At 59.1% G+C, this 57671-nt stretch carries 41 protein-coding genes and 1 tRNA gene (1 of these 42 running past the window's edge); 21 read left to right on the top strand and 21 right to left on the bottom strand.

What is annotated here, in order from left to right; all coding sequences use genetic code 11:
* On the bottom strand, positions 1–37 hold the 5' portion of the coding sequence (locus QM647_RS18045) for a TonB-dependent receptor (RefSeq protein WP_414996946.1). The gene continues 3005 nt to the left of window position 1, outside the view; the window shows 37 of its 3042 coding nt (coding positions 1–37); its start codon is at positions 35–37; its stop codon lies off the left edge, out of view.
* 504 nt (positions 38–541) lie between these two features.
* On the opposite strand from QM647_RS18045, the gene QM647_RS18040 reads away from it, so the two are divergent.
* Positions 542–1549 (top strand): LacI family DNA-binding transcriptional regulator, encoded by a 1008-nt coding sequence (locus tag QM647_RS18040; RefSeq protein ID WP_414996945.1) that lies wholly within the window; start codon positions 542–544, stop codon positions 1547–1549.
* 77 nt (positions 1550–1626) lie between these two features.
* Here the strand turns inward: QM647_RS18040 and QM647_RS18035 are convergent, their stop codons facing one another.
* The 6 genes from QM647_RS18035 to QM647_RS18010 form a co-directional block, all read right to left on the bottom strand.
* Positions 1627–2652, bottom strand: a complete 1026-nt coding sequence (locus tag QM647_RS18035) for a cupin-like domain-containing protein (RefSeq protein ID WP_414996944.1) — start codon at positions 2650–2652, stop codon at positions 1627–1629.
* Position 2653: 1 nt separating this feature from the next.
* On the bottom strand, positions 2654–4555 hold the full coding sequence (locus QM647_RS18030; RefSeq protein WP_414996943.1) for an NPCBM/NEW2 domain-containing protein: 1902 nt from the start codon (positions 4553–4555) through the stop codon (positions 2654–2656).
* A gap of 15 nt (positions 4556–4570) precedes the next feature.
* Complete coding sequence (locus QM647_RS18025) at positions 4571–5392, bottom strand: spherulation-specific family 4 protein (RefSeq protein ID WP_414996942.1); 822 nt, start codon at positions 5390–5392, stop codon at positions 4571–4573.
* A complete protein-coding gene (locus tag QM647_RS18020) occupies positions 5389–6879 on the bottom strand; it encodes a tryptophan halogenase family protein (protein ID WP_414996941.1) in 1491 nt (496 codons plus the stop codon). The genes QM647_RS18025 and QM647_RS18020 overlap by 4 nt, the downstream gene beginning before the upstream one ends.
* Before the next feature lie 119 nt (positions 6880–6998).
* A complete protein-coding gene (locus QM647_RS18015; RefSeq protein WP_414996940.1) occupies positions 6999–10388 on the bottom strand; it encodes a TonB-dependent receptor plug domain-containing protein in 3390 nt (1129 codons plus the stop codon).
* Between the two features lie 287 nt (positions 10389–10675).
* A complete protein-coding gene (locus tag QM647_RS18010; RefSeq protein ID WP_414996939.1) occupies positions 10676–13558 on the bottom strand; it encodes a TonB-dependent receptor in 2883 nt (960 codons plus the stop codon).
* Between the two features lie 258 nt (positions 13559–13816).
* Between QM647_RS18010 and agaR the strand changes: the two genes are divergently transcribed.
* The 7 genes from agaR to QM647_RS17975 all read left to right on the top strand — a co-directional run bounded on the left by agaR (position 13817) and on the right by QM647_RS17975 (position 23273).
* Positions 13817–14605, top strand: coding sequence for a transcriptional repressor AgaR (gene agaR, locus QM647_RS18005; protein ID WP_414996938.1), 789 nt, complete (start codon positions 13817–13819; stop codon positions 14603–14605).
* Positions 14606–14711: 106 nt separating this feature from the next.
* A complete protein-coding gene (locus tag QM647_RS18000) occupies positions 14712–16778 on the top strand; it encodes an alpha-galactosidase (protein ID WP_414996937.1) in 2067 nt (688 codons plus the stop codon).
* The gene (locus QM647_RS17995; RefSeq protein ID WP_414996936.1) at positions 16775–17689 is read left to right on the top strand and encodes an EamA family transporter; all 915 of its coding nucleotides are present in this window, start codon (positions 16775–16777) and stop codon (positions 17687–17689) included. The genes QM647_RS18000 and QM647_RS17995 overlap by 4 nt, the downstream gene beginning before the upstream one ends.
* Before the next feature lie 95 nt (positions 17690–17784).
* Entirely contained in the window at positions 17785–19080 is a 1296-nt protein-coding gene (locus tag QM647_RS17990) for a D-tagatose-bisphosphate aldolase, class II, non-catalytic subunit (protein WP_414996935.1), read from the top strand.
* Entirely contained in the window at positions 19073–20233 is a 1161-nt protein-coding gene (locus tag QM647_RS17985; RefSeq protein ID WP_414996934.1) for an SIS domain-containing protein, read from the top strand. Before QM647_RS17990 ends, QM647_RS17985 begins: the two co-directional genes overlap by 8 nt.
* A 3-nt stretch (positions 20234–20236) precedes the next feature.
* Positions 20237–21214 carry an N-acetylglucosamine kinase gene (locus QM647_RS17980; RefSeq protein ID WP_414996933.1) on the top strand — a complete coding sequence of 326 codons (978 nt, stop codon included), beginning with the start codon at positions 20237–20239 and terminating at the stop codon, positions 21212–21214.
* 79 nt (positions 21215–21293) lie between these two features.
* Positions 21294–23273, top strand: coding sequence for an enterotoxin (locus QM647_RS17975; RefSeq protein ID WP_414996932.1), 1980 nt, complete (start codon positions 21294–21296; stop codon positions 23271–23273).
* 53 nt (positions 23274–23326) lie between these two features.
* Here QM647_RS17975 and QM647_RS17970 read toward each other — a convergent pair whose 3' ends face one another.
* The 9 genes from QM647_RS17970 to QM647_RS17930 all read right to left on the bottom strand — a co-directional run bounded on the left by QM647_RS17970 (position 23327) and on the right by QM647_RS17930 (position 34417).
* Complete coding sequence (locus tag QM647_RS17970; protein WP_414996931.1) at positions 23327–24208, bottom strand: MurR/RpiR family transcriptional regulator; 882 nt, start codon at positions 24206–24208, stop codon at positions 23327–23329.
* A 35-nt stretch (positions 24209–24243) separates the two neighbouring features.
* A complete protein-coding gene (locus QM647_RS17965; protein ID WP_414996930.1) occupies positions 24244–25485 on the bottom strand; it encodes a sugar MFS transporter in 1242 nt (413 codons plus the stop codon).
* A gap of 24 nt (positions 25486–25509) precedes the next feature.
* A complete protein-coding gene (locus QM647_RS17960) occupies positions 25510–26982 on the bottom strand; it encodes an N-acyl-D-amino-acid deacylase family protein (protein ID WP_414996929.1) in 1473 nt (490 codons plus the stop codon).
* An 11-nt stretch (positions 26983–26993) separates the two neighbouring features.
* Positions 26994–28250 (bottom strand): alanine racemase, encoded by a 1257-nt coding sequence (locus QM647_RS17955; RefSeq protein WP_414996928.1) that lies wholly within the window; start codon positions 28248–28250, stop codon positions 26994–26996.
* On the bottom strand, positions 28250–29020 hold the full coding sequence (locus tag QM647_RS17950) for an SDR family oxidoreductase (RefSeq protein WP_414996927.1): 771 nt from the start codon (positions 29018–29020) through the stop codon (positions 28250–28252). The genes QM647_RS17955 and QM647_RS17950 overlap by 1 nt, the downstream gene beginning before the upstream one ends.
* Positions 29013–30146 carry a hypothetical protein gene (locus tag QM647_RS17945; protein ID WP_414996926.1) on the bottom strand — a complete coding sequence of 378 codons (1134 nt, stop codon included), beginning with the start codon at positions 30144–30146 and terminating at the stop codon, positions 29013–29015. The genes QM647_RS17950 and QM647_RS17945 overlap by 8 nt, the downstream gene beginning before the upstream one ends.
* Before the next feature lie 10 nt (positions 30147–30156).
* On the bottom strand, positions 30157–30546 hold the full coding sequence (locus tag QM647_RS17940) for a RidA family protein (RefSeq protein ID WP_414996925.1): 390 nt from the start codon (positions 30544–30546) through the stop codon (positions 30157–30159).
* Between the two features lie 490 nt (positions 30547–31036).
* Complete coding sequence (locus tag QM647_RS17935; RefSeq protein WP_414996924.1) at positions 31037–32074, bottom strand: hypothetical protein; 1038 nt, start codon at positions 32072–32074, stop codon at positions 31037–31039.
* Between the two features lie 168 nt (positions 32075–32242).
* Positions 32243–34417 carry a TonB-dependent receptor gene (locus QM647_RS17930; protein ID WP_414996923.1) on the bottom strand — a complete coding sequence of 725 codons (2175 nt, stop codon included), beginning with the start codon at positions 34415–34417 and terminating at the stop codon, positions 32243–32245.
* Between the two features lie 198 nt (positions 34418–34615).
* On the opposite strand from QM647_RS17930, the gene QM647_RS17925 reads away from it, so the two are divergent.
* The 7 genes from QM647_RS17925 to QM647_RS17895 all read left to right on the top strand — a co-directional run bounded on the left by QM647_RS17925 (position 34616) and on the right by QM647_RS17895 (position 43129).
* Positions 34616–35668 carry a LacI family DNA-binding transcriptional regulator gene (locus QM647_RS17925; protein WP_414996922.1) on the top strand — a complete coding sequence of 351 codons (1053 nt, stop codon included), beginning with the start codon at positions 34616–34618 and terminating at the stop codon, positions 35666–35668.
* Between the two features lie 665 nt (positions 35669–36333).
* Complete coding sequence (locus QM647_RS17920; RefSeq protein WP_414996921.1) at positions 36334–36792, top strand: hypothetical protein; 459 nt, start codon at positions 36334–36336, stop codon at positions 36790–36792.
* A gap of 162 nt (positions 36793–36954) precedes the next feature.
* On the top strand, positions 36955–37908 hold the full coding sequence (locus QM647_RS17915; protein ID WP_414996920.1) for a LysR family transcriptional regulator: 954 nt from the start codon (positions 36955–36957) through the stop codon (positions 37906–37908).
* 240 nt (positions 37909–38148) lie between these two features.
* Entirely contained in the window at positions 38149–39381 is a 1233-nt protein-coding gene (locus QM647_RS17910; RefSeq protein ID WP_414996919.1) for a TonB-dependent receptor, read from the top strand.
* Complete coding sequence (locus QM647_RS17905) at positions 39348–40295, top strand: TonB-dependent receptor domain-containing protein (RefSeq protein WP_414996969.1); 948 nt, start codon at positions 39348–39350, stop codon at positions 40293–40295. The genes QM647_RS17910 and QM647_RS17905 overlap by 34 nt, the downstream gene beginning before the upstream one ends.
* Before the next feature lie 118 nt (positions 40296–40413).
* Entirely contained in the window at positions 40414–42165 is a 1752-nt protein-coding gene (locus QM647_RS17900) for a hypothetical protein (RefSeq protein ID WP_414996918.1), read from the top strand.
* A 139-nt stretch (positions 42166–42304) separates the two neighbouring features.
* Positions 42305–43129 carry an SDR family NAD(P)-dependent oxidoreductase gene (locus QM647_RS17895; RefSeq protein ID WP_414996917.1) on the top strand — a complete coding sequence of 275 codons (825 nt, stop codon included), beginning with the start codon at positions 42305–42307 and terminating at the stop codon, positions 43127–43129.
* 211 nt (positions 43130–43340) lie between these two features.
* Here the strand turns inward: QM647_RS17895 and QM647_RS17890 are convergent, their stop codons facing one another.
* Entirely contained in the window at positions 43341–44084 is a 744-nt protein-coding gene (locus QM647_RS17890; protein ID WP_414996916.1) for an IclR family transcriptional regulator, read from the bottom strand.
* Positions 44085–44132: 48 nt separating this feature from the next.
* Positions 44133–45143, bottom strand: a complete 1011-nt coding sequence (locus QM647_RS17885) for a zinc-binding alcohol dehydrogenase family protein (RefSeq protein WP_414996915.1) — start codon at positions 45141–45143, stop codon at positions 44133–44135.
* A 127-nt stretch (positions 45144–45270) separates the two neighbouring features.
* On the opposite strand from QM647_RS17885, the gene QM647_RS17880 reads away from it, so the two are divergent.
* The 5 genes from QM647_RS17880 (at position 45271) to QM647_RS17860 (ending at position 51479) form a co-directional block, all read left to right on the top strand.
* The gene (locus QM647_RS17880; RefSeq protein WP_414996914.1) at positions 45271–47355 is read left to right on the top strand and encodes an alpha-L-fucosidase; all 2085 of its coding nucleotides are present in this window, start codon (positions 45271–45273) and stop codon (positions 47353–47355) included.
* A 311-nt stretch (positions 47356–47666) separates the two neighbouring features.
* Entirely contained in the window at positions 47667–48935 is a 1269-nt protein-coding gene (locus QM647_RS17875) for a diguanylate cyclase (RefSeq protein ID WP_414996913.1), read from the top strand.
* A gap of 440 nt (positions 48936–49375) precedes the next feature.
* Positions 49376–49576, top strand: coding sequence for a DUF3649 domain-containing protein (locus QM647_RS17870; RefSeq protein WP_414996912.1), 201 nt, complete (start codon positions 49376–49378; stop codon positions 49574–49576).
* Positions 49577–49596: 20 nt separating this feature from the next.
* A complete protein-coding gene (locus tag QM647_RS17865) occupies positions 49597–51150 on the top strand; it encodes a PepSY-associated TM helix domain-containing protein (protein WP_414996911.1) in 1554 nt (517 codons plus the stop codon).
* Between the two features lie 17 nt (positions 51151–51167).
* A complete protein-coding gene (locus tag QM647_RS17860) occupies positions 51168–51479 on the top strand; it encodes a DUF3325 domain-containing protein (protein WP_414996910.1) in 312 nt (103 codons plus the stop codon).
* Positions 51480–51583: 104 nt separating this feature from the next.
* On the opposite strand, the gene QM647_RS17855 is transcribed toward QM647_RS17860, so the two are convergent.
* On the bottom strand, positions 51584–53725 hold the full coding sequence (locus QM647_RS17855) for a TonB-dependent siderophore receptor (RefSeq protein ID WP_414996909.1): 2142 nt from the start codon (positions 53723–53725) through the stop codon (positions 51584–51586).
* A 433-nt stretch (positions 53726–54158) separates the two neighbouring features.
* Between QM647_RS17855 and QM647_RS17850 the strand changes: the two genes are divergently transcribed.
* On the top strand, positions 54159–56216 hold the full coding sequence (locus tag QM647_RS17850; RefSeq protein ID WP_414996908.1) for a TonB-dependent receptor plug domain-containing protein: 2058 nt from the start codon (positions 54159–54161) through the stop codon (positions 56214–56216).
* Positions 56217–56380: 164 nt separating this feature from the next.
* On the opposite strand, the gene QM647_RS17845 is transcribed toward QM647_RS17850, so the two are convergent.
* Both QM647_RS17845 and QM647_RS17840 read right to left on the bottom strand, forming a co-directional pair.
* Entirely contained in the window at positions 56381–57184 is an 804-nt protein-coding gene (locus QM647_RS17845) for a ferredoxin--NADP reductase (RefSeq protein ID WP_414996907.1), read from the bottom strand.
* 174 nt (positions 57185–57358) lie between these two features.
* A tRNA-Met gene (locus QM647_RS17840) sits at positions 57359–57435 on the bottom strand.
* Between the last annotated feature and the right edge of the window lie 236 nt (positions 57436–57671).

Below are 57671 nucleotides of genomic sequence, written 5' to 3'. Positions count from 1 at the left end.
CCCAACCCATTGACGGCACGCTTAATGCGGCCGCCATGGCGAGTACCGCCAACGAACTGCCTAATTTAACCAGGCTAGACGCCTTATTTTTGCTGGTTTGTTTCATCTGGTTCCACTTCCTGCGGGGCTGTGTTTTTAACCTCGCACCTTCATATGAAGTGCGAAGCGCTGCGGCTTATTGGCTCTTGTCGGACCCTTCCCGAGACATGAATCGCATATGTCAGGATGGCCGCATTGTGTCGGAAAGTATCAGTATTCATTACGAACGCAACGCTCATTTGCGTATTTTGCACTGCAACTTTGCACTATGTGGTAATTTTGAGACATTTTGAAATGCGGTGGCAATTGAAATTTTGCCAGGGCCAACCACCTGAAATAGTTGATGAATTTTTATAAGCCATTCTTTTTTAACAGATTATTTTACCTCCACCGCCGCCGACATATTCGTGAAGCCCCGAACAGCTTGCACTTGACGTTAGTGCAAAATTTGCATAACTTGCATGTAATTTGCGGATAGTCCCCGCGCAAGGTATTAGACCGTATGCAAAAAGAAGCCACGCGCCCCGTGACGCTACAGCAGATCGCCCTTCAGGCAGGCGTTTCCGTCTCCACGGTGTCCCGGGCTCTGGCCCGCCACCCCGCGATCAGTGAGGAGACGCGTGAACTCGTCCTGAAACTGGCGAAGGAAAGCAATTACGACCTCAAGCGGCGGCAAGGTATCGACCAGTCCCAGATTACGGTAGTCATGGCGGTTCCGGCGATCAGCACGCAGATGGCGGAACCGTTCCAGCTGCGCCTGCTCGGGGGCATAGGCAGCGCCATGCGTGAACGCCATATCGATTTTTCAATCTCGCATCGCGTGCCCAAGAATGGAGACTCCTTGGCCGAACTGATGTCGGCTCACCCGACGGGCGGCTTCATCTTCCTTGGGCAGAGCCAATATCATGACGCCCTGAACAAGTTCAGCAAGCAGGGCAGAGCCCTTGCCGTGTGGGGGGCGCACCTTGAGGATCAGACCTATTGCTCGATTGGCACGGATAATTTTTTCGGCGGGCAGAGGGCGACAAACCACCTGCTGCGGCTGGGGCGGCGGCGCATCGCCTTCATAGGTGCCTGTGATGTGGTTGAAATCGAACAGCGTCTGGCCGGTTACCGGGCCGCCCTGTCGAATCACGGCGTTGAACTCGATACGTCCCTGGTACAGCATTCAAAGCTGGTCTTCGATTCGGGCTTCGAGGCCGTAAACGACCTGATGGACCGCGGCGTGAAATTCGATGGCATCGTCTCAGCATCGGACATGGTGGCGATTGGCGCGATGCGGGCCCTGTCGACACATGGAATGAGTGTGCCCAACGATGTTTCCATCGTCGGCTATGATGACATTGATGTGGCCAGTTTTTCGAGCCCTGCCCTCACCACCATTCGCCAGGACGTGCTGAAAGCCGGCCACCTGCTTGTAACCAAGGTCATGCGACAGCTTTCAGGACACAATGCGCCATCTGAAAGGTTGCAGACAGAGCTCATTGTGCGCGGCTCCTGCGGAGGCTGAAGCACGAAGTCAGCGATCGGAAACGGGTTCAGAAAGGGAATTGATTTAAGGGCGTCGGTTACGGAAGCGCACACGGGCTATCGGGATTTTGTCCTCTGGATATGCTGCATCAGTCCGCGAACAACGGTTTCCAAAGCACCGGAATGCTGCGACTGTGGCAGATGACACAGGGCGCCGAGATCTTCAGGCGCCAGGTGCGCCCCCGGGTCACCATTCACCTCAAAAACAAAATGATCGAACATCCCCTTCCAGACCGCGCGCTGGCGATCCGGCATATCACGCACCATCAGCATGGCCAGCAGCATCGCCCCGTAAGGCGCCTGCAAATGAGCGGGCGCTTCGTTCCACCAGTAATTCACCAGGACGTTCAAGGCTGACTGGCTTCGGACATGATGCCACCAGCCATAGGGAATATAGATCGCATCACCCGGTTCCAGCTCGGCGATCAGGCCCGACTTCAGGGCTTCCTGCAGTTTGGGAAAGCGGTCGAAATCAGGCGCCTCGATATCCGCCAGACTGACCGGCGAACCGGCCAGGGTATTCTCGAACGGCCCGACATATAGGTTGGGCAACTGATCCGGCGGGAACAGAGTAAAGCGCCGACGGCCGGCAACCACCACAGCGATATTATCCGACAGGTCGTAATGCGTCTGGACCCGCACGGCGTTACCGATCCACAGACGCGGCCGCACGGTGGCGGGCAGCAGCGGATTGACGGTCTCGGCAGCCAGTCCCGGCAAGGCGGCATCGAGCGGCGTGGACTGGATATAGAGCGATGGCGGCTGCACCTCTGCCGCCAGGGTCAACAGCTGATCGAGCATCGCGCCCAGGGTGATCTGGCCTTTACGGAAATTACGCGTGCGCAGGGTTTCGCCATAGAAGAAGGCGCCCCTGACCTCCGGTGGGGCGGAGAGGCAGTCCATCGCCACGCCGGTATCGAAACCGCGCAGGCAATCGGCCAGGTCACGGTCGGATCGCCGCGCCGCCCGCACCAGCGGCCAGTCCGCGCCTAGCCCCTTGAGCACCACCGGCACATTCCGCGGCACAATATCGCCGCGGAATGTCTCCGGCGTGACGCCCGTGAGGCTTTCGCAGGGCTGCATCCTATTTCAGCAGCCGGGCGGCGCCCCAGGTGACGACGACCGGACGTTCGTCGGCGGTGCTGTCATGGGTTGCCAGCAGTTCGATGACCTTATGTCCGGACAGATCGGCGGTGATCTCGCGCGGGGCATCGCCAAATTTCAGCGGCGGTGTCCTGGCCAGCAGCTTGCCATCGCCATAGACGGCGAAGGTGACGGCGCGATCGCGCAGCGGCGTTGAAGCGTCCACCCCGACGAGGGCGCGGAAACTGCGATACCCGGCCTCATTCTTCACCTGCAGCAGGGAATTGCCGAGCACACCGATGCCGCTGTCGAAACTCTGGCCGCCGATCTGCAAAGTCTGGCCATAGGGCGTGGTGTCAGCCTGGGCACCGCCCCAGCCGGCATATTGCGGCCGCGATCCGGACGAGCGCGTGCCGGCCCACGGATCAATCATGCGATGGATGCTCGGATCGGCTTCCGGTGTTTTCACGCCATCATCGACCACATTGATCGCACCGGGGATTTCCGACAGGTAGACGCCCTCAGCCAGTTCACGCGCGCCCTGCACTGAGAAAACCCGCGTCTCATGCGGCGCCAGATCAAACCCCGTCTCGCCGGTGAAGGTGCTGGCGGTCTTCGACCACAGATCGGTCAGGGTGATGGCTGCGTCTCCTTTCAGCTTGAGATGGCTGGCCAGCAGCGACACCTTGACCGGCGAGGCCGTGCGATTGAATAGAGCCACCACCTTGTGACCATCAGCCATTGTCTTGACCAGTATCTGCGCGTCATCGGAATCGTAGGCGATTATGGCTTGATTACCCGCCGGGTCCTGGTCGACGGCGATGAGATCGGCATTACCCCAGATATCCAGCAGGGATTGCGGGGCCTTACGCAGGTCATAGCTGATCAGCAGGGGCGAGCTCATCATGGCCCACAGGGTAAAATGCGTACGCGCTTCGGTCAGATGGTCAGTATCGAAATCGCCGGCGCCGATATAGAGGATATCCGGGTCGTTCCAGTGGCCCGGCCCAGCATATAGCGCACGCTTGGCAGCACTGTCATAGTTGTGCAGCATGCTCGTCCAGTTCGGCGTAATGTCGCTGGAGGTGCGCCACGAACTGCCGACATCCTTGCCCCACTCGCGGACATTGGCCATGCCCCAGTTGCAGATGGAGAACACATAGTCGTTGTCCGGATTGGCCTGCTTTAGCGCGGCGGCCACCTCGGCATAACGCGCCTCCACGCGGGCGCTGTCGGTGCGATTAATCGAGGCGCGTTCGATCTCGGGTTCCAGGCCGATATAGCCATTGTCCTTCACCAGCTGCGAGCCCGGCGCGAAATCAGCCAGCCCGCAGGCATCGACCTTGATATAGTCGAAACCCCAGTCGCTGAAATAGAGGTTGATATCCTGCGAGACGTGTCCCGCCAGGCCGACCTGACGTTCTTCGGCCGTGCCTTCGGGCAGGTTGGGGGAATGCAGGTCAAAGGCCTGCGAACAGGCATTATGGCCGACATCGGTATAGAGACCGGCCTTCAGTCCCATACCGTGCAGGCGATCGGTGAACCCGCGGAAACTGGTCGTGCCGTCCGGTGTTGCCGCCGATGGAAAGATGCGGGTGCGGATGATCATGCGGCCATCGGACTGACGGCGCTTCTGCCACCAGCCGTCATCAAGGTTGACGTAGATATAGCCCTTTTTCGCCAGCCCCTCATCGACCAGGGCCTGCGCGGCGCCCATCACCTTGTCCTCGTCCACCTCTGTGCGGAAAGCATTCCAGCTGTTCCAGCCCATGGGCGGGGTTTTGGCGGCGCCGGCGGATGGGGCAAGCCACACGCCCTTTGCCATTGGCTGAGCAAAGACTGCTACCGGCGAAACCAGGGCCACCATGACGCTGGCGAGCAGAAGTTGGGTCTTGAGTTTCATGATGGATGTCCCTGTTTATTTGTTTCCGGTTAGGGCCTTGACCTCGGCCTTCCAGTAGGCCGGCAGGTCGCCATAGGTATCGAAACCCGCCTGCCAGTCACCGCTGACATCTATCACATAGAGATAGTCAGGCGCATAGACGTCGGAGGCGCGCAGCACGATATCAAGCTGGTCCGGCGGGATATTGTTTAGGATATGCCAAACCCTGACGTCTCTGGACTTGGCGAGCTCGGTCGCCGCCTTGATCTGCTTGTAATCATTGACGTAATGTTGGCCGTCATTCTCGAACAGCACGATCATCTCGTCCGATGCGCTGGCATTGACCGCGCAGGTGTCCGGCATGCCGACATTGAAGATGATCTGCCCGCCCGGTCGGTATTTCGCCACCAGCGCCCGCAGTTTTTCATATTCGGCGGCAAACAGGGCGCAGTCATAATCCGCCGGCGCGGTCTCATCGAAGAAGATGCCCTGAAGGGCCGGCATCTTATCGAAATAGGTCTTTACCTGACCTTCGATGCGCGCCCAGGTCTGGCATTTGCCGTCGATATTGCAGTCATGCCGGAAATAGCCGGTGGGCACATAGCCATAGAGGCTTAAATCATGGCTCTTCGCCCGGCGGAACACGGGCTTGTAGATATCGAGATCATCGACGGGAGTATCGATCGAGTCCTTCGCCAATATGCCGCTGCTCGGATTGATCAGCGCGATCGTATGGTCGGGGATGCGTTCGAAATTCTCGACGCGCTGCCCCCAGTAGCTGACAACGGCGAGACCGGGCTTGGCCATCGCCATGACAGGCAGGCTCCAGATCAGGAGCAACAGAAGATATTTTCTCATTGGCTCTTCACTCGCTCTATGTACTGGTCGTGCGACGGCAGGGCTGAGGCACGCTGACCGATCATCCGCCGCAGCTGACTCATCCGGTTCAGGAATGCATCGCGTGGCATGGCGTCGGCCAGGGGATGCCAGGACCTGGGTCTTATCCCCTGCCCCATCAGGACGGAAAACCAGCTCGAATCCTTGAAGAGGTCGTGCGGAAATTCCAGCAGAAGGCCATCGCTCTCGAACACGTCCAGCCGCATCTTCAGGCTTTGCGGAATGTCCATGTCACGACACCGCCGCCAGAAAGGCGCATCGTCGCGCTCCGTCAGCTTGTAATGGGCGATCAGGAAATCGCGGATGCGCTCATATTCGGCATTCATGTCGACATTAAACTTGGTACGAACGCCCGGATTAATGGCCCCCGCCGGGAACAGCGCCATCAGGCGCGCCAGGGCGCTCTGCACCAGATAGATGGATGTCGATTCCAGAGGTTCCAGAAAGCCGGAAGCCAGACCCAGAGCGACGACATTGCGCTCCCACATGCGCACACGGTGGCCAGTGGTGAACTTCAGCACCCGCGGGTCCGCCAGGGGCTTGCCGTCGAGCCGTTCGAGAAGGCGCGAAGAGGCCTGATCTTCCGACAAAAACTCATCGCAGAAGACATAGCCATTACCGGTGCGATGCTGAAGCGGGATACGCCACTGCCATCCGGCCTCGCGCGCCGTTGATCGGGTGTAGGGCTCAGCCGCCCCTTGCCTTTCGCACGGCACGGCGACAGCACGGTTGCAAGGCAGCCAGTGGGTCCAATCCTGAAAGTCCACACCGAGCGTACGGCCGATCAGGAGGGCCGCAAAGCCGGAGCAATCGATGAACAGGCCGCCTTCAATGGCCCGCCCATCGGCCAGTTCCAGCGCCAGGACATCGCCGGTATCGGGGTTCAATCGTACATCCTGTACCCTGCCCTCGACGCGTACGACGCCGCGCGTTTCACTGTAACGCCGCAGAAACGCCGCATAGAGACTGGCGTCGAAATGGAAGGCCTTGTTCAGCTTAAACTGCGGCAGGTCGGTCTGGGTGGGGCCACAGCGCCCGGAACGCACGGCCAGGGTTTCCATGTTGAACTGGCCGTAATCGCGCGCGCCTTCCTGGTTCGCCAGCCGCAACCAGTAGTGATGGAAGCCGATGCCTTCCATGTTGACGCCATAGGCGCCGAACGGATGCAGGTAGCTGTGCCCCGGCCTCAGCCAGTCGACAAACTCGATGCCGAGTTTGAAAGTGGCTTCCGTTTCGCGGATGAGATCTGCCTCATCTATGCCCAGGATCGAATTGAACAGGTTGATCATGGGAATGGTGGCTTCGCCGACACCGACCGTGCCGATCTCGGCAGATTCCACCAGCGTAATGTCGAGATGGCCGCCATAGACCTTCGCCAGGCAGGCCGCCGCCATCCAGCCGGCCGTACCGCCGCCCAGAATGACAACCTTCTGTTTGTGAAATGGCATGTTCACAGGCACGAACCTCATGAAATCAGAAAAGCGGCGCGCAGCCAATCCGGCTGCGCGCCTTAAGTCATCCCATGCCGTCAGGGAGGCGGGAAAGAGGCATGGGTGATGCTGTCAACTCAGTACTTGAAGCGGAGGCTTACCGCGATCCGACGATCGGCATTGAAGGTGCCTGCATACAGGAACAGGGGTTCCTGATCCGGATTGGCGTCGGTCGGTCCCTGCACTTCCTGATAGATTTTCGGCCGGGTGCCGAGCAGGTTGCTGCCCTGCAGGTCGATTTCGGTATGGGCATTAAGCGCATAACGCATCGAGGCATCCAGGAAACCTTCCGCCGCGTTCCACACCGGGAAGCCGATACAGCAGTCATTGACCGAATTGACGTATTTGGAACGCCAGTTATAGGCCAGACGGGCGCCGAACGGTCCCTTGTCGTAAAGCAGGATCAGGTTGTAGCTGTCGTCAGACAATTGTTCCAGACGGCCGGGATTGATCGTGCCATCTTCCACCGAGCCGGCCACCGTGGTGCCATCGGCCGTGTCGAGCGTCAGGTTGCTGTTCTTCACGCCCTCATTATGCAGGTGCGTGTAGTTCGCCTGCAGACCCAGCCCGTCGAAAGGCTTGGGCAGGAAGGTGAAGTAGCGCTGGAAGGCCAGTTCGAAGCCCTTGACGCTGGCGCCGTCGCCATTCACCGGGCCGGTCACGACAACATCGCGGGTGACGCCGTTATTGGTCATCGGAACGACGAAGGTGCCGTTCTGGATGTAATCGTAGAACTTCTTCGAGAAGATGTCGAAGCTGAATGATCCGACTTCGGCGAAGTAGCGCTCGACCGTCAGATCGAACTGGTCCGCCTGAATGGCCCTCAGACGCGCATTGCCTGTGCTGCCGGAATAACCATAGATGTAGCTGACCGGATTGCCGGAGCTATCCAGAACAATGCTGGAATTGCCCTGGGCGATCGCCGATTGCGGCACATAGCTGCGCTGCAGGGTCGTGTAGTTCTTGAGCAGGCCCATGTCCGGCATGGACATGGCACGCGAAGCAGCGATACGAACAATCCAGTTATCCGGCAGCGAGAACTTGAGGTTCAGGCTAGGCAGGGTGTAGGTGTGCTTGGTCTTGACGGTCGAGCTGGAGTAACCGCCATCGGAGAAGGCCTGGTCATCCAGCGAATTCACAGCCAGACAGCCAGGAGAGATAGCGTACTGCCCCGGGCTGAGCGCCGCGATCTGCTCCGCGCTGAGCGGCTGGCAGTTCAGTTCGTCGGCCGTGAACGGCGTGGCGAAATTGACGGCACCGATGCTGGTCAGGTTGGTCTGAACCACGCGTACGCCGATATTGCCCGACAAGGTGACGTCGCCGAATACAACTGCTTCCGGTCCGCCAAACTTAAACATGGCATAGACCGAATCCTGCTTCAGATTGACGTTCAGGATCTCACCCGGCTGGAAACAGCTGCCTTCCAGATTGCCGGACCGCATGCAGATCGGGTCCCAGGCCGAAGAGGCCGTGCCCCCGTTGGCTTCCTGGGCCGTCTTGCCGAAAGTGGCCTCCATCAGGTCGATATTCTTGAGATAATCCGGATTGATGGTGACGAATTCGGTCTGCCCGATCAGGCCCTTCAGCATACCATCGGTGCCGAAAGAGGTGGTCTGCCAATAGGTGCCGGGATAGCCCTGGAAGCGGATACTGCCATCCGAATTATAGGTGGTCGGCGCATCAAGGTGGTAGGAATCGGCCGGATTGGCTCCCCAGTTACTGGAGATCGATTGCCAGTTATAGGCCGACCACTGATTCAGCTGATCACGCTCGGAAATGCGCACGCCCGCCCGGAACTCGCTCAGCCACGGGCCATCGAAGTCATAGGCGCCATCGAGCTGGAAGGCATTCATGGTCGCCTTGGAATCCTCCAGGTGGTCCATGATCGATTCATTGAAATAGTTGCGATAGTCGGACAGAGGATCGTCGCCGACCACATTGTAACCCGAGGGCAACTCGAAGTTCAGCTTTGGCAGGTCACCTGTCAGATCGACGGCCAGGTTGGCATAGGTGCCATTGCGATAGGTAATATCGTAGTGGGTGTTGGTCGACAGAACGTGCTGGAGATCGAAGACGAGCTTGAGTCGGTCCGTCGGAGTCCAGACAAAATTCAGCGAGGTGTCCTCGACCGTGCGGGTTTCCGTGGAATAGCGTGTCGCCAGGTTGACCGAGGGACCGAGACGGCACGGCTGATTGGCGTGCGTCACATTCGAGTTGAGGCAGGGCTGATAGATGGGTTCATCAATGCCATACTGATCATAGGTGCCATATTGGTCGGTCGACCCCTCCAGATATTCGCCCGTGGACCAGTCCGCGATGCTGCCGTAACCCCAACCGCCGGCCGAGGCCGTAATCACGCCGGTCTGGAACATACCGTTGCTGTCGAAGGTAAACGGCGTTCCACCACCGGCCTCATTGATTCCGAGACCCGGCGCATCGGGCGGCGCGATCAGGGTGCCATCTGTCCAGACAGTCGACTGATTGGTCGTCGCCGGATCGACCCAGGCCCAATAGCTGAGAAGCTGGTCTTCGTTCCAGGTGTTTTCGTAGGAGGACTTGTTATATTGCAGGGTCGCCTTGAAATGGTTGTCGGTGCTGGCCCATTGACCGGCCAGCGAAATACCCTTGCGCGTACGGTCGTAGACCGTGTTGTTGTAGCTGATGCCGGAGGGGATGTAATTCACCTGGTCGCTGTAGACGCCGGCAGCAAAGGGCATCATCCGCGGCACGATCGCACCCTGGCTGGTGGTTTCGACCTTCGAATAGGCAAGATCACCCAGGAAGCCAAAATCACCCAGATCGGTGTGCCAGCGATTGGAGTACAGGACCGACCCCGATGGCGTCCATTTCTGGCTCAGATCGCCGTAATCACCTTCGATCGTGCCGGAGATCAGTTGTCCCTTCTGGTCAAACGGCAGGCGCGTACGCAGATTGACCGTACCGGCAATCCCGCCTTCCAGCATGTCTGCTGTCGCATTCTTGTACGTATCGACACCGGCCAGCATTTCCGGCGATATATCTTCCCAGCTCAGGCCGGACGCCGAGCCCGCACTGAAGATATCGCGACCGTTAAACTCCGACTTGACCTGCTGGAGACCGCGAATGATCACGCCGGTCGGCTCCGCCGGAAAGTGCATCACATCCCCGCCCGGCACGGAACGCAACACCGTTACGCCCGGCACCCGCTGCAGCGCCTCGGCCACCGACTTGTCGGGGAAGGCGCCAATGTCGGTTGCGGTAATGGAATCGACAACCGTATCAGCCGTCTTCTTGATATCCTGAGCGCTTTTCAGCGCCTTTCGCGAGCCGACAACAACCACGGTTTCGGCCTGATCTGCCGCGCCACTTTCCGCCGTCGCGTCCGTCTCCTGCTGTGCCGCCAAGGCATGACCGGCGCTCCCCAGCAGCCCGCAGAACAGCGCCACCGTCAAAGCGGCACGCGAGACCCCACTATTATCCCTTTTCATTGTCATTCTACCCGTAGCCTCCGTTTGTCCCACTGAATTACGCATCACTACAAACAGAATGCTACATTTGCTACAAATGTCAACGGAGTGTCACAACGCTGAAAGAATTGTACGATAATCGCCCCGATATGTGACAAATCAGCACTACTCAGATAACGTGAAAACAGTCCGATATTTACGAAAAAAGCAAACAACATGCTGAAATAAAACAAAAAAGACCGCAGCCAGCGGCCGCGGTCAATTTTTAGTTGTAAAAATAATTGCCTGCGATTTTTTACCGAAGCCAATCAGAAACTATAGCCGACACCCAATGTAACTGTGCGGCCAAAAGCGCTGTAGCCAGCATCAACGCCACTCCCCGTGCCGGTCGAACCCGCCGACCATACCGCGTAACTATTGCCATTGAGATAGGTCCTGACGATGGTATTGGTCAGGTTCTTACCCTCCAGATAAATCTTCAGGCGTGGCGTCAAGGCATAGGACGCGGTGGCGTTCACCCAGTTCGTCGCTTGAGTAATCCCCGCCCAGCCGGTCACCTCGGTATAGGTCGATTGGGTGAAGGCACTGGCATAGTCCCAGGACAGGCTGGCCAGAACCGGCCCATGCTCATAGAAGACATTGAGCGAAGCGGTGGTCGGCGATACGCCGGCTTCCGCACCGGCCTTCTCGCCATCAATCACCGTCTGGCTCCAGGTGTGAGTATATTGCGCGCGCACGCCCAGGCCATTATCGAGCACATGCTGCCAGCCGATTTCTACCCCGTATATTTCCGCCGTGTCGCCATTGATGGGCTGCACCACGCTGAACGGCAAGGACACACAGGCCTCACCATTGAAGCAGCCAACCGCGCCAATATCGACATCGTTGGTCTGGGCTGTGGTTATGTCGTCGCGGAGCTTTTTGTCGAACAGGGCCACCGACAGCATGGCCTTCGAAGCATAGTACCATTCCAGAGAGGCATCGAACTGGCGTGCCTTGATCGGCCGCAAGTTGGCATTGCCGTCATAATAGATGATATATTCCTGATTGATGGCATTGTTGGTCGCTGTCGGCACCAGTTGATTGAGATTGGGACGCGACATGACCTCGGCGGCCGCCAGCCGCAACTGCAGATCAGGCCGGATGTGGTAGGTCAGGTTCAGCGACGGCAAAGCGAGCGTATAATGTCCCTTGGCAGTGATCGGCGTGACATCCGAATATTCGACCACCCCCGGATTGGTGGCGTTTGAGGTATCGTCGACCGTCACAGACAGGATATTGCTAACCGCCGTCGCTGCGTGGGTCTGGGTCGAGACCACCCGCAGGCCAAGGTTACCATCCAGATGCTCGGTGGCGAAGGTGCCCTCGATATAGGCCGCAAAGGTCTTTTCATTGACCTCATACGAATTGGTCGGATTATAGACCGGCTCCGTCAGGCTGAAATCATAGACGCCCTCGCCGCTGGTATAGTTGGGCGTACCATCCAGCGCCTTCAAGCCGGCCAGCAAGGCATTGACGTCGAGCAGAGCCATGGTGGTCGGGAAGCTGCCACCGGCGCCTTCCATGAAGTTGGGAAAGTTGAAGGTCGAGATGACATTGGCGTTCATGGTCGCGAAAGTGATCGGCCCCGGCTGACCGTCGAGCGTATTATAGAGCGAACCGTATTGGTTCGAGCCGTTGGTCCAGTCATTGCTGATATCGCGGCGCGATTTGGAACGGTCCGTATAGGTAAGGCCGAAGGTGACTTTTTGAAAAAGGCCATCGCCTTTACGCCAGGTGCCATTCAATTTGGCCCCCGTGATCTCATCCTTGATCGAATAGCCGCTTAAGCCGACATAATGCGTGCTCCACAGGCTCTGGTCGTCCAACTGGCCGGAGGCGAGCGCCGTGGCGTAATCCGAGCCATCCGGCAAGGTAATGACCATGTCCGGCAAACCATTGGCATTGGCGGTCATGGTAATCGTGTTCTGGTTATAGGGCGTGGAAGAGACCAGGCCTGCGGTGACAAAGGCATCAGTCCCGCCTTCCGGACGATCCGCCTTGGAATAATAGATATCGCCGTCGAAGGTCAGGCTGTCGCTGACATTCCAGCTGGCATTAAGCCCGTACAGCGACGTGTTGACGATGCGGTTGATCGTCTGGTTCACTACTTCGGGCGTGAAATTGGTGCCGGTGAAAGAGGTGACCAGACCCTCCTTTACCACCACATTGCTCCATTCCGGATTGCCGTCGGCATCGTAGGTAAAATCCGGATAGAAGGCATGATTATACGCGACCTGCGGATCGTGCAGCCGCGTGAACATCAGGTCGGCAACGACATGAATATCATCCGATGGCCGCCACTCGAACGTACCCGTCAAGGCCGTGCGCTTCTTGCGATCGACGATCGAGCCATATGAAATGCAGCACTCGGCGACGACAGCATTGTCCGAATCCAACGGCCATACGCCGGGATTGTCTGCGTCGTAGGTATTGTAGTTGAGCGAGTCGCTGCGGGTTTTCGTATCGGAATAGACGAGGCCCAGCAGAAAGCCGAACCGGCCATCCTGCGAGGTATTGCTGATGAAGCCGGAGGTCTTGTAACCGTAATATTCCGACATATCGTTATAGCTGCCCTCGGTGCGCAGGGCCGCGTGAAAGCCCGGCCGGTCGAACGGCCGCGCCGAACGCAGATTGACCGTGCCGCCAATGCTGCCTTCCACGGCAGAAGCCTCCGGCGATTTCAACACATCGGCGCCGGAGATGATATCGGATGGCAGGATATCGAAGGCGAAATCGCGTCCATCATCGTCCGTGGCCAGGATGCGGTCGTTCAGCGTGACGATATTGTATTGCGCGCCCAGCCCGCGCACGCTGACATACTGCCCCTCACCGCCCGTGGTTCGGTTGATGGTAATACCGGTGATATGGCTGAGCGAGTCGGCGACATCGTTATCCGGGAAACGTCCCAGCTCGGTAGCGTTGATCGAATCGACAATGACGCCGGACTTGCGTTTGATATTCAGAGAGCGCGCCAGGCTGCCGCGCACGCCAACCACGACAATTTCGGTCGGCGTCGCAGAGGCTTCGGCCGAGGGCTCGGTCGTAGCCGGCTGACTTTCGGGTTGAGCCTGGAGAGCCAGGGCGGGCCAGGCGATGGCGACCAGAGCAACGCCGCTCATGAGCGCGGTGACGATATTCCTTGCACGCATAGTCTCGTCTCCATGATGGATCACCCCGAAAGGCGCACATATCTTTCGTTATCTTTCGTTGCGCGTCACAACGCACCTGTCAATCGCAAAAAAGCGAAACAATGGCGACATTTTTCGACATCGCAACGAAATGAAACATATATGTCACGTTTTTGGATGTATTCGCCCTCTTTCGGCGGCAAAAAACAGCCCTGCATTGATATTTTGCCGGTACTTGGAGATAAGTAAAAACGACCGACTCACAGGAGCCCTACCCGTATGACTACGCCGAACCGGGTTACCCGCGACACCAGCGAACGCCGGCGCCAGATCACGACCATGATCAAATCGCGCGGCAGCGTGCAGGTCGCCCCCCTGTCCGACATGTTCGGCGTATCCATGCAGACCATCCGCAAGGACCTGCATTACCTGGAAATGCACGGCATTGCCGCTCGCGCCTATGGCGGCGCCATCGCCGCGGAGGTCGTGAACATCAGCGAAGCGCCGATCGAAGCCAAGCAGATCAGCCACACCGGGGAAAAGGAACGCATCGGCCGGATGGCTGCAGCGCTCGTCGAACCCGGCGATTCCATCATGCTCGATTCCGGCACCACCGCCTTGCAGATTGCGCGTTTCCTGCCCGACGAGGAAGATATAACGATCGTCACCAATGACTTCGGCGTGCTGGGCGCGCTGAGCCAGAAACGTCACCTGAAGATCGTCATGTTAGGCGGCGAACTGCGCCGCAAGAACATGGCCTTCTATGGCGCGCAGACCCTGGCTTCGCTCGAAGACCTGCGTCTGGACAAGCTTTTCCTGGGCGTGGACGGCTTCGATATCGAACGCGGCATCACCACCCATTTCGAGCCGGAAGCTCAACTAAACCGCAAGATGGTTCAGGCGGCGCGACGCGTCATCGCCGTGACCGACTCATCGAAATTCGGCAAAGTCTGCCTGCATCGCATCATCGATATCAGCGAAATCGACGATCTGATCACCGATTCTGATGCGCCAGACTATATCCAGCACCCCGAGAACGGTCTGAACTTCCGCCTGCACCTGGCTTAAGGCGCAAAGCGAAAGATTATATTTCTTTCGTTTTGTTATCTTTTGATTGCGTAACCTTGTGAAACCATGCAACATCGCAACAGAAGATGTGATGGAGCCCCATGCCATGACGGCAAGACCGCACCTGAATCGCCGCAACCTGCTGTCGCTTCTGACGGGCACTGCCTGTGCTTCCGGCCTTGCCGGACCGACTGCCTTCGCCAAATCAAAGCCAGCCCTGCCGGTTGCGACCGCAGCGGACGGTCGGCTGGTCCTCAGCTTCGATATGCGCCTGCACAGCCATCTCTCGATCAGGCGGAATGATGTAAACCTCCCCCTCAGCGATTTCGCCCCCACGGAATACATCACTCTGAAAAGCGGCAAGCGCATCGACAGCTTCCACTTCGCGAGACGCACACAGACGGCGATTGAGGGCGGCTATCGCGTCACGATCACAGGCCGCTCCCCGCAAGGCCTGGAAAAGACGATCAGCCTTACCTTTTACGACCGCTATCCGGGGTTCGTCCTTCAGCAGATCCGCTATCGCAATAGCAGCACCACCGCGCTCGATCTCGCGGGGTGGACCAATGGCGCCCACGTTCTGAAAGCCGGCGGACATGGTTTCTGGTCATGGTCGGGCGCTTCGCACCCCGATCGCCGCGATTGGGTGCAACCTGTCAGAACCGGCTTCAGCCAGCCCAACTTCATGGGCATGAATGCATCGGATTACGGCAGCGGCACGCCAGTTGTCGATGTCTGGCGACGGGATGCCGGCATTGCCGTCGGCCACGTCGAAACCGTGCCGAAACTGGTCTCCCTGCCTCTGATCGCCACACCGGCCGGCGCCGCGGTCGCGGTCACAATGGAGCATCCCATCGCATTACAACCGGGCGACAGCTTCGCAACGGCCGAAACTTTCATAACCGTTCACACGGGCGATTACTTCACCACACTCGATACCTACCGCCAGATCATGTCCGAACGCGGCCTGGCCTCCCCCGTACCACCGGCGGCGTCCTACGAAGGAATATGGTGCGCCTGGGGATATGACCGCACCGTGACGGCGGCGGAAGTTGAGGGGACGCTGTCCAAGGCAAAGGATCTGGGCCTGAAATGGGCGGTGCTCGATGACGGCTGGCAGACGTCGGAGGGCGACTGGTATCTCGATCCGAAGAAGTTCCCGCGCGGCGATGCCGACATGCGCGACCTGGCTACGAAGATCAAGGCGGCCGGACTGAAACCCCGACTATGGGTGAGCCCGCTGGCGGTTGATCCCGGCACCGACCTGATGCACGACCATGTCGATATGCTGCTGCTCGATAAGGACGGCGCGCCACAAGCGATCTCGTGGTGGAACGCTTTCTATCTGTGCCCGGCCTATCAGCCGACCATCGATTATACCGAAAAGCTGGTTAATCGCATCTTCCGCGACTGGGGGTTCGAAGGCCTGAAGATCGATGGTCAACATCTGAACGGCGTGGCCCCTTGCTATAACCCCGCCCACCGTCACGCTTATCCGGAAGAATCGGTCGAAAAACTGCAAACCTTCTGGAAATGTGTGTACGACACGGCCCTTGCCGCCAATCCGGACGCCGTGATCGAAATCTGCCCCTGCGGCGACAGTTACGCCTATTTCAACTTTCCCTATATGAACCAGGCGCCGGCCTCGGACCCGGAATCTTCCTGGCAGGTACGCCTTAAGGGCAAGTCGCTGAAGGCCCTCATGGGCCGCTCAGCGCCCTATTCCGGCGACCATGTCGAGCTTTCAGATCACGGCGACGACTTCGCCTCAAGCGTGGGTATCGGCGCAGTGGTTTCGACCAAGTTCACCTGGCCCAAAGAAGGGCCTGCGCCGGGCTCGAACTTTCTTCTGACCCCGGAAAAGGAAGCCCTGTGGCGCAAATGGATCGGGCTCTATAACGAGAAGATGCTGCCGCTCGGCACCTATCGCGGCGAGCTATACGATATCGGTTTCGACAAGCCCGAAGGCCATGCCGTCGAGAAGGACGGGCGCATGTACTACGCCTTCTATGCCGATAGCTGGCGCGGCCCCGTGACCTTGCGCGGGCTGAAGGGCCGTTATCGCGTGCACGACTATTTCAACAATCGTGATCTGGGCACGGTTTCCGACACAGCGCCCCGTATCGATGCCGCTTTTGACCGTTTCCTCGTCCTGGAGGCCACTCCGATATGACCGACCCCGTGATAACCGCCACGCCGCCGGCTGACGCCATCCCCACAGGCAACCGCCGCTGGCTGTGGTTTGCGCTTGCCACTGTGGCCTTGTGGGGCGTCTGGGGCGCCTTCGCCGGCCTGTCGGCGCAGCATGGCTTCCCTGAAACCCTGACCTATTGCGTCTGGGCCCTGACCATGATCGTTCCGGCTGTCATCGTGATGCAGCGTGAAAAGTGGAAGCTCGATATCAGCGCCAAGGCCATCGGCTACGGCCTGGCTATCGGCCTCTTGGGCGCCGGCGGCCAGATGGTGCTGTTCTATGCTGTCTCGACCGGCCCGGCCTATCTGATTTTCCCGGTGATTTCGCTATCCCCATTGGTCACTATCGCCATGTCCTTTCTGATCCTGCGCGAGCGGACCAACTGGCTGGGGGCGCTCGGCGTTGTCCTTGCGCTGCTTGCGCTGCCGATGTTCGATTACGATCCGGGAGGCGCTGCCGTGAAAGGGTTGGGGTGGTTCGTACTGGCCCTGATCGTGATGCTGTGCTGGGGCGTGCAGGCCTATTTCATGAAGACCGCCAATAACGCCATGAGCGCCGAAAGCATCTTCTTCTACATGATGGTTTCGGGCCTGATGCTGATCCCGGTAGCGCTCCTGATGACCGATTTTTCCAAGCCGGTAAACTGGGGTTGGGATGGCCCCTGGCTGGCCGCCGCCATCCAGATGCTCAATGCCATCGGTGCCCTGCTGCTGGTTTACGCCTTTCGTTATGGCAAGGCCATCGTCGTGGCACCGCTCAGCAATGCCGGCGGGCCACTGATTACTGCCATCCTGTCCCTGCTGCTGGAAGGCGTCATACCGGGGCCTTTGAAAACAGTGGGGCTCGTTCTGGCCTTGCTGGCCTCCATTTTCCTGGCTCTGGCGCCCTGAAGCGAAATTTATAAGTTTCGTTTTCATTCTTTTTGTTGCGTATATTTTCGCAACTTGCTATATAGAACGCAACACCCGTTCTGAAAGGTTTTCCCATGAAAGCCATGCTCGACCTGGTGGCGCGCCACAAATCAGGCGCGCCCTGCGGCATCGTCTCCGTCTGTTCCGCCCATCCGCTGGTCGTCGAAGCCTCCCTGCGTCGTGCCCTGACCGCCGGCGCGTCACTGGCGCTGATCGAGGCCACCTGCAATCAGGTCAACCAGGAAGGCGGCTACACCGGCATGTCACCGGACGACTTCCGTGACTTTGTCCTGGCCATAGCCGACAGGGTGGGCTTGCCCCGTTCAAAGGTCCTGCTTGGCGGCGATCATCTCGGCCCAAACCCGTGGACGCACCTGCCGGCGGCCGAGGCCATGCAGAAGGCGGAGGTGATGGTCAAGGCCTATGTCCGTGCCGGTTTCCGCAAAATCCACGCCGATTGTTCCATGTCCTGTGCCGACGACCCTGTGCCCCTGCCGGAAGACCTCATCGCCGAACGCGCTGCCCGCCTGATCGCCGTGTCCGAAGCTGCCTGGAAAGCAATCGGCGGGGAACCGCCGGTCTATGTCATCGGGACCGAGGTGCCGGTGCCCGGCGGCGCGTCGGAAGACTTGCCGGAACTTGAGGTCACCGCCCCGGAAGCCGCTCTGAACACCCTGCGCACTCACGAGCGACTGTTTCACGAACAGGGGCTGGAGGCCGCCTGGCCACGCGTTATCGCCGAGGTCGTCCAGCCCGGCGTCGAATTCGATCATCACAATGTCATCGATTACGATCGCAACAAAGCGAAAGCCTTGAGTCGCGCCATCGAAAATCTGCCGACTGTGCTCTACGAGGCCCATTCGACCGATTACCAGACACCGCGCGCCCTGCGTGAACTGGTGGAGGACCACTTCGCCATCCTCAAGGTTGGCCCCGGCGTCACTTTTGCTCTGCGTGAAGCCCTGTGGGCCCTGGATGCCATAGAGCGCGAATGGATTGTCGGTGGCCGCTCGGATTTCCGCGACATTGTGCTGGAACGCATGCGCACCGAACCGCAAAACTGGGCCAAATATTATCATGGCTCCGGACGCGCCCTGGCCTTCGACCTGCAATATTCGCTGAGCGACCGCATTCGTTACTATTGGCCGGATACGGATATCATCGCCGCCCAGCAAACACTTTTCGACAATCTCACTGGAAATCCGCCTCCCCTGTCACTGATCAGCCAGTACCTGCCCGATGCCTATGCCGCCATCCGCGAAGGTGGCCTGGCCCTAACGCCGGGCAATCTGGTCATGGCCCACATTGGCGCCGTGCTTGACGGCTACTACGCGGCCACCCTGGCGGAACTGGAGCCCCTAGATGCCTGATATATCCTTTCCCGGCCGCGACACCGCCTGGCTGGAAGCGCATGGCGCCTTCTGGACAGCGCACGAGATCGCGCAGCAGCCGGAGATGCTGCGCCGGACTCAAGGTCTGCTGACCGCACAAAAAGCAGAGATTGAAGCCTTCGTAGCGCCGCTTCTGGCGCGCACCGATCTGCGCATCATCCTGACCGGCGCCGGCACCTCCGCCTTTATCGGCGACAGCCTCGCCCCCTGGTTGGCAGCAAAGCTGGGACGCTGTGTCGAATCGATCGCCACCACGGACCTGGCCTGTGCGCCGGAACTCTATTTCTCCGCCGCAACGCCGACTCTGCTGGTCTCATTTGGCCGCTCCGGCAACAGCCCGGAAAGCCTGGCCGCCGTAGAACTGGCCGATCAGTGCATTGGTGAGGTTCACCACCTCGTCATCACCTGCAATGCCGAAGGCGCCCTGGCACGTTACGCTGAAATGGCGAAGCATGGCTATTGCCTGTTATTGCCGGAAGACACCCACGACCGCAGCTTCGCCATGACTTCCAGTTACAGCTGCATGACCTATGCGGCCCTGGCCATCTTCACCGGCCTCGACGTCCTGCAAGGCCGTGTCGACGCGCTGGCACAGGCCACCGCGGATGTTATCGCCACTCAGATGCCCCTCCTGCAACGGGCGGTCGCCGAAAACTATGACCGCGTGGTTTACCTCGGCAGTCATGTTTTCAAGGGAATGGCACGCGAATCCGCCCTGAAGCTGCTGGAGCTGACCAATGGCGGCATCGCCACCCTGTTCGAGTCTCCGCTCGGTTTCCGCCATGGCCCGAAAACCTTTCTGAACGACCGTACTCTTGTCATCGTCTTCGTATCGAACGATCGTTACACGCGACGCTACGATATCGATCTGCTTGATGAACTCCGCCGCGATGGCGAAGCCGGCCGCGTCATCGCCGTCACAGCACAACCAGGTCTTGAGGCTTATGACCATATCCGCGTCCAGGGCCTGGAAGAGGCCGAAGACAGCGACCTGATCTTCCCCTATATTGCCGTGGCGCAGATCTTCGCCTTCGAGCAATCCCTGCGGCGGGAGCTGACGCCGGATCAGCCCAATGTGAAGGGAACCGTCAACCGTGTCGTACAGGGCGTTCGCATTCACGAGCGGATTTGACATATGACTCGACGGGGGCTCTATCTCGGCGTCGATGGCGGCGGCACCAAGACCGAATTCGTGCTGATCGACCACAACGGACACCGGCTTGCCCATCATCAGGGCGGCACAAGCTATTATCTGCAGATCGGTTTCGATGGCCTCAATCACCTGCTCCATGAAGGCGTCCAGGCGGTGCTGGCCGCCGCCGGATGCAGGGCGAACGATATCACCTATGCCTTTTTCGGCCTGCCGGCCCATGGCGAGGATTCGCAAGTCCAGCCCCTGCTCGATGTCATGCCGGAAGCCGCGCTCGGCCATCGCCGCTATAGTTGCGGCAATGATATGATCTGCGGCTGGTCCGGTTCGCTGGCCGGGTCGGACGGGATCAATATCGTGGCCGGCACGGGTTCGATCGGTTATGGCGAGTACCGGGGCCGTGGCGCGCGCGCCGGCGGCTGGGGCGAAGTGTTCAGCGACGAGGGCTCGGCCTACTGGATCGCCATTCAGGGGCTGAATGTCTTCTCACGCATGAGTGACGGCCGCCTGCCCAAAGGCCCGCTGCATCCCCTCCTTAAAGCCCATTTCAACCTCGGCGCCGATCTCGACCTGTGCGGCCGCATCATGGGCGAAGGCACACTGTCGCGCGACCGCATCGCCGCCCTGTCTCAACTGGTGGCGCAGGCGGCACAGGCGGGCGATGCGCAGGCGCAGCAAATATTTTCTCACGCCGCGCAGGCGCTGGCGGAGATGATCGAAGCCATCTGCCGGCAGGCAGTCTTTCCGCCGGATGAAAGCGTGCGCGTCTCCTATTCCGGCGGCGTATTCAACAGCGGCGCCCTGATCCTGGAACCGCTCCTTGAGCGCCTGGCCACTTCCGCCGTGACATATGATCTGATCCGCCCGCTGCTGTCGCCGCCCCTGGGGGCCGCCCTCTATGCGGCGCGCATGGCCGGTGACCCCTTATCGGCGGACGCCATTGAACGGCTGCGCACTCTGTAAATCAGAGCCAATTTAGCAGTTGACAGTCTCCACTTTTTGTAGCGCATATAATGTAATTAAACTACAAACAGGTTGTGTCATGTCCATGTTGAAAGTCTGTGCGTCTTCCCTGGCAATTCTTGCCATCATGGCCGTGGAAACACCCGCCCTCGCCAAACCGGCGGCGCTGCTCAATACGCTGGGCAACAGCTACAGCAGCCTGACCTGGAAAACCGAAAACAGCCACCTGTCGCAGTTTCAGTTCACTGACAGTCTGAATGGCAAGACGCTGAGCCTGAACGCACCTTTCACCATCACCCTGGCGGACGGTCCCGTCCTGTCAACCTCCGACCTGACTCTGGAAGGGGCTTTGCGCGCGGTAAGCCTGCCCGGCAAGGCCGACGCCTCCCGCCTGTCGGACAGGCAGGCGCGCCATGCGGTTCAGGGCAGCTTTACCGACACGGAGGGTCGGCTGCGCGTCGAGTGGCAACTGATCCAGCCGGAAGGCGCCAAATATCTGCGCGAAATCGTCACCATTACGGCTCTGAAGCAGGACGAAACCCTTCCCCAGGTGCGGATGCTTGATACCACGGCTCCCGGCGCTGAAGTCTCCGGCAAGGTGGACGGTTCGCCTATCCTTGCCGGCAACGACTATCTCATGTTCGAGAACCCGCTGGCCTATAGCCACGCCATCATGGAAGAGGCTCAGGCCTGGACGCAGATCGACAACGCTCTCCCCTTGCGCAAGGGCCAGAGCGTAACCTATTCGGCGGTGATCGGCGTGACCGCGCCCGGCCAGTTGCGCCGCGATTTCCTGACCTATCTCGAAGCTGAACGCGCCCATCCCTACCGCACTTTCCTGCATTACAATTCCTGGTACGATATCGGTTACGATACAGCCTACACCGAGGCTGACGCGCTCAGCCGCATCCAGGCCTTCGGCGAGGAACTGAGCGTCAAGCGCGGCGTGAAGATCGATTCCTTCCTCTTCGATGACGGCTGGGATGACCTGACCGGCAACTGGGCCTTTAGTCCGGCCTTTCCGAACGGTTTCATGCCCTTGCGCGATGCGGCGGCAAAATACGGTGCCGCGCCCGGCGTCTGGCTATCGCCCTGGGGTGGCTATAATCATAACAAGGAAGCGCGTATCAAGGCGGGAACGGCCTCTGGCTACGAAATCATCGATGGCGGCTTTGCCCTCTCCGGCCCGAAATATTACGACGATTTCCGCACGGCCACGCTCGATCTCGTCACGCGTCAGGGCGTCAACCAGTTCAAGCTGGACGGTACAGGCAATGCCGACAAGGTCTTTCCCGGCAGCCGCTTCAACAGCGATTTCGATGCGGCGATCCACCTGATCGACGACCTGCGTGCCGCCCGGCCGGACCTGTTCGTCAATGTCACCACCGGCACCTATCCGTCACCCGCCTGGCTGTTCTATGCCGACTCGATCTGGCGCGGCGGCCAGGATCATGCCTTCACCGGCGTGGGCACGCCGCGTCAGCGCTGGATGACCTATCGCGATCGCGAAGCCTACCAGAATATCGTCATCGGCGGCCCGCTGTTTCCGCTGAACGCCGTCATGCTGCATGGCCTGATCTATGCGCAATATGCACCGAATCTGAACACGGACCCGGGTAATGATTTCCCCGCCGAGGTTCATTCCTATTTCGGCAGCGGCACCGCCCTGCAGGAACTTTATATCACGCCCTCTCTCCTGACTTCTGCCAACTGGGACACACTTGCCGAAGCCGCGAAGTGGTCACGCGACAATGCCGAGATATTGAAGGACACGCACTGGATCGGCGGCGACCCCGGCCGGCTGGATATCTATGGCTGGGCGGCCTGGGCGCCACGCAAGGGCATCATCACCCTGCGCAATCCGTCGGACCAGCCGCAGGCCTTCGCGCTCGATATCGGCAAGGCGCTGGAACTGCCGCAGGGCGCCGCCACGACCTTCGCCGCCCATACCCTGTGGGGTGACGCACGCACAAATGACACCCTGGCTGCCGGACAGCCGGTCATGCTGCAACTGAAACCGTTTGAGGTGGTGACGCTGGAGTTAGTCCCTAGCAATTGATGCGCTTGTCCCATCGCTTGTTTGGCAGCGAGCCATGCGACGGTTGAGCTAAATCAGTCCCCGGTAGGCAGGTAATGCTGCTGCAGCGAAACGGCGGAGGAAACCCGACGCAGGGTTTCCATCGCTGGCTTGCCCAGCATCAACGCCACACGATCGGCAATACAGTCCAGCACGAACATCTGAGCAAACCGCACCGGATTGGGCTGGTGATAAGGGATGTCCATCGCCAGCTCTATCGGGATGAGAATGTCTACCAGACCGGCCAGTGTGCTTTTCGCCGGCGCCAGGGCGATGCAGACCGCACCATAATTGCGGGCGATGCGGGCGCTTTCGGCATGAGCTTCCGGCTGCCCGGTCGAGGAGACGATCAGAACAGCATCGCCCTTCTTGAGTGTGGCCGCCGTCATGCGCTGCATGTAGCTGTCGACATGCGCGACCGCGCGCAGCCCCAGTCGGAAAAAGCGGTTTTGCCCTTCCATAGCCAGCACGGCCGATGAGCCGCCCAGGCCAAATACCGCAATCATCTGCGTGGCCGCCAACACCTTGGCTGCCGCGTCGATCTGCTCAAAATGTTCGGTGCCGCTGACAGAGCGCAGGGCCGTGGCCACGCTACTGGCAACCCGGTCAAAACGCTCGTCCCCTTGCGGATTGTCATCGGCGTTACCGCCCGCCGTCCCGCGTGAGAACTTCTGCTCCAGCACAAGGGACTGGGCCAGATATTTCTTGAATTCCTTGAACCCATCGCAGCCGATGGACCGGCAATAGCGGATAACCGACGGTTCGCTGACGCCGATGCGGTTGGCGAAGCTCTTGATGCTAACATCGACCACCGACCCCGGATCGCGCAGGATCTCCTCACCGATTTTCAGATTGACGCCATCCTCATGCGGGGCGCGGTCACGGATGGTGGTGAGGATATCGTTCAGAGTCGTCATACCCTTATTGTAGCAAAATTACATGACGAAACAACCTAGCTGTTCCGTCGCGCCGCGAACAGGCCGAACAGCATGATATAGAGATAGCACGGCACCATCAGGGCGGCGAAAACGAGCTGAAAATCGTAATGCGCCTTCAGCACGGCGAACAGTTGCGGGATGATGGCGCCACCGGCGATACCCATGACCAGTATGGCCGAACCGGTTTCGGTGTGCCGTCCCAGCCCCTTGATGCCGAGCGGGAAGATGGCCGGCCACATCATGGCGTTGGCGAAACCGAGCAAGGCCACGCAGGCGACGCTGGCATAGCCCTTCGTCAGATAGGCCGCCACCGTGAACAGGACGCCCAGCACCGCCGAAACGATCAGATAACGCGCCTGACTGACAAAGCCCGGAATGAGCACCAGACCGACGATATAGCCGACCAGCATGGCGGCCAGCGTACCGGTGGTGAAGTATTTTGTCTGGTCGAGCGGCAAACCAAAAGCATGGCCATAGGTGCCTATGGCGTCGCCCGCCATCACCTCGACCCCGACATAGAGGAAGATGCAGATAAAGCCGAGCCACAGATTGGGGTGGGCGAACAGGCTTTTCGACGGCGTGTCATCGGCATTGGCCTTATCCGTGACCTCCGGCAAGGGGGAGCGCCAGACGGCCAGGGCCAGCACCGCCAGAAGACCGGCCATGGCCATATAGGGCAGATAGACCTTATGGGCGAAGGCGCTGAGCAGGGCCTCGCGCGCAGCGGGGGCGGCGGCCGCGACCTGATCGGCCAGGCCATCGACCCCGCGCATGACCACAGCCGCAAAAACCAGTGGCGCCAGCGCGCCGGCCAGCTTGTTGCAGATGCCCATGAAGGCGATGCGCTGGGCCGCGCTGTCGATCGGGCCGAGGATCGAGATATAGGGATTGGACGCGGTTTGCAGGATCGACAGGCCGGCGCCGATCACGAACAGGGCGGCCAGTGCGCCGGGAAAAATCCGCAGGTCGACGAACTGGCCGAACAGGGCCGCGCCCACCGCCATCACCAGCAGGGCCAGGGCCATGCCGCCTTTCATGCCCGTGCGGCGCAGGATGGCGGCAGCCGGCAGGGACAGGAAAAAATACGACATGTAGAAGGCCATCGGCACCAGAAAGGCCGAGACGTCATCCACGGTAAAGGCGAGCTTGACGAAGGTGATCAGGGGCCCGTTCAGCCAGGTCACGAAACCGAAGATGAAGAACATGCCGCCGATAATGGCCATCGGCATCAGCGGTGATTTCGTGGTCGTGGTCATGACAGTCCCCCGTTTTATGATCTGTTATTCGCCGGCCAGAGCGGCGGGCATGGCTACACCCGCGCCCGGCAGGAAGCGGCCATTGCGCTCGCTTAAAGCCCGGCCCTGCGACCAGCTGTGAACGCCGCCGACAAATACCTCTTCGATGCCTGCGGAAATCTGCACGGGTTTTTCAAACGTCGCGCGATCGGCCACGGTGGCCGGATCGAAGACGGTGATATCCGCCGCCAGACCTGGCGCGATACGGCCGCGATCGTGCAGCCCGAAACGCTGCGCCGTCAGGCCGGTCATCTTGAATACGGCCTCCGCCAGCGGGAACAGCTTCTGGTCGCGGGCATAGTGGCCCAGCACACGCGGGAAAGCGCCCCACAGACGCGGATGCGGATTGAGGTCATTGGGGAGGCCGTCAGAGCCGACCATGCACAGGGGATGGGACAGGATGCGACGCATGTCGTCTTCGTGGATCTGGAAATAGCAGGCATAGCCCGGCATCAGGCGCAGGGCGGCTTCGCGTTCGCTTATGCCCCACCCGGCCGCGACGTCCTTCAGGTAGCGCCCGGCCGTTTCCGGGAAGGTCTGCGATGAATTGATCAGCACCTTGATCTCGCCGTCGCACAGGTCCGGATTGAGCACGCTGGAGCCGGCGGTATAGGGATAGCAATCCATGCAGACCGGCTGGGTCTTCGCCGCCTGGTCGATCAGGCCGAGGGTCTCCAGCGAGCGCCCCCAGTTGCGCACACCGGCGCATTTGTGGTGCGAGATGATCAGCGGCGTCTGCGCCGTCTTCGTGGTGGCGAAGGCCTCTTTCAGCGCCTCGGCCACACCGTCATATTCGCTGCGGATATGGGTGGCATAAACCCCGCCATGGGCAGCGACGGTTTCGGCCAGGGCTGTCAGCTCGGCCAGATCAGCCGCCTGGGCGGGCGGATAATAGACGCCGGAACTGAGGCCGGTGGCGCCGGCGCGCAAAGCATCGGCCAGCAGATCCTGCATCGCCCGACGCTCGGCCGGTGATGCCGGCTGGCCCAGGTCCGCCAGGCACATCTTGCGCAAGGTGGTGTGGCCGACCAGGGCTGCGATATTGACCGCCGGACGCGCCGCATTAACCGCTTCGGCATAGGCCTGGAAGCTATCGTAGGCAAAAGCCTTCTCATCGCCCAGCAGGTTGAAGGGCTCCTCGACCGCCCCATTGAAACGCAGCGGCGCCAATGACAGGCCGCAATTGCCCGTCACTACGGTTGTCACGCCCTGGCTGAGCTTGGCGGTCATCTCCGGCGTGCGGATGCAGGCGTAATCATCGTGCGAGTGAGAGTCGATAAAGCCCGGCGCGATGGCCTTGCCGCTGACATCGATCTCCTGCGGGGCGCACATATCCAGATCGCCCACGGCCAGGATGCGGCCATCGCGCAGGGCGACATCGGCAACGAAGGGCTCGCCACCCTGGCCATCGAAAACCAGGCCCCGGCGCAGGAGAATATCGGCAGTTTCAGACGACATGGGGGTACTCATCAAAAGAAGGTTCTGAGCGCGCCGATGACGCGATAATCGTCATCGACCTCAAGCAGCAGCGGCCACCGGTCAAAGGTGGTGCAGGGATGGGAGATGCTGAGGCTCACATAGTCACCGACGGCCACTTGGGCCGCTTCCGGCACGCGGACATAGCCATGCTGGTCGTTCATGCGATAAAACTGCCAGTCACTGACGGCCTGCGGTGCCGCGCCCTTGCCCGGCCGGGTCCAGGTCTCGACCTTCGGCAGACCGGAATCGTCGGAAAGATCGCGCCGGCCGGCATTGATCAGGATCAGGCCCGGTTCCGGACGCGAAACGACCTGCGCCCAGACCTCCAGCGCCGGTTTGAGCGCCGGCGCGGGGCCGAGCACGGCGCGTTCGCCGACATGATCGAGCAGGCGCTTATAGAAGCCGGTATCGTGGGTCAGGTAGCAGCCACTGCGCAGGATCGTGGTCACGCCCTCTGTTTTCAGACCGCGCGCCACCAGGTCGAAATAGGCCGACCCCCCGGCGCTCAGGATCGGCGCTCCCGCAAACAGGCCCTCATCGCGACCCGTGGCGAACACATGCAGCAGATCGTTGAGGAAGGCATCGACGCGTACCGCATCGGCCTTCGCATCGCCGGTGACGATCAGGCCTTCATAGCCCTCCACCCCGGCCAGCGAAAGCACCGGCGAGGCCGCCACCCGGCGGGCGATCGCCAGCGCCGTCTCCGCCCCGCGCGCACCGGTGCGCCCCCCGTCGATACCGAGTTCGACCAGCACCTCGAACGGCCTTGCCGTACCCGCCAGGATATTTTCCAGCCGCTCGACGCCCGCCACGCTGTCGACCAGCGACAGAATGCGGGCATCGGTCACCTGCGCCAAGGCCCTGATCTCGGTTTCGCCCACCAGTTCATTGGCGATCATCAGGTTCGTGACGCCATAACGCAGCGCCGTGCAGGCTTGCGCATAGGTGGCCACGGTCATGCCCCAGGCGCCGGCGCGCAATTGCCGGTCGAACAGTTGCGGGCACATGCTGGTCTTGCCGTGCGGCGCCAGCTTGACGCCCGCCTGGTCGATATAGGTCTGGAAGGCCGTCAGATTTTGCTGCAGGGCGCTGGCGCGCAGTACGGCGGCCGGCAGAGGGATGCTGCCATCGAGCAGGCGCCACCCTTGCGCCCCGACATCGCGGAGGGCAATGCCGTCACCCGACGGTGGCACCCCCTTGGTGCCGGTTTGCAGACGGAAATCGAGAATAGGATCAAGCTGCAACATCAGAACGATTCCAGCGTCAGTTCGGAAGCCAGCACCGGATTGCCTGCCGTCAGGCCGGCATCGACCGGCAGGACCACGCCGGTGATCATGCGGCCGAGATCGCACGACAGAAAGGCCACCGCATTGGCGATATCCCGCGGATTGGCGAAATCACGCAGCGGATACCATTTCTTCAGATCATCGAAGACTTCCGGCTTCTGCGCGGCGCGGGCGTTCCACGCCTGGGTCTTAACCGTGCCCGGCGCCACCAGATTGGCGCGGATACCGCGCGGACCGTATTCGACGGCCAGGGCCTTGGTATAGCTGACAAGCCCTGCCTTGGCGGCGCTGTAGGCCGGATGACCGATGGCCAGCATGGCATTGACCGTACCGATATTAACGATCACGCCCGCCCCGCGTGCGAACATGGCTTCTTTCGTGGCCTCGACACAGTGATAGGCGGCGCTGAGATTGATGGCGAGATCGTGCGTCCAGTCTTCGGGCTTCAGGTTGGACAAGGCCGTGGCCGCCGCTGCGCCGGCATTATTGACCACGATATCGACCGGGCCGGTAATGGCGGTCAGGCTGGCCACCGCCGCCTTCACGGCCTCAAGATCCGTCAGATCAGGCGAGGCCTTATGAAGGCGCGCATCCATTTCCGCCAGCACCTCCGCGGCGCGGTCAAAGGCCAGCACGGTCGCGCCCCAGCCCAGGAAGGCCTCGCATAAGCCCTGGCCTATGCCACCGGCCGCGCCCGTGATCAGGACGACCTTTCCGGAAAAATCAAACATGCTGCACCTGTTTCGCAAGCACATGCTGCAACCGCCGCAGATCGGCGGGACGCAACATGCCCAGATTATAAAAAGCAAAATCCTGAATACCGAGCGCTTTCAGACCATCGAGCGCGGCCACCAGATCGGCCTCGGCGGTTAGGTCGGGATGCCCCGGACGCAGGATCACGCTGGTGCGCGCCGCCGGTACGCGGTCCAGCACATAGCGGCCGTCGGCCAGCACAGCGGCGGCGTCCGGCTGATACAGCGGCAGTTCCAAGCCATCGCTGACCGCATCGAGCGCGGCGAGATCATGACCTTCGAGCCAGGCCGTAGCGTGCGGGCGCTGGCAGGTCGAGATCACCTTGACCTTTACCTCCGGCTTGACAGCGGCACGGATATCCCGGACCAGGGCCGTCACGACCTCACAGCGGAAGCGATGATAGGCGACCAGCTCCGACTCCAGCGACGGCGCCTGGCCATCCTCCAGAAACCTGTCGACGGCGCCTCTGACCTGCGCCGCCAGTCCTTCGGCATCGATGCCCGCCGCTTTCGCGTCTGACTGGCAGGCCGCGCAAAAACACAGGCCCAGCATCCGATCGAGCCAGGCATTGGCCGGCACCTGCGCGAACTCATGGTGGAAACCGTGCCCATAGGTCAGCCAGCCCGGCGATTCCAGTAGCAGGCTCTTGACGGCATAGCCCTCGGCGATATCGGTGCACAGGCTCACGCCATAGGCCCGCACCTCCGCCTGCGACGGACACAGGCTGTAAGGGTAGATATCGCCAAAGGCATTGTGCGCGCACAGGTCCGGGCGGCTCATGCCCAGCCGCGTATTGTGATTGAGCACAGTCCAGGCATTGACGCCGATATCGCCGCGCGCACATAACTCAGCCAGGACATCGCGGCCTTGCGTCAATTGCGACACCTGCGGCCTGAGGGCGCCATAGGCCCGACGCGGCCGGAAATAGACCGTGCCGTCTTCCGGAAAATAGACGCGCGCCTTCGGATCGCCGGGATGAATGAACTTGCCGGCGTGATAACTCACCGCCAGACTGATCTCATCCGCGCCCAACGCCTTCACGCGGGCGATATCCGCGTCAATATCGTGAATATTCCACGGATAGGCATAGAGCGCCACGCCCATGATCCGGCCCTTACGCTTCCGCCTTATAGGCGATGACGTCGACCTCGACCTTGGCGTCGATCATGATCTGGGACCGCACGCATGACCGCGCCGGCAGTTCACCATTGAAATAGCTGGCATAGACCCGGTTGAAGGCGGCAAAATCACGCGTATCATCGAGCCAGACATTGGCCTTGACGACATCGGCCAGCGTACAACCGGCCTCGGCCAGGATGGCGATGATGTTTTCCATCGTCTTGTGCGTCTGGGCGACAATACCGCCCTGTACGATCTCGCCGGTCTCATCCATGCCGACCTGACCTGACACGAAGACGAAGCCGTTCGCCACCGTCGCCCGCGAAAACGGCAGCATCTGCCCGCCACTGCCTGCCTTAGGCCCACCGATACGTTTGATACTCATAGAGCCTCCAAATAGGTGCGGCTGACCGCGCCAATAGCTTGCAAATTAAACAGGCGCGTCAGCCTTAGTAGTTTAGCTACATTTTTTTAGCTACATAATTAGACAAAGTCAAATAGGTTTTGGTGTGGCAAACCATGGCATTTGCGTCTTCGTGCCTTCGTGGCTATCCGTTTCGAACGCTCACACCGCGTATGTTCGGCGAAATTTTACGCTACCGGATGACTATGAGGAGCCCGGTTGTCGATCCTGAGGCATTGCCCGCGTTGAGCGGTACTTTACAACATCAATTTCAGCTCCCAACAACATCTGGGGAGCGATAGCCTCACTTAAAGTCCATGCGGATCATGCGCTGGTTTTGAATGCTGCGTGTCTTTGGCTGACACGATGTCTCAGAGCCTAATCAACGCGAAGCAGACACAGATGCGGGCTCAATCTTTGTACGATTGAGCCCGCGATCAATTTTGCATTCCTTTAGGGCTTCACCCAGCCTTTAGGGTTTCACCCAGAGCGATTTCATGTCCGGCGGACCGACATGCACATTGATCTGCAGCCCCTGAAGTTTGCCGTCATAGACTTGCAATACGTGCATGGCATCGCCCGTTGCCGGCATCGGCTTCAGCAGTCCGCCCTTGCCCTGGGCCAGCTTGCGTTCGAACCAGGCCTGCTGCGCGACACCGGGTTCCTTCATTTCATTGGGAATGAAGGCAGAAAGCATATGGCCGTAGAAGGGATACGGGAACACGGTACCCGGTACAATGGCGGCATCCACCACAATGCCCAGATCCTCATCGATGACAATCTCGCGGGCCTGCGGATCGGTCGGGTGGTTCGGCGGGAAGATGCAGCCGAGCGGCGCGTTAGGGTCCCTCGCGGGAGAACCAGCAGGTGCGGCTGGCGGCGGCACATCATCCAGGCCAGGATCGACAACATGGGAACCCGCCTCGATGAACGAGCAGTTTTCGCCCAGTTCGATCGTATAAGTGCTGTTGGTGGCGAAGACCGACTGGCTGAGTTCTTCCAGTTCCGCACGCGTCGCCTTCTTGCGACCGGCCGGCGGGTTCATCCAGGTTTTCAGATTTTCGGGCAGTTTCTCGGCGGAGAATGAGAAACCGTGATCGCCACGCGAGCGATTCATGAAGAGTTCCAGTTCGGTGATCTGGCGATCAACCACCTTGATACGGCCCCAGAGGACTGACAGTTCTCCTCCCTCATTCACCTGGGTTTCGATATAGGCCTGACCGGCGGGCACATCGATCGCGACAAAATCGGGCTTACCGGCCTTGGTGATGGTCCGCCACATGGTCATCATGCCAAGCGCGGCCGGATGCGAATTTTCCGTCGCCTGATAGACCGCGGCCAGCGGCAGATGGTCGGGATCATGCCTGACCATCGAGTCCACCAGATCATTTACGATCTGGTTCATACATTGCCGGTCGCACGATTGGGGGGCCGCCTGGGAGGGCATAGCCGGCAGGAAAAGGCCAAGCGCAGCCGTCAGGCCCAGCGCAGGCAAAAGACGCAGTGTCATGAATAGAGTCTCCTCAGTTTGATATTTTGATTAGGCATGGACGGCCCGCCGACCGAAAAGAATTACGAAAAATGAAGCATGGCTCCCTCATGGAGAACCACGCTTCAGTCGGAGGAATCCAAGCCCAAAGACCTGAATGCCTGTGCCGCAGGGAAGCGACATCTCAGCCTAGTATTGCACCATCAGCGACACGCCATAGGTACGCGGATCGGACAGTTCCAGAGCCGCAAACGGGATCGGTGGCGCGAGGGTGAACAGCTTTTGCGCCTTGTCCTCGATATTGCGGACATAGGCCCGGATGCTGACCTTATCGCCCGGCAGGGTATAGACGAAGGTCGCGTCCGTACGCGTGAAGCTGTCCTGGTGGTCATATTCACTGTCGTCGATCGAGGTGTCGTAAGCCCCCGACCAGCGCATATCGACCCGGGCACTCAGCGCACCGCGCGGCAGATCGAAGCGGTGCTCGTAGCCGATCAGACCCGACCACTTCGGCGAATTGGGCGGCGCCCCGGTGATGTCGAGGTAATCGTGCGTGATCACCCCGGCGCTGCATGTGCCATTGTCATACTGGAAGCGCCCATTGGCATGCAGATAGGCGGCTGTGGCATAGAAGCGGTCGTGACGGGTCGGCGCCGCGTTGACCTCGGCCTCGCCGCCGTAGTTCTTCAGGTTGGCAGCGTTGATTGTCTGCTGGCTGTAACCGTTGGAATCCGAACAGTCGGGGGCATTCACCCGTGCCTGGTAGCCGTCATAGATATAGTTGTAGGCGCTGAGATTGAGGTGAACCTTGTTGTCAAAGAAGCGCGTCTTCAGGCCGGCCTCATAGGCAGTGATTTCTTCCGGATCGTAGCTTGACCCGTTTGGATTAACGCCGCCCGCCTTGAAGCCCGTGCTGACCTGGCCATAAATCATGGTGGCGGCAGACAGATCGTATTGTGCACCACCCTTGTAGGTCGAACGGCTATAGGCATTGGTATTGACCGACACGGCTGTTCGCTCAGTCTCGCTGGTATAATAACCGAAAGCCGTTGCTTTCAGATCGTGGGTATAACGCGCGCCACCCGTCAGACGAAAGCGATCGGTGACAGGTACAGTGACCTGACCGAAAGCGGCGTAAGAGCGCGAACTGTAACGAATGGCCTGATTGGCCGGCAGACTGACGGCCGCGTGCACGAAATCCAGACTTTCTTCCGGGAAGGGATTGCGGTGATCATCGGCGCTGTAGGCATACAGGCCCGTCACCCAGGTGATCCGGCTGGTCGGGCTGGAGGCCAGCCGCGCTTCCAGCGAGCGTGCATCCTCGCTTGTTTCCTGCGCCGAGGCGCCGAAAGGCAGCAGCGCCGTGTCGGCATACTGATAGGTATGCGAAAATGCCGGCAGAACGGTCAGAGTGGCGAAATCGAAATTATAGTCGATCTGCGCGTTGACCTGCGAGAACTTCACGTCCTGAACACCATGCGGCATAACCGTCGCACTGGCCGACAGCGGCGGGAAATAGGGATTGCCGTTCGTGCCATCATAAGCCGGGTAAGTGGTGTTGTATGGATCGCTGGTATTGAGTGGCGCCGGCACGGTTGAGGCCGGATTGCCGGTTTCTCGCGAATAGAGGCCAGAAACAGTGACTGTAAGCCGATCCGTGGCCCACGCCTTAACCTTGGCACGCGCGGCATAGCCATCGGCCGATCCACCCCCATTGCTGTAATAACCGTCATGCTGATTACCGACCACGGCAAGACGCGCCGCCACCTTATCGCTGAGCGGTACGTTGACGGCTGTCTCTATACGTTTGGAGTCATAATTGCCGACGTCGACATTCACATACCCCGAGACAGCCCCCAGGGTTGGGTCATTGGTAATGATGTTGACCGATCCGGCATTGGAATTGCGGCCGTAGAGCGTGCCTTGAGGGCCTCGCAGGACTTCCACACGGTTGACATCGAGCGAACTGGCCAGCGGAATGATCGCCTGCTGCTCGTAGACGCCATCGATATTGAGGTTGACGGCCGGATCGCCGCCTTCCTGCGCATCGCCGGTAGAGCCAATGCCGCGAATGAAGACCGCCTGCCCCTTGGTGCTGTTCTGGACCACAACCGCCGGGGTTTGGGCCAGGATATCACCGACTGAATTCAATCCCTTCTTTCGTGCGTCATTTCCGGAGATGGCCGTAATGGCGATGGGCGTACGCTCGATTTTGGTGGAGCGTCGTTCAGCCGTCACGATGACCTCCTGGACACCAGTCGTATCCGTTGCGGCGGTTGCCTGCCCCTCTGCTGTCTGGGCATGAGCGGCCGTCGCCAGCACCAGCGTCAATGCTGTGCCAGCCAGTATCTTACACTTCTCCATCCTGTATCCCTTTCCCTCGATTTCCTGCTTTGTATCATTTTTATGGGGCACTTCGCGTACCCTCAGCTTTGTTCGCGCTGGCAGGCTAATTCAATTGCATCCGAATGCAATACGGAATATGCAGGGCTGCCATTGATAATATTCATAGCTGATATCGCAATATTATGCGTTAGATCTGGGGCGAAGCGAGAGACTGAAATGGCAGATACAAAGGAAACGTCCATCGCCAACCGCGGCAGACCGGCAACAGCCTATGATGTGGCACGCCTGGCCGGAGTGTCACAATCGGCTGTGTCGCGTACGTTCACAGTCGGTGCCAGTGTCTCGGAAGGCACACGCCTCAAGGTTCTGGAAGCGGCGCAGAAGCTTAAATACCGCCCAAGCCACATGGCCAGTTCGCTGAAAACGCGCCGTTCCTATATTGTCGGCCTGGCGGTGACCCACCTCGACAACCAGTTCTATCCACCCATCATCGAAAAACTGTCAGAGGCCCTGCGCCAGGCCGGCTACCGTATTCTGCTATTCGTCACCCACGGCGACATCAACTTCGACCCAGCCCTGGACGAATTGTTGCGCTATCGGGTCGATGCCCTGATTCTGGCCTCGACCAGCCTGTCATCGGCCCTCGCCCAGGATTGCCGCGATGCCGGGGTGCCAGTGGTTATGGTCAATAATGTCGACCCCGAAAGCGCCATAGCCAGCGTAGCCGGCGATAATTACAAGGGCGGCGAAACCATCGCCGCCTTTCTGCACGCCGGCGGCCATCAGCGCTATGGCTACATATCCGGTGTCGAAAGCAGCTCGACCTCACGCGAACGCGAAGCGGGCTTCAACAGTTTCTTTGCCAGCCAGGGACTGCCGCCACCGGTCAGGGCCATCAGCAATTACCGACCGGAAAGCGGCATGACCGCCGCCCGCCATTTGCTGGCATCTCCAACCCCGCCGGATGCCCTCTTTTGCGTCAATGACCAGATGGCCATCGCCGCGATGGAGGTAGCGCGTCACGAGTTCGGCCTGGAGGTCGGCCGTGACATATCCATCGTAGGCTTCGATAATACAGCCATGTCGGCCTGGCCGAGCTTCTCGCTGACAACCTATTCACAACCGGCGGATCAATTGGTGGCCAGCACCATGACCCTGCTGGAAGCCGTAATGGAACGCACAGACGCCCCTATTGAACATGTAATCGTCCCGGGGCAGCTTATTGTCAGAACCTCTGCGCGCCTGCCGAACGGTTTCAGCCCTGCCTGACCGCAGACTTAGCCGCGAGCGCCATCTTGACCGAACGTTTTCGGGCTGCCCGCGATCAACACGGCGTAAAGAGATAATCAGTGGACATGTCTCAAATAGAACTCAGGCTTGTGACGCACCTTAAGGCCGCTGGCATGGGTTTACGGCTCGACAAGGTCGCGCGCCGTTTGTTTAAGAGTCTGGATATCGCCATATCTCCGCGTGTGGCTGACGGGAACAGCATCCTTTTCACCATCACCGCACCTATCCGCCTACCCTTGCGGACGGCGGGCGTACTTGTTCACCTGGAACTTCCAGGGTCTTCGGCCGATCTGAACCAGCAGATTTTCGGCAACCACATAAGGATCAGGCGCCTGACAGGCCTGCCTTCGGGTGTACCAAAGGTCCTCGTTTTCGTACATAATCGGGTAGCCGATGCAGAGCCCATCCTCAGCCTGGCCCAATCTGCTCTCCTCTAAATGAACTACATTCCGTCAGGGCGGTCGCTCTGTCCGCTATCGGACGACCATAGAATTAGCGTATTCAACCCTGACGATATAAACCGTCAGGTAGAATCGTGACACCGTTATGCTGGACGGCTCACCAAGCAGATGAGCCGTCCAGCCAGAGATCCGGGCACCGGGCAAGCAGAGAGGAAGCGCTCCGGACCCTGTGTAGGATTTACCATGGTTGACGCGTATCGTTTCAAATTCTTCTGCGATCCCGATAAGCGCATGATGATCGTACGGCCTATCGGCAACATGCCAGGCGCCGTGTTCGTCGAGAAACTGCATGAGGCCTATATGTCGGTCGACAAACCCTGGACCTACATGCGCTTGAAAGACTTTCGTCGCTATGAGGGCGTGCTATCGAACAGCGATATCGCGACCATGTCCGCGAACTGGGCGGCACTGACCGGCGACAAGGACTACGAGACCTTTGTCGCTATCGTCAGCCACGACCACTATGTCCAGCAACGCATGCCACACGTCTCCGCGCAGTTCCCGCACGAGACCATTTGTCTGTTTACCGGTTTTCATGAGGCCATGGGATGGCTTCGCGCCGATGATAAGACTGCCTACCTCAAATCGATCGATCCTCTGGCGCCGCCACGCCGCGACGATGGACGTATCGTGGTACGCTAGTTCTGCTCTTAGAGCCCATCAGTGCACTGGGATTATCTTTGCCTGGTCGGGTAGCTATACCGAGCAGATCGGAAGTCCCGCGAAGCAACTCTGGCAGACAGATTGACAAGGATTGCATTCGAATGCAAATCTCGTCAATCCCTATCGATTGGGATCATTGCAGTGGGAACAACGGTTGTGCGGTTTTCAAACCTGGACTTGAATCTCTTAGTGGCGCTGAACGTCTTGATCGAAGAGAAGAAGGTCTCCAGATCCGCTGACCGTCTCTTTGTCACCCCGTCCGCAATGAGCGGGATGCTGGAACGCCTGCGTGAGTTTTTTGACGACGATCTGCTCGTCCAGCGCGGTCGCGTCATGGAACTGACACCTCGGGCCGAGTCCCTGAAACAGCCCGTTCATCAGGTTCTGGCCTATGTGAAGGAGTCTATCATGATGGCGCCTCTCTTCGAGCCAAAAGCCTGCGAACGATCTTTTACCATAATGGCCTCAGACTATATCCTGAGTACCTTTTTGACTCAGAAGTTAGCGGTCCTGGCGTCATTGGCGCCCAAGATGACTTTCAGCCTGCAACGCCCAGTGGACCCTCCTGGCAGCGCCATCGAAAGTGGCGAGGCCGATCTGCTGATTACACTGGAGAACGCCGCCTCTGCGAAGCACCCAACGCGGATTGCCTTCAGGGACCATTTCGTCGCGCTGGTCTCCTCCACCCAAGCCTTTGCCAACGACATACTGGACATGGAAAGCTATCTTGCCCTGGGCCACGTCGTCCCCAGTTTCGGTCGTGTTCATCCCTTGGGCATTGAAGAAGCGATGATGCGCGACCTGGATATTTCCCGGCGCATTGAGATTCTGGCCCCCAGCGTGATGTCTGTCCCTTCCCTGATCGTGGGCACTAACCGCATATCCACCATACAGGCCCGTGTTGCCCATACGGTAGAAGCGTTTCTGCCGCTGAAAGCCATGCGCTTGCCTTTCGAGCTCCCCGAAATCGTCGAGGTTATCCAGTGGCACAGCGCCCGCAGCAATGATCAGGCACTCATGTGGGTCATTGACCAACTCAGTTGCCCGCCCGAACCCGTGACGATGCCCCTCCCTGCCCTTTGTGAGCAGGACTAGCGGAAGGGCTACCGATAGCAGGTATTGAAAAAAACGGCACATAACAGCGCCCTGCATGCCATTGTGCATTCGAATGCAATAAGCTTAAATATCGGCTGATAAAGCTGGAACGGCCATGCACGTATGTGGCCGCAGGGAGGAAATTTTGCGGCCATTTCATCCGCGCCATTTCCTTGAAAACACTTTTGCCGGCCTGCCCCAGGCCGGCCAAGTAAACGATAGAAAAAGAGGAAAACGTAAATGAAGCTGTCCCCTACTCGCAAGCCAGCGCTCCTGGCGGCATCGATGCTTTTACCCGGTATGTTTCTGTTGCCTGCCCTGGCTCAGGCACAAAGCGACGCCTCGACCGGTATCGATGGCACTGTCGTGGTCGTGACCGCCCAGAAGCGCAGCCAGTCCATTCAGAAGACTCCGATCTCCATTGCGGCACTCTCTGGCGACACGCTGTCGAAATCCGGCATCACCGATCTGAACCAGGCCGTGGTCTCGGTGCCATCTGTTCAGGTCCAGAATACCAATATGGGGGCCACCTTCTACATTCGCGGCATCGGATCGCGCGGTACTGGCGGCGCCTCTCCCGTTTCTGTGCACCAGGATGGCATCTATCAGGAGCAGCAGGATGTCACCAGCGCCACCATGGCGGATGTGAAGCGCATTGAAGTCCTGCGCGGGCCGCAAGGCACACTCTACGGCCGTAATGCCAATGGCGGTACGATCAACATCATCACCAACGATCCCAGTCTTGCCGGTATGAGTGCCGATGCAAAACTTGGATTCGGTAATTATAACAGCCGCATGGGTGAGCTCAGTGTCAACCTGCCCCTGTCTGACACGCTCGCCCTGCGCCTCACAGGTGCAGCGACGAAGCACGATGGATATCTGACGAATGGTCTGAGCGATCGCGACGACTCTGTCGCGCGCGCCAAACTGCTCTGGAAGCCGAACGCGGACTTCAGGCTCCTGCTGACCGTGCAGAACACCAGCACCAACAGCAATGGACCTGGCGACGTTCTGATTTCAGACAGCGTATCGAACCCCTGGTACGCAGATGCAACCAATGTCTTCACCAGCGTATTTACGGGCGACCCTCTGTTCTGCTCGCCGAATTGTCAGCCTTATTATCATTTGAACGATACCCAATACGGCTTGCAGGCCGATTACGATCTGGGCTTTGCCGTTTTGACAGCGACCGCCGGTCACGAGACCTTCAAGCGAAACTACCTGCAGGTTTCGGCCGGCGGCCTTGAAGGGGATAATCGGGCCTTCGAGCAATCCAGCTACGAAGTCCGCCTGGCCAGCCAGGCCTCCAGTGCCTTGCAGTGGGTTGTAGGCCTTTATGCCCTGGATCAGGATTCGGATGAGCTGAAGCTCATCTATCATATCGATACGGCCACCGGCTATCCGAAAACACAGCGAAATCGAAGGCCGCATTTGGCCAGATCACCTGGCCTGTCACCGATCGTCTGCGCGTGACCGGCGGGCTTCGCTATACCGAGGATGAAATCGCCGCCCGCGTGGACGACGGATCTGTCGACGGTACAACCGGTACCGACGTCGTCCTGACGGCAGGAACGCTGCAAACGGGCAAGTATGACAAACTGACTTACAAGCTTGGCGGCGAATATGATGTGTCGAAGCAGTCCATGCTTTATGCCTCCTATTCTACCGGCTTTCGTTCGGGTGGCGTCGACTCGAATGGCGGCGCCTACGGTCCCGAAACGGTCAATGCCTATGAAATCGGCAGCAAGAACCAGTTCTTCTCTAACCGCCTGCTGATCAACGCCGATGCCTTTTATTACCTCTACAGCGACTACCAGCTTAGCTACGGCATCCAGATCGACGGCGCCGCAGTCGATACACTGGTCGTGGCGAATGTTCCTGGCACGTCGAAGGTCTGGGGCGCCGAAGTCGAGGGCCGATACCTGATTACGCCTGCGGACAAGTTTGATTTCGCGGTGAGCTACGAAGGCAGCAAGTTCGCCGACGTAACCCTGGCGACATCTTGCGGCGGCGGCAGTTGCACCTATACCGATCTCGGCGGCAACACCCTGCCGCGCATGCCGCTATGGACCGTCAACGGCGGTTATGAGCATGTGTTCACCCTCTCGGGCGGCTCAAACGTGACAGCGCATCTCGATGGCGAGTACAAGTCTACGTACCAGGCCGACATCATTCCCTTTGACGGTTCGCGCCAGAAAGCCTCGACGATCTGGAACGCACGCCTCACCTATGCACCCGCCAAGGCCAATTACAGCATCAGCGCCTACGTCAACAATCTGACAGACCGCGCCGTGTTGCAGATGGCGCATACGGCCGGCCCGGTCAACCGCTACGGCATTCTGAATGACCCCCGCACCTATGGGGTTATCCTGCAAGCTCACTTCTAGAGCGCTTACGATCTGATCGTATCAGATCAGCGCACCACTTCTTTGCTTTAACGCACTTTTCGAAAGGACATCACACTTTTCGAAAAGTGCTCTAACCCATAGCCGGGAAAGTCCAACAATGTCGCTTAAACCTCGCCTGCTCCTTCATGTATCCGTCTGCACACTTCTCGGCCTGCTGGCTGTCGCCTCTACAGCAGGCGCTGAGGTTCAGGCAAATACCGCCCTTCCCAAGCTCGCCGTAACCAGCGCGCAGATAGTCTCGGAGCGCACGGCCCTTTCCAGTCTGGTCGTGACCGCGGACGGCGCCCTCAAGGCGCCGGAAGGTAAAAGCCTGACCCTGACCGTGAATGGCATAGGGACCGGAATCGCACCCGGTACCTATACCGGCGAAGTCGTACTGACGCCGACCGAAAACATCGTGGTCAGTCCAATGCTTGGCGGCACACCCTACTCGCTGCGCGCCGGTCTTTATATCGATGGCGGTTTTGTGCACAGCAAATCTGTGCCGTCGGTGCTGGGCAATGCGAATATTACAGATACAGGCGCAAGCAACCTGAAGCTCACCTCGAACGACCCCACGTTCACCGGCGTCATTATCACCGGAAAATCGACCTATCAGCTTAAAGATCCGGTGATCGCCCTGAGCGGGAACGGCGGGGACGATTCCATCGGCTATGGCGCGGCTATCGCTATCGGAGGCGATGCCCATGTCGTCCTGGATCGCCCGCGCATCACCACCCATGGCGTGATACGGACGGCGATCTTCGTCGATGGCAATGCCGATGTCACCGTCAACAATGCCGAGATCGAAACCTTTGGAGGCACCCTTCCCCCCGATTACAAGTTTTCGATCCTGCCGGGTGAGATGATGGAGGTGCCGTACGGGTTAGGACTTTCAGGCAATACGCGGTCAACCAATGTCCAGGGCAAGGCTGTCGTGCGTTACAACAACAGCCATATCAAATCCCACGGCTGGGGGGTACTGGCGACCGACGGCGAGGGACCGACCCAACTCATTGTCAAAAACAGCCGTATCGAGACGGTGGATAGCGGCTACGGCGCCTATGCCAACGGCCTTGCCCACGATGTCTTCGATCATGTGAGCTTCAACGTCAACGACTATGGCGTCGTGATCGGCGGCCCTGGTTCGGCGACCTTCACCAATCGCACCGTCGTCCAATCCGGCAAGATCGGGGTGATGATGCACCAGGGCACAGGCGGCGGCACCCTGACCATAGAAGGGGGTTCGGTTTTCAAAACCAAGTCCACCTCGATTGAGGTCAAGGGCAGAGGGACCACGATTATCGTCGACAATGCCAGGCTGTTGCCGGGCAATGGCGTTCTGCTTCAGACCATGGAAAATGACGACCCGATCATGAAGGACATGATGCGCGCGGGCCCACCGCCAGGGGCGTCCCCGCCGCCAGGTCAGCAAGGCCCTGTTTACAGCAAGGATGTCGTAGCCACCTTCAGGAACACGACACTGAACGGCGATATTGCCCATGCCATGCCTGGTCAGAGCCTGACGCTCACCCTCCAGAACACCCGGCTTTCCGGTGTCATCTCAACCGCACTGGCCCAACCCGCCAGCGGACAGGCGCCCGATCGTGCGACCTATCGCGAAGTCGGGAATGTCATCAATACCTTCGAGAAATCCGCCGACAAGCGGCCGCTTGCGGTGGCCATCGATGCGCGCTCGGTCTGGACGGTGCCTTCGACAAGCTACCTGACCCAATTGGATATTCAGGCGGGCGGGCAGATCAAGGCAGCCGGAGGACGGCACATTCAGTTGTCTGTGAACGGTACGGCCACGCCTATCGCCCCCGGTCACTATGAGGGTGATATCGTTCTTAACGTGACGGAAAACTGAGCATGAGATATCCAATCGCACAGCCGAAAAAGAAAGCCAGGTCCGTATTCTCCCTGTTTGGCGGGGCCGTCATGCCACTGGTCGTCGCGGCATCGCTCGCTTACGCACCTGCCGGCGCGCAAAGCCCGTGGGTAAAATGATGCCGGATAATGTGAGGGCGCAGCACCGCGAAGCTATTTCCACCGCCCCTGCCTTTGCGCCGGGTTACGGTCGTCTGCTCGGCAAGGTGGCCGTGGTTACCGGCATCGCCCATGGCATCGGCCAGGGCATTGCCCTGATGTATGCCCGTCAGGGCGCAAAGGTCGTGGGCTGCGACATCGATGCCGAAGGCGCGGCCGCCACCGCCGCCATTGCTGCCGCCGAAGGCTGGTCCATCGAGGCCATGACCTGCGACCTGATGACCGAGCCCGGGGCGCAGGCCCTGATCGATCGCGCCGTGGAGCGCCATGGCGGGTTCGATATCCTGGTCAATGCCGCCGCCGTCGGCATCTTCAAATGGCTGGACGACATGACCTATGCCGACTGGCGCACCACCATGGTTGGCGAACTCGATATCGTCTTTCTGGCGATCAAGGCCGCCTGGCCGCACCTGAAAACACGCGGCGGCGGCTCGATCATCAATTTCGCCTCGGCCAATGCCTATCACGCTCTGGAACAGTCCGGAGCCCTCGCCCACTGTGCCGGCAAGGGCGGCGTCCTCGCCATGACCCGGCAACTGGCCATGGAAGGCGGCGCGCACAATATCCGCGCCAACACCATCTCGCCGGCCCTGATCAGGACCAAGGCGACCGAGGAGCCGCTGAAGAACCCTGTCTTTGTTGAGAATGTGCTGGCCAAGGGCATGATCAAACGCCTGGGCACGCCCGAAGATGCGGCCTGGCTGGCCACATTCCTTGCCTCAGATGAATCGACCTGGATCACCGGCGCCGATTTCAACCTCGATGGCGGCGCAACCGCCTGGTAAGGCTTCGAGCACGAGAGCGGCCTGTTGAGCTGGTGACAGCCCTGGACCGTCGTCTTCTCATACAGTGTAGATCAGTTGCTTTCATCTTCACCCGGATCGAAGCCCCTCCCTTTGACAAGTGGCGCATGCAGGGACTTGACCCACTGGACATCTACACAGCTCAAACAGAAAGATAGCAGACCGTGCTCAACGATTTAAACTGTAGCGCCCTCTAATCCGCGCCTCCGGTCATTTCGGCCGAGATACTCTGCGCCGCTTTCAACAGTTCGGCACAAGCCTGATCCAGTCCCACATCCTGGGAACCGTCGATCAGCCTGACGAACGGCACAGTCACAGCGGCGACGATCTTACCGCCCAGACCAAAGACCGGGCAACTGATGTCGGTGACCCCCAGGGTCCTTGTGCTCTTCATCTGCGCGAAGCCGCGCGTCCGGATTTTGGCGAACTCGCCGGCCAGCTCCGGAAGACTGTCAGTGTCCCCGGCAAATGCCAGCAGGACATGGCCCGAGCAGGTTGTGTCAAGGGCTATGTCCGCTCCCAGTCGAACGGCCAATCCCGTAGGTCCCGGATTTTCAGCCCGGAACATGACAAGACCACGTTCGCCATTGCGCACCACCAGATGACAGGATTGCTCGATCCGGACGCACAGATCCCGCAGGATCGGCGCCGCGATGACGGTCAGTTCTTCACCGCCTGTGGCACGAAAAGCCAGCTCCAATACTTTCGGCGTAACGCGATATTTATCGCCCGCGCCTTTTCGCAGCCAGCCCCTTTGCTCCATCACCATGACAACGCGAAAAATCTCGCTGAGCGACAGGCCCAGACGCGCCGCGATCTCGCTCACGGTCAGGCCGGACGGCGTATCCGCCAGGATTTCCAGGACGTTGAAACCCTTTTCAAGGGCCGGTGCGGAATATGATCCTGTCCTGGGTCGAGGCGCATCGGATTTTGGCATGGCATTCATACCTCTTGCTATGGCGAAGCGCCCGCGTTTTCAAGCCCTTCAAAAATAGCCGACCGCCTTCAGCACACGGGCACGATCGGCCTTGAAGCCGGACATGGCCTGAGGCGCATCGATAAGAGGAAACCTGTGGGTCAACAGCGCCTCGGCCGGAATCCGGCCCGTACGCAGATAGTCGATGACCTTCTGGAAATCCTCATTGGTCGCGTTACGGCTGCCGATGAGCTGCATTTCGCGCTTATGGAATTCCGGGTCCTCGAAGGTCACCCCTCCCTTCACCACACTGATCAGGACATATTTGCCGCCATGCGCGACATAGCCGAAACCCGCTTCGATGGCCCGCGCGCTACCGGTCGCATCAAAGACGATGTCGTAAAATTCCCCGTCGGTCTGCGCGGCCAGCCATTGCGCCACTTCGGGCCCGGCGACCGCCGTCCGCTCAAAACCGAGGCGCTGAGAAACATAGGCTACGCGTTCATCCTGAGTGTCGATCAGACTGACATCGGCGCCCGCGAAGCGCGCGAACAGAGCCGCCGCGATGCCAATGGGGCCACCTCCCACGACCAGGACACGCTCACCAGGCACGACAGCAGCGCGGCGCACGGCATGGGCGCCTATCGACAGGAATTCCACCATGGCCGCCTGATCGGGTGTGAGGCCGTCCGCACGGATAATCATATGCTCCGGTACGCACAGATATTCGGTCATCCCTCCATCCGTATGAACCCCCAGCACCTGAATATTCACACAGCAATTCGGCTTGCCCTTGCGACAGGCAATGCACCCGCCACAGGCCCGGTAGGGGTTGATAGTGACCAAGGCGCCCAGAGGCAATTGACTCTCCGGACCGACCTCGGCCACCTCGCCCGCCAATTCGTGCCCCATGACAATGGGATAGGACAGGAAAGGCTGATTGCCATCGAATGTATGGAAATCCGTGCCGCAGAGTCCGACCCGATTTATCCGAACCAGAACCTCTCCCTCGCCGCGCTGCGGCTTGGGGCGCTCACGCACAGCCAGGAAAGAAGGCGCGTCGCAGACTATGGCCTTCATTACAAACCTCACTTGTATAATTTTACATATGGCACTAATTACCATATATAGAAGTTAATACAATCGTCGTCCGGACATGAAAAGTGACCGGCGATATGGAACCCGTCCCCAGGGAGGACTATCCATTATGAATTTCATCACGCGCAGGCAGATGCTGTGGGGTACGACGGCCGCGACCGTGGCGACCGCGACCGGCGCCCTGTCTCCCGCATCTGCGCGGCAGGCCTTGGCGCCTTACGGCGCTCTCCCCTCGCCGCGTCAGCTGGCATGGCATCGCAAAGACATTCACGGTTTTGTACATTTCACCGTCAATACCTTCACCGACAAGGAATGGGGGTATGGCGACGAACCCACATCGGTGTTCAACCCCACCGACTTCAGTGCGGCGCAGATTGTGGACGCAGGCAAGTCCGCGGGGATGACCGGTCTGGTCCTTACGGCCAAGCATCATGATGGTTTTTGCCTGTGGCCGAGCGCCTATACCGAGCATTCCATCAAGAACAGCCCGTACAAGGGTGGCAAAGGCGATATAGTGGCGGAAATGGCCCAGGCCTGCGCAGCGGCCGGGCTTGAATTCGGGGTCTATCTTTCACCCTGGGATCGTAATCACGCCGAATACGGCCGTCCGGCCTATGTCGAGTACTACCACAACCAACTGAACGAACTGACCACCCAATACGGCAAGCTGTTCGAAGTGTGGTTCGACGGCGCCAATGGCGGTGACGGCTACTATGGCGGCGCGAGAGAGACGCGCAGGATCGACGGCCAAACCTATTATCAATGGGATACGGTCCGGGAAATCGTCCGGAAAAACCAGCCGGAAGCGGTAATGTTCGCCGATGCGCATATGGATATCCGCTGGGTCGGCAATGAAAACGGCGTCGCCGGCGATCCATGCTGGCCGACGGTCGATAGCCGGCCCTATACGCGCGAAATCGGCAATCACGGTATCCGGGGCGGCGACATCTGGAACCCGGCCGAAACCAATACCTCGATCCGGCCAGGCTGGTTCTGGCATGCCGACGAAACGCCCCGCTCACCCGCCAATCTGACCAAGGTCTATTTCGAGTCAGTGGGCCGCGGCACCACCTTGCTGCTCAATCTGGCGCCGGATCGCCGGGGTCGCATTCCGGATGAAGATGTCGCCTCCCTGAAGGGCTGGAAATCCATTCTCGATAAGGGCTTCACCACCAACCTGGCGAGGGGCGCGAAAGCGACGGCGTCTTCAAGCGCCAGTTCCGCCTACACGCCTGCCAATGTTCTGAAAGCCGGCGCCTTCTGGGCCGCCGATGCGTCAGAGACGAACGGCGCCTGGCTCCGCATCGATCTGCCCAGCCCCCAGACCTTCGATATTATCCAGTTCGCAGAAGACCTGCGCTACGGTGTTCGGGTCGATGATTATGCGGTGGACATTTTCAAGGACGGTCAATGGACCGAGATCAGCCGGCATACGTCCGTCGGGTACAAGCGTCTGATCCGTCTCGACGCCCCCGTAACCACCAGCCGTGTCCGCCTCAGGATACTGACGGCGGCCGCCTCGCCGATCATGGGTAATTTTGGTCTGTTCCGCCTCCCGGCCGTGGTTGAGGAGCCCCTTATCTCGCGTGATGCCCAGGGCGTTGTGAGTCTGAAGGCCGTGCCCGACGATCTGCAGATTTACTTTACGGTTGACGGCACAACACCGTCTTTAACCAGCCCCTTATACGCAGCACCCATAGCTCTGCCAGACGGCGGCACGGTAAAGGCCATTGCCGTCAGCCCGCACACCGGCGCCACCAGCGCGGCCACGACCGTCAGTTTCGATCTTGCGCCGGTCGGCTGGCGTATTGTCTCGGCAAGTGTCGACGAGCCCGGCAAGCTGTTGACCGGCGGGACGGTCAAAGGCCAGGCCGGACAGGCGGTCGAACTGGTGATCGACCTGGGTGCAGACTACGGGCTCAAGGGCTTCACCCTGAAACCGCCGTCGCCTCCCAACCACCCCACCCCCGATCTTGGCGCCCCGGCGGGCTTTATCGCGTCGGTAAGTGTGGACGGTCAGGTCTGGAAACCGGCGCTTACGGGGGAGTTCTCCAACATCGCCGCCAATCGCGCCATTCAACAGCTTCACTTCGCGGAGACCATCAATGGACGCTACTTCAAGCTGGTATTGCCTCGGGCCGTACTGGACCGCCCCGTTGTCGCCTTCGATGGCATTGGAGTAATTACACGCTGAGTGACCACCACAAGACACATGTCCGATGCACAAGCCGTTTGCTTCAGTTATAAAGCGGCCTGATTATTGCCCAATAACGCCGCCCCACTCCCGAAATTGCGTTCGCGACCGCAGGGTGTTTCCATATACGGACATTTGCCTCAGTTTCACTTTTAGCCCGAAACAGTGCAGGCGAGTTGGTTTTTCTGAGGTCAACTGTTTGTATATGAAATTCTGCTACCATACCGACTATATGTCGCGTGTTGGAGGAACGATTGCTTAAATTCATTCGGGGAAAATCTCTACGATATTGGGTCGCCCTGGGCATGTTTATGGCACTCGCCCCGTTGACCGTTTCCGCGATCGGCGGCTTCATATTGCTCAATCTGGGCGTCATCCACCCCTTCAGCGACGTCGCATATCGTCAGCGTCATGAAATTCTGCCAGTCCAGAATTTGCGGGTCCTGATCCTTGAAACCGATCCTTCAATCGATGACTATGTCGAACGTAGAGACTATCGATCGCTCGACACCTATCGCGCCCAAAGAAAAACGATCGAACGCGAATTTTCCAGTGTGAGCGAGGCGCTAAAGGACGAGCCAGCCCTGCTCCCCTTATTGACGCGGGCGCAGGCAAACTGGGCGAGCGCCGATCAATACGCGAACAGCCTTATTGCGGAGGCGGCGCCTATCGCAACGCCTGAAGAACTGAAGCTCCAACGCCAGTTTCAGGACGAAATTACGGCGGCCAACGATAAGTTGACGACCATTCACGAACGCCTAGCCACAGATCTTAACGATGACCACGATACGGCCGTTCGCGCTTATGATCATGCGATCTGGATCGCGGGCATTGCAGCGGTATTGGCGCTCCAGATGGTGTTTGCCGGCGTCTATTTAATTGGCCGTGTTATGGCCAGCAGCGTCGATCGACTTGTTGCAGGCGCCTCCCGTTTCGCCGAGGGCGATCGCAATCACCGGATCGAAATTGCAATACCGCCCGAACTCCAACGCGTCGCCGAAGAATTCAATCGGATGATCGGCCGCATCCACGACTCGGAACAGGCTTTGTCGACGCTGGCACACGAGGATAGCCTGACAAAACTCGGCAACCGCCGCGCCTTTGACGAAGCCATGGTTGAGGTGAGCGCGCGCCAGAAGCGTTTCGGTGAACAAACCGCACTCCTGGCGGTGGATATAGATCACTTCAAGCGCGTCAACGATACCTATGGCCACGCAGTCGGGGATCAGGCCATTTCAGTAATTGCGGATACCATGAGGCGCAACGTGCGTCCCTTCGACAAGGTCTTCCGGATCGGTGGGGAAGAGTTCGTGGCAATCCTGCCAGGAACGGATTCGTTTGGCGCTGTAGATGTTGCGGAGCGTCTACGGGAGGTCATCGCCTCAACTTGTTTCGATACGGGCAGCGGCAATTTGAGCTTAACCGTTAGCATCGGTGTAGCGACGACCCGGCAAACGACCGAGCCGATCGCCCTGTTGGAGGCAGCCGATGCAGCTCTGTATAAAGCCAAGGAAACTGGCCGCAACCGCGTCACCGTCAGCAATTACAATGGCCACGACACCCTCAACCAGGTCGGTTGAGCGCCCCAATCCGGACAAGGTCGCGGGGTGGTAAATCATGCCCCAAAGCAGACGGAGGCGGCCACTTCAGAATGGCTCATGATCAAGCCTGGCCGCGACAGAATCCAGCCGAGATTTTGATACTTGAAACCGAAGAAGCCACCTATCTGCCAAGAGACAGCATAGGGCCAAGCTTGTGATTTCAAAGTATAAATATACCAATCAAAACCGAATTTGCGATTGACTCGCAAATGGGTGCGAGCTATAGAATTTGCAAATCGTTCGCAAATTATACAGCCTGCGCCGAGCGCGGCTTCGACACAAACCGGGCCTTTAAATTGCTCTCCATATCTCATTCACTGCGCGTGCCACCTCGGCTCGCTGCTCGCCTCTCTGTTGCTGTTCGAACCGTATGCGCCGCCGCAGGCGGTTATATTCTCGCGGCGCTATGGGCGTCAGCGATGTCGGCAGGACTCCCCCGCCTGCCAGGCATTGCACCCGTCGGTGCCGTATTGACCGGCATGCTGTCATCCTTCGCCATCTGTACCTGCGTCATCATGTGGGTATTCGCCGCCCGAACACTTAAACAGATGGCCATCGGCCTGCTGATCCCGACTGCCATTTTGGGCGCCACCCTCTGGCTGCTGCTGGTGACGCAATGAAGGGCGCTTTTCGACAAAGCATGGCCTGGCTCCATACCTGGACCGGTCTGCTGGTCGGCTGGTTTCTGTTCGTGATATTCCTGAGCGGCACCACGGCCTATTTCCAGTCCGAAATCACGCGCTGGATGACGCCCGAATTATCAGGGCAAGTGACGTCGCAGGTGGCGGCACAAAACGCCGTCAATTGGCTGAGCGCGCACAAAAAAGATGCGGTGGCCTGGGACATATCCCTGCCGGACAAGCGCGGCGGCCCCGTCACGGTGTATTGGACCTCCAGGCCCGAACCGGGCAAGGAAGCCAAACGCAATTACCGTGAGGACCGCGCCACCCTTGATCCAGCTTCAGGCGAGGTTGTCACAGCGCGTGATACCAAAGGCGGTTTCTTCCTCTATCGCTTTCACTTCGACCTGCACTACATGCCGGTTATGTGGGCGCGCTGGATCGTCGGTTTCTGCGCCATGATGCTGCTGACCGCTTGCCTCACAGGCATTGTGACGCACAAGAAAATTTTCGCCGACTTCTTCATGCTGCGTTTCGGGAAAGGCCAGCGGTCGTGGCTCGACGCGCATAATGTTTCTGCGGTGATGGGCCTGCCCTTCATTCTGATGATCACCTATACCGGCCTCGTTACTCTGGCTTCGCTCTATATGCCCTGGCCGATCAAGGCCAGCGGCCTGAACCGCGAAAGCTATTATGCGGAGTTGTACCCCCAGGCGCCAGTGCATGAACCGGTCGGGCGCCCGCCCCCCCTCACAAATCTCGCCACCGTCTTTGAAGCCACGCGCAATCGCTGGAACAGCGACAACATTTCCTATCTCAGCATCAATAATCCAGGCGACGAGGCGGCCACCATAACGGCCACGAGTGCGGCGCAAGACCGGATAGATACCCGTGGCGCCAGGATACAGCTGGACGGCGTGACGGGGCAGGTCCTCTGGAACACGGCGTCGCGTGGCGCCGAAGCCAGGACGGAAGGTGTGATGATCGGTCTGCATGCCGGGCGTTATGCCGGCCCCATGCTGCGCTGGCTTTATTTCATCAGCGGTGTGGGCGGTACAATGATGGTCGCCACGGGGCTGATACTCTGGACAAGCAAACGTCGCTTAAAATTGCCCGATCCTGAACGCCCTCACTTCGGCTTTCGGCTGGTCGAAAAACTCAATATTGGCTTTATCACAGGCTTCCCTGCCGGTATCGCCACCTACTTCCTGGCCAATCGCCTCCTGCCTCTCGATCTGGCAAAGCGCGCCGACTGGGAAGTGCACAGCCTGTTCATTGCCTGGGGCGCCGTGCTGGTATGGGCCGTGGCGCGCCCTTCAAAACGGGGCTGGATTGAAGGATTGAGCCTGTGTGCCGGACTTTACGCCCTCGTTCCGATCGTCAATGCGGCCACGACATCGCGCGGGCTGATCGATAGCATGATGGCTGGAGACTGGCTGTTCGTGAGCTTCGATAGCGTGATGTGGCTGACCGCGGCCCTCTTCGCCCTTGCCGCCAGAAAGACGGCGCTTCACAAACCGATGGTCAAGGCCCGCAAGAAGCCCCTACCTGTTACAAGCCCCGAAACCATTTAAATCCGGAGCGCTCCCTAATGATTTCCGATACTGCATCCGGGCATGGCTTCGTGTTCCTATGCTGCCTGACAGCCTTCGGGCTGCTGCTGGCCGCCATGGGACGTCACCAGGCTGACTGGTTTGGCGCCAAACTGCCGCACCGCCTCACGCTGACGCTGCGAGGGGCAGGTTTTACAATGCTGTTTGTGGCCTGGCTGATTGCCGGCTTAGTCCTCGGATTTGGTTATGGGACGATCGTCTGGTGCGGCTGGATGACAATAGCGGCGCTCATACTGATAGCCGCGAACATCAATCGCGACATCCTGCTGAAATGGGTGAAGCGTCGGTAGCCGGCCAAACCTCGGTCGCCAACGCCCAAGTCATCGATCTGCACATAAAAATGGCGGGAGCTCGCTCCCGCCATTTCCATTCTGCCTTGTCGACACTGTCGCGATCAGAACTCGGTCTTGATCGAGAATGCAACTGTGCGCGGAATGCCCAGCGAATAGGTCGTTGCCCAGTAGTTCACGTCCGTGAGGTTCGAAACGTTCAGGTTAAAGCTCGTCATATGATGAGCGATCTCAGTCCGGTAGCGCAGCCCCATGTCATAGATGGTTGAACTGTCAATCTTCTGCAGGTTGGCGCTGTCCTTGTACATGCTGCCGGTATAGTAGGCGCCACCGGTGACGGTCAGGCCCGGAACCTGCGGGAAGCTGTACTCGGCATATAGCTTGGCCAGATTGCCGGCCACACCCGTCGGCTGCTTGCCTTCCAGAGCGGCATTGGTGGCCTTCTCGATATTCAGATCGAGAACGGAACCGCCCGCGATCAGGGTCAGGTTCTGCGTGACCTTGCCGGTGATGGTGAATTCCACGCCCTGGTGGACTTCCACACCGTCCTGATTGATCGTGGTTCTGCCGTCGGAGCCCACTTCCTGATAGGAATTGGCCTTTTCAATGCGATAAAGCGCACCCGTCAGCAGGACGGCGTCAGACCAGGCATACTTGCTGCCGACTTCATACTGCTTACTGATATAGGGATCGAGGATCTGGCCCGGATTGGTATAGAGCGTGGCGTCATTCGGAACCGTAGTCCCCTTCTCTAACCCTTCCATATAGGTGGCATAGGTCGTGAGCTTAGGTGTTGGCTTATAGATGACCGAGATATTGGGCGTAACCACCGATTTGTCGTAGCTTGAACTCAAAGTGCCGGTCGAGCTGTAGTTCTTGGTCTCGATGTGGGTGCCGTTGAAACCGATCAGGGCGCTCCACCGGTCATTGAAGGTGATATCATCGCCGACAATAATATTGGTGTTGGTCGAATAGCTGGCCTTGTATTTCGCGCCCCAATCGGTGTTGTTCAGGGCCTCGGGCATGGCCCAGCTCATCAGATCGTCAGGATCGGTATAGGCCGGCGAATTGGAGGCGCTGACAGAGCTCTTGACGTGATTGTCGACCTCCAGCACGTCGGTGGAGACCCCGGTTGTCAGGCGGTGCTGGATGCTGCCTGTGCTGAAGACGCTGTCGAGGTACACATAGGCGCCCTGGGCGATATTGTAGGACGGTGCGCTACGCGACGGCCAACCGTTTACATAGCCGGAATCAGCAAAGTAGGCCGGATAGATGTTGATCGATTCCTGCTCATCGCGCTTGTAGATATAGGCGCTGCGCAGGCTGAACACGTCGTTGAGCTTCCAGGTGCCGTTGACACCGATGCGATCGGTCTTGATCTGCAGATAGGTCCAGTCCGGCGTATAGGTCTTGCTGTTGTCGAGCGGTTCGATCCAGTAGCTCAGAGCGCCATAGCTGCTGTTGGCATAGGCATAGAAGCGCGAGTCGATACCGTCGATCCGGTTGAAAATATGGGCGGCTTCCACCTGGAGCTTAAGATCGCTGGTGACGTTCCAATCCAGGGCGCCGCTGACCAGATCACGCTCAACGCTTTGCCCCTTCTTCGTTGTGTCACCATTCTGACTGGAAAGGTTGAGACGATAGGCAAATTTGCCATCCTCGTCGATCTTGTTGCCCAGATCGAGATGCGCGAAATACTGCCCGCCCCCATAGTTGCCGACAGTGACATTGGTCAGCTGATGATAGGTCGGCCGCTTGAGCACGTAATTGGTGACCCCGCCCGGATTGCCGACACCATACATGAAGCCTGACAGGCCGTTCATGACCTCAACGCGCTCAAGTTCTTCCATGGCGATACTGGTCGAGGTCGAAGACAGGCGCAAGCCATCCATCACGCCGCTTTGGGTATGGAAACCGCGAATGGCCGCATAGGGCGTACCGTAAACAGTCGAAGGCGCCGAATTCTGGACGATCGGATTCATTTTGTAGATCTGATCCATATTACCTGCCACGACGTTTTCGATCAGGTCGCTTGTCGTGACATTGATGGAATAGGGTGTGTCCTGGAGAGACTTTGCGCCCCAGGGACCGGTGCTTGGCGCTTTGGATTTTTCGACTTTCTTGCCGTTGACCGTGACGACCTGGTTGCCGTCGTTGTCATAGGTGGCGGCATCGTCCGCCCATGCAGCGGATACCGCAAAGACACTCACGAGTCCGGTAACGGCGAGGAGACTAAGCTTTTTCATATTAACCCCAGAATAATTGAGAATAAGTCGCATTAACGACGGTCTGGGTAGTTTTATGACGAAAGAAAGTCAACCATCTAATTTAAAAACTTAGCAGGCGCGATAAATTGCCACAGAGCCCTCCTCACCACACGGGTGATTACAGGCACTGCATATTTTATATTTAAATCAAATCATTAGGCAGAATTCGGATTTGCCTCACAATGTCGGCCCTTGGGCCACCGCGACAGACAGAGCTAAAGCTACCCTCGCGTTAGCGGTATCGAAATGCCACTTATTTTGCCCCTGGATTTAAAATTTATACCGGCTTGCAATCCGGGCAAATAATGCTATTGCGAATTATTCTCAATACGAATTGATCGCACTCGGCGGTCAATTTCGCCCCTTGCAGAGCCGCCTGTCTGCGCCCCCCAACCTCGTGAAAGTGCTCCCCATGAAGTCAATTTGGATGCTGGCGACCAGCCTTATGGCGCAGGATGCGCCTGTCCCGTTCATAGATGGGATAGTAGAACACGATCGGGAGGTTCATCAGGGCAAGGGTGCTGCCTGGGATGCCTCCAGGCCCGTTTTTCCCGCCAGTTTTTTCGAGGCCTACCACCCGCAGACAGCGCTGGATATGCTCGACCGTACGCCGGGCTTTGTCCTGAACGAAGGGGCCAGCGTGCGTGGCTTTGGCGGCGCCGCCAGCAATGTTCTGGTCGATGGTCAGCGCCCGACCGTCAAGGCGGGTGGTATTACGGAAGTCCTGCATCGTATTTCCGCCCGGCAAGTGGAGCGTATTGAAATCCTGCGGGGCGGCGCCGAGGCCGCTCAGGCGCAGGGCCAGACCCTGGTGGCCAATGTCATACTTAAGGTGGACGCACCCTCCACAGGCAATTGGTCAGTAACCCTGGCCCATACTGATGGCGGGCGTATTTCGCCCAGCGCCAAGATGAACCTGGCCCGTCGCTACGGTGCCTGGCAGACGAATATGGAGATGGCCGTCGATAACACGAGCTATCCGCTGACCGGTATCTATCACCTCTATGATGCCGACGGCGCCCTCACCCGGACCTGGGATGAAACCCTGCGCGGAAGTGCACCGGCCCTGACCCTGGCCGGCAGCGCCGCACGAACCTGGTCCAGCGGCACCCTGACTCTTAATGCGCGCGCCAATGATGATCGTTACAGCTCCTGGCGGCGACAATCCGGCCGTGATGCCGCCGGCAACGCCTTCGGCAACACATATGCTTATGAGGAAGCCAGCAAGAGTCTGGAACTTGGCGCCGACTGGACGGGTGCACCGCGCGATGGCTGGGTCCAGAAGGTTGTCGGCCTGGTCCGCATGGAAGACAATGCCGAGAATCAGGACTATGCGGAGACCGGATATCAGTCGCGCTCCCGGCTGACACAGAAGCCGCTGGAAGGCGTGGCGCGCCTGACCCGAAGTCGAGAAGATCAAACGCGCTGGCGAACGGAATTCGGAGTTGAAGTGGCCTATAACCGCCTCGACAGCGCGCTTGATTATGCCGAGGACACCGGCAACGGGCTCACCCCTGTCACCCTGACAGGGGCGGACACGAGCGTATCGGAACTGCGCGGCGAAGCGTTCGCCAATGCAAGCTACAAACTCTCACCTCGCATACGGCTGGAAGCCGGTCTTGCCGTCGAGGCATCGCAAATCAAGGTGACGGGTGACGTACGCAATGAACAAGGCCTGATCTATATCAAACCGTCAGTTGGCATCGTCTGGACAATTTCCGCCCGAACCCAGGCACAGTTTACGGTCAGACGCAGTGTCGATCAGCTCGATTTTGACGCTTTCGCGGCATCGGTCGATTCCGCTGACAACCGCGCGTTGGGCGGCAATGCGCAACTCAGGCCGACGAGGACCACCGAAGCCAGGATGAGGTTCGACCATAGTTGGGGCAAGGGCCGCGCTCTGGCCGTCCAGGTATGGCATGAAAGCTATGAGGGCGTACTGGATTATATCCTTCTGCCAGAGGGCGATCAGGCCCTGGGAGATGCTGGCGATGGCAAGCTATGGGGGGCCAATCTTCAGGTCACGCTTCCTATCGCTCGTCTTGTGCAGGGCGGCCTGCTGAAACTGGATGCGACAGTTCGTGACAGCGCCTACCGCGATCCCTTGACCGGGCTCGATCGCGACTTAAGCGACATTACCAAGCACGCATGGACGCTCGAATTCCGGCAGGATCTTCACAGGCTGCAAGCCGCCTGGGGGCTGGAATATCAATCGGCCCTGCACAGTCGCAGCTGGTACGTGGACGAGGAAGTCGATGATCGTGATCAATCCGTCTGGACAGCATATATAGAGACCACCCGTTTCAAGGGGCTGAAATCCACTCTGACAATTGAGGCGCTGAACGGCGAGCGTGGTGACAGACGCCGCACCTTCTACGTAACGGATCGCTCCGGCGCTGTGTCCGGGCACCAGGATCGCACTCAAACTCAGGACGCACGTATCTCGCTCACTATATCCAGGTCATTTTGACGGCGCCAATTCTCGGATGTGCCTGGTACGGATCTCTGTATGCGATGCAAAAGCAGGGCTTAGATTCGAAGGGGAGGCCTTTGAAAGAACTGACATGGCAAGTTGCCCGGATCGCGTAGCAGCGTCTCCACTTTCTGTCGCAGAGCCAATCCGTCGCTTACCCGTTATTCAGCCGCTACCGATCGCGCAGGTACATGCTGATCCGCAAAAGCTTTCTCGACAACATATTGACCGGCCTTGGCATTCGAACCTTCCTCGAAACCCAGATCATCCAGCATCGCCGAAAGATCGCGCAACATCGCCGTGCTGCCGCAGATCATAACACGGTCATGCATCGCGTTCAGTCTTGGTAACCCAAGCTCCTCAAAAAACGCATCCGAAACCAGGATGTCCGTGATACGCCCCTGCCTTTCAAACGCCTCGCGCGTTACCGTCGGGCAATAGGTCAGCTGCGCCTTCGCCAGTTCTCCAATATATTCGTCCTCGACAATCCCCGAGGTTAGAAAATCGCGATAGGCCAATTCGCCGATGTGGCGCACGCCATGAACGAGTACAACACGCTCAAAGCGCTCATAGGCATCCGGCTCTCGCACCAAGCCCATGAACGCGGCCAGCCCTGTTCCCGTAGCCAGGAGGTATAAGGTCCGCCCTGGTTCCAGGTTATCGAGAAGCAGGGTGCCGGTCGGCTTGGCGCCGATCAGGACCTCATCACCGGGCTGTACATGTTGCAGGCGTGAGGTCAACGGGCCATCCGGGACGACAATCGACAAGAATTCGAGTTCCTCGCCATATGCCGGCGAGGCTATGGAATAGGCCCTGAGCAAGGGCCGGCCATCCACCTCCAGACCCAACATCGTGAACATACCGCTGTCGAAGCGAAAACCCTGATCACGCGTCGTCGTGAAACTGAAGAGCGATTCTGTCCAACGCTTCACACTGGTGACCATTTGCTTGTAATATTTCGCCACACGGGCCTCCGGGCTCAAGAATTATACCATGCCATATAATGCAAACGATTTTCAGTTGCAATAAAATCGTAACGTTCGGCATTTCTGTAACCGCCTTGTCCGGGTGTTTCGGGTTTCAGAACGCAGAAAAGCCTCCCGAAGGAGGCTTTTAATGCATTGTTTCAGCTGTTGTTTTGGTTGCGGGGGCCAGATTTGAACTGACGACCTTCAGGTTATGAGCCTGACGAGCTACCGGGCTGCTCCACCCCGCGTCACCAAAGGATCGGGCTTTAGAGCTTTGCCCGTTATTTTTACGTTTGTTGATTTTCAGCGCTCAAGCAGCGCAGCGTTAGCGCAACTTAAGAGCCACAAAATCAACGTGGGCTGCTCCTGCCCTACGCCTTCGCCGGGTTTTGAGACCCTGCGGTAAAAGCAAAAACGACCGGCAAGCGCTTTGCCTGACGGTCGTTTTCTGATTTTGTAATGAAGGGTTTTGTTAGTAACGCCT

It is taken from the genome of Asticcacaulis sp., from assembly GCF_047605585.1.
Taxonomy (GTDB): domain Bacteria; phylum Pseudomonadota; class Alphaproteobacteria; order Caulobacterales; family Caulobacteraceae; genus Asticcacaulis.
Note: the sequence above shows the minus strand (reverse complement) of the source record. Positions and strands in the feature narration are given on the sequence as shown.

Bases quoted from the DNA above. Each gene is read 5' to 3' on its own strand.
- QM647_RS17985 (WP_414996934.1), top strand. From the start codon at position 19,073: ATGCCTGATATATCCTTTCCCGGCCGCGACACCGCCTGGCTGGAAGCG.
- QM647_RS17990 (WP_414996935.1), top strand. From the start codon at position 17,785: ATGAAAGCCATGCTCGACCTGGTGGCGCGCCACAAATCAGGCGCGCCC.
- QM647_RS17870 (WP_414996912.1), top strand. From the start codon at position 49,376: ATGTCGGCAGGACTCCCCCGCCTGCCAGGCATTGCACCCGTCGGTGCC.
- QM647_RS17970 (WP_414996931.1), bottom strand. From the start codon at position 24,208: ATGACGACTCTGAACGATATCCTCACCACCATCCGTGACCGCGCCCCG.
- QM647_RS17955 (WP_414996928.1), bottom strand. From the start codon at position 28,250: ATGTTGCAGCTTGATCCTATTCTCGATTTCCGTCTGCAAACCGGCACC.
- QM647_RS18015 (WP_414996940.1), bottom strand. From the start codon at position 10,388: ATGAAAAGGGATAATAGTGGGGTCTCGCGTGCCGCTTTGACGGTGGCG.
- QM647_RS17935 (WP_414996924.1), bottom strand. From the start codon at position 32,074: ATGACACTGCGTCTTTTGCCTGCGCTGGGCCTGACGGCTGCGCTTGGC.
- QM647_RS17980 (WP_414996933.1), top strand. From the start codon at position 20,237: ATGACTCGACGGGGGCTCTATCTCGGCGTCGATGGCGGCGGCACCAAG.
- QM647_RS17930 (WP_414996923.1), bottom strand. From the start codon at position 34,417: ATGGAGAAGTGTAAGATACTGGCTGGCACAGCATTGACGCTGGTGCTG.
- QM647_RS18010 (WP_414996939.1), bottom strand. From the start codon at position 13,558: ATGCGTGCAAGGAATATCGTCACCGCGCTCATGAGCGGCGTTGCTCTG.
- QM647_RS18025 (WP_414996942.1), bottom strand. From the start codon at position 5,392: ATGAGAAAATATCTTCTGTTGCTCCTGATCTGGAGCCTGCCTGTCATG.
- QM647_RS17880 (WP_414996914.1), top strand. From the start codon at position 45,271: ATGAATTTCATCACGCGCAGGCAGATGCTGTGGGGTACGACGGCCGCG.
- QM647_RS17895 (WP_414996917.1), top strand. From the start codon at position 42,305: ATGCCGGATAATGTGAGGGCGCAGCACCGCGAAGCTATTTCCACCGCC.
- QM647_RS18000 (WP_414996937.1), top strand. From the start codon at position 14,712: ATGACGGCAAGACCGCACCTGAATCGCCGCAACCTGCTGTCGCTTCTG.
- QM647_RS17850 (WP_414996908.1), top strand. From the start codon at position 54,159: ATGAAGTCAATTTGGATGCTGGCGACCAGCCTTATGGCGCAGGATGCG.
- QM647_RS17855 (WP_414996909.1), bottom strand. From the start codon at position 53,725: ATGAAAAAGCTTAGTCTCCTCGCCGTTACCGGACTCGTGAGTGTCTTT.
- QM647_RS17975 (WP_414996932.1), top strand. From the start codon at position 21,294: ATGTCCATGTTGAAAGTCTGTGCGTCTTCCCTGGCAATTCTTGCCATC.
- QM647_RS18020 (WP_414996941.1), bottom strand. From the start codon at position 6,879: ATGCCATTTCACAAACAGAAGGTTGTCATTCTGGGCGGCGGTACGGCC.
- QM647_RS17925 (WP_414996922.1), top strand. From the start codon at position 34,616: ATGGCAGATACAAAGGAAACGTCCATCGCCAACCGCGGCAGACCGGCA.
- QM647_RS17940 (WP_414996925.1), bottom strand. From the start codon at position 30,546: ATGAGTATCAAACGTATCGGTGGGCCTAAGGCAGGCAGTGGCGGGCAG.
- QM647_RS17875 (WP_414996913.1), top strand. From the start codon at position 47,667: ATGGCACTCGCCCCGTTGACCGTTTCCGCGATCGGCGGCTTCATATTG.
- QM647_RS17890 (WP_414996916.1), bottom strand. From the start codon at position 44,084: ATGCCAAAATCCGATGCGCCTCGACCCAGGACAGGATCATATTCCGCA.
- QM647_RS18030 (WP_414996943.1), bottom strand. From the start codon at position 4,555: ATGAAACTCAAGACCCAACTTCTGCTCGCCAGCGTCATGGTGGCCCTG.
- QM647_RS17865 (WP_414996911.1), top strand. From the start codon at position 49,597: ATGGCCTGGCTCCATACCTGGACCGGTCTGCTGGTCGGCTGGTTTCTG.
- QM647_RS18040 (WP_414996945.1), top strand. From the start codon at position 542: ATGCAAAAAGAAGCCACGCGCCCCGTGACGCTACAGCAGATCGCCCTT.
- QM647_RS18035 (WP_414996944.1), bottom strand. From the start codon at position 2,652: ATGCAGCCCTGCGAAAGCCTCACGGGCGTCACGCCGGAGACATTCCGC.
- QM647_RS17945 (WP_414996926.1), bottom strand. From the start codon at position 30,146: ATGGGCGTGGCGCTCTATGCCTATCCGTGGAATATTCACGATATTGAC.
- QM647_RS17965 (WP_414996930.1), bottom strand. From the start codon at position 25,485: ATGACCACGACCACGAAATCACCGCTGATGCCGATGGCCATTATCGGC.
- QM647_RS17900 (WP_414996918.1), top strand. From the start codon at position 40,414: ATGTCGCTTAAACCTCGCCTGCTCCTTCATGTATCCGTCTGCACACTT.
- QM647_RS17920 (WP_414996921.1), top strand. From the start codon at position 36,334: ATGGTTGACGCGTATCGTTTCAAATTCTTCTGCGATCCCGATAAGCGC.
- QM647_RS17910 (WP_414996919.1), top strand. From the start codon at position 38,149: ATGAAGCTGTCCCCTACTCGCAAGCCAGCGCTCCTGGCGGCATCGATG.
- agaR (WP_414996938.1), top strand. From the start codon at position 13,817: ATGACTACGCCGAACCGGGTTACCCGCGACACCAGCGAACGCCGGCGC.
- QM647_RS17950 (WP_414996927.1), bottom strand. From the start codon at position 29,020: ATGTTTGATTTTTCCGGAAAGGTCGTCCTGATCACGGGCGCGGCCGGT.
- QM647_RS17960 (WP_414996929.1), bottom strand. From the start codon at position 26,982: ATGTCGTCTGAAACTGCCGATATTCTCCTGCGCCGGGGCCTGGTTTTC.
- QM647_RS17860 (WP_414996910.1), top strand. From the start codon at position 51,168: ATGATTTCCGATACTGCATCCGGGCATGGCTTCGTGTTCCTATGCTGC.
- QM647_RS17885 (WP_414996915.1), bottom strand. From the start codon at position 45,143: ATGAAGGCCATAGTCTGCGACGCGCCTTCTTTCCTGGCTGTGCGTGAG.
- QM647_RS17995 (WP_414996936.1), top strand. From the start codon at position 16,775: ATGACCGACCCCGTGATAACCGCCACGCCGCCGGCTGACGCCATCCCC.